Source organism: Roseofilum reptotaenium CS-1145, from assembly GCF_028330985.1.
In the GTDB taxonomy this organism is placed as follows: domain Bacteria; phylum Cyanobacteriota; class Cyanobacteriia; order Cyanobacteriales; family Desertifilaceae; genus Roseofilum; species Roseofilum reptotaenium.
This window is the reverse complement of record NZ_JAQMUE010000085.1, coordinates 1-43811: the sequence shown is the minus strand read 5'-3', so window position 1 is coordinate 43811 and position 43811 is coordinate 1. Positions and strand designations below refer to the sequence as shown.

At 44.7% G+C, this 43811-nt stretch carries 35 protein-coding genes and 3 pseudogenes; 19 read left to right on the top strand and 19 right to left on the bottom strand.

Annotated elements, in window-relative coordinates; translation table 11 throughout:
- Positions 1 to 231: pseudogene (locus tag PN466_RS19115) on the bottom strand (hypothetical protein); the annotation flags it as partial.
- 262 nt (positions 232 to 493) lie between these two features.
- A complete protein-coding gene (locus PN466_RS19110; RefSeq protein ID WP_271942501.1) occupies positions 494 to 1429 on the bottom strand; it encodes a hypothetical protein in 936 nt (311 codons plus the stop codon).
- Positions 1430 to 1754: 325 nt separating this feature from the next.
- On the opposite strand from PN466_RS19110, the gene PN466_RS19105 reads away from it, so the two are divergent.
- The 6 genes from PN466_RS19105 (at position 1755) to PN466_RS19080 (ending at position 8886) form a co-directional block, all read left to right on the top strand.
- The gene (locus PN466_RS19105; RefSeq protein WP_271942499.1) at positions 1755 to 5333 is read left to right on the top strand and encodes a glycosyltransferase; all 3579 of its coding nucleotides are present in this window, start codon (positions 1755 to 1757) and stop codon (positions 5331 to 5333) included.
- 10 nt (positions 5334 to 5343) lie between these two features.
- Positions 5344 to 6357, top strand: a complete 1014-nt coding sequence (gene proX / locus PN466_RS19100) for a glycine betaine/L-proline ABC transporter substrate-binding protein ProX (protein ID WP_271942497.1) — start codon at positions 5344 to 5346, stop codon at positions 6355 to 6357.
- A 4-nt stretch (positions 6358 to 6361) separates the two neighbouring features.
- Entirely contained in the window at positions 6362 to 7429 is a 1068-nt protein-coding gene (proX, locus tag PN466_RS19095) for a glycine betaine/L-proline ABC transporter substrate-binding protein ProX (RefSeq protein WP_271942494.1), read from the top strand.
- A 166-nt stretch (positions 7430 to 7595) separates the two neighbouring features.
- On the top strand, positions 7596 to 7796 hold the full coding sequence (locus PN466_RS19090) for a glycine betaine ABC transporter substrate-binding protein (RefSeq protein ID WP_271942491.1): 201 nt from the start codon (positions 7596 to 7598) through the stop codon (positions 7794 to 7796).
- Positions 7747 to 8163 carry a glycine betaine ABC transporter substrate-binding protein gene (locus PN466_RS19085; RefSeq protein WP_271942488.1) on the top strand — a complete coding sequence of 139 codons (417 nt, stop codon included), beginning with the start codon at positions 7747 to 7749 and terminating at the stop codon, positions 8161 to 8163. Before PN466_RS19090 ends, PN466_RS19085 begins: the two co-directional genes overlap by 50 nt.
- A 141-nt stretch (positions 8164 to 8304) precedes the next feature.
- Positions 8305 to 8886 carry a hypothetical protein gene (locus tag PN466_RS19080; RefSeq protein WP_271942486.1) on the top strand — a complete coding sequence of 194 codons (582 nt, stop codon included), beginning with the start codon at positions 8305 to 8307 and terminating at the stop codon, positions 8884 to 8886.
- Between the two features lie 88 nt (positions 8887 to 8974).
- Here PN466_RS19080 and PN466_RS19075 read toward each other — a convergent pair whose 3' ends face one another.
- A complete protein-coding gene (locus PN466_RS19075; RefSeq protein WP_271942483.1) occupies positions 8975 to 10429 on the bottom strand; it encodes a LuxR C-terminal-related transcriptional regulator in 1455 nt (484 codons plus the stop codon).
- Between the two features lie 322 nt (positions 10430 to 10751).
- Between PN466_RS19075 and PN466_RS19070 the strand changes: the two genes are divergently transcribed.
- The 3 genes from PN466_RS19070 to PN466_RS19060 all read left to right on the top strand — a co-directional run bounded on the left by PN466_RS19070 (position 10752) and on the right by PN466_RS19060 (position 15153).
- Positions 10752 to 12032 (top strand): MSMEG_0569 family flavin-dependent oxidoreductase, encoded by a 1281-nt coding sequence (locus PN466_RS19070; protein ID WP_271942481.1) that lies wholly within the window; start codon positions 10752 to 10754, stop codon positions 12030 to 12032.
- 218 nt (positions 12033 to 12250) lie between these two features.
- Positions 12251 to 13399, top strand: a complete 1149-nt coding sequence (locus PN466_RS19065; RefSeq protein WP_271942479.1) for an MSMEG_0565 family glycosyltransferase — start codon at positions 12251 to 12253, stop codon at positions 13397 to 13399.
- 134 nt (positions 13400 to 13533) lie between these two features.
- On the top strand, positions 13534 to 15153 hold the full coding sequence (locus PN466_RS19060) for an ABC transporter ATP-binding protein (protein WP_271942476.1): 1620 nt from the start codon (positions 13534 to 13536) through the stop codon (positions 15151 to 15153).
- Between the two features lie 66 nt (positions 15154 to 15219).
- On the opposite strand, the gene PN466_RS19055 is transcribed toward PN466_RS19060, so the two are convergent.
- The 3 genes from PN466_RS19055 to PN466_RS19045 form a co-directional block, all read right to left on the bottom strand.
- Positions 15220 to 16566 carry a DUF4335 domain-containing protein gene (locus PN466_RS19055; protein WP_271942474.1) on the bottom strand — a complete coding sequence of 449 codons (1347 nt, stop codon included), beginning with the start codon at positions 16564 to 16566 and terminating at the stop codon, positions 15220 to 15222.
- Positions 16567 to 16607: 41 nt separating this feature from the next.
- Complete coding sequence (locus PN466_RS19050; protein WP_271942471.1) at positions 16608 to 17183, bottom strand: DUF3038 domain-containing protein; 576 nt, start codon at positions 17181 to 17183, stop codon at positions 16608 to 16610.
- A 90-nt stretch (positions 17184 to 17273) separates the two neighbouring features.
- Positions 17274 to 17981 (bottom strand): diacylglycerol/polyprenol kinase family protein, encoded by a 708-nt coding sequence (locus tag PN466_RS19045; protein WP_271942469.1) that lies wholly within the window; start codon positions 17979 to 17981, stop codon positions 17274 to 17276.
- A gap of 91 nt (positions 17982 to 18072) precedes the next feature.
- On the opposite strand from PN466_RS19045, the gene PN466_RS19040 reads away from it, so the two are divergent.
- The 4 genes from PN466_RS19040 (at position 18073) to PN466_RS19025 (ending at position 19672) form a co-directional block, all read left to right on the top strand.
- Positions 18073 to 18435 carry a nucleotidyltransferase family protein gene (locus PN466_RS19040; RefSeq protein ID WP_271942467.1) on the top strand — a complete coding sequence of 121 codons (363 nt, stop codon included), beginning with the start codon at positions 18073 to 18075 and terminating at the stop codon, positions 18433 to 18435.
- Positions 18407 to 18742 (top strand): HepT-like ribonuclease domain-containing protein, encoded by a 336-nt coding sequence (locus PN466_RS19035; RefSeq protein WP_271942464.1) that lies wholly within the window; start codon positions 18407 to 18409, stop codon positions 18740 to 18742. Before PN466_RS19040 ends, PN466_RS19035 begins: the two co-directional genes overlap by 29 nt.
- Before the next feature lie 118 nt (positions 18743 to 18860).
- Positions 18861 to 19247, top strand: coding sequence for a hypothetical protein (locus PN466_RS19030; RefSeq protein ID WP_271942461.1), 387 nt, complete (start codon positions 18861 to 18863; stop codon positions 19245 to 19247).
- Positions 19247 to 19672 (top strand): HNH endonuclease, encoded by a 426-nt coding sequence (locus PN466_RS19025; RefSeq protein ID WP_271942459.1) that lies wholly within the window; start codon positions 19247 to 19249, stop codon positions 19670 to 19672. The genes PN466_RS19030 and PN466_RS19025 overlap by 1 nt, the downstream gene beginning before the upstream one ends.
- 33 nt (positions 19673 to 19705) lie before the next feature.
- Here PN466_RS19025 and PN466_RS19020 read toward each other — a convergent pair whose 3' ends face one another.
- The gene (locus PN466_RS19020) at positions 19706 to 21649 is read right to left on the bottom strand and encodes a C1 family peptidase (RefSeq protein WP_271942456.1); all 1944 of its coding nucleotides are present in this window, start codon (positions 21647 to 21649) and stop codon (positions 19706 to 19708) included.
- 347 nt (positions 21650 to 21996) lie between these two features.
- Between PN466_RS19020 and PN466_RS26475 the strand changes: the two are divergent.
- Positions 21997 to 22272, top strand: a pseudogene (locus PN466_RS26475) (sensor histidine kinase); the annotation flags it as partial.
- A 117-nt stretch (positions 22273 to 22389) separates the two neighbouring features.
- Here the strand turns inward: PN466_RS26475 and PN466_RS19010 are convergent.
- A complete protein-coding gene (locus PN466_RS19010; RefSeq protein ID WP_271942454.1) occupies positions 22390 to 23646 on the bottom strand; it encodes a CCA tRNA nucleotidyltransferase in 1257 nt (418 codons plus the stop codon).
- A 195-nt stretch (positions 23647 to 23841) separates the two neighbouring features.
- Here PN466_RS19010 and PN466_RS19005 point away from each other — a divergent pair, with 195 nt between their 5' ends.
- Positions 23842 to 24090 (top strand): Ycf34 family protein, encoded by a 249-nt coding sequence (locus PN466_RS19005; protein ID WP_271942451.1) that lies wholly within the window; start codon positions 23842 to 23844, stop codon positions 24088 to 24090.
- Positions 24091 to 24409: 319 nt separating this feature from the next.
- On the opposite strand, the gene PN466_RS19000 is transcribed toward PN466_RS19005, so the two are convergent.
- From PN466_RS19000 to purE, 5 genes are all read right to left on the bottom strand, one after another.
- Positions 24410 to 25822: an ABC transporter substrate-binding protein gene (locus PN466_RS19000; RefSeq protein WP_271942448.1), complete on the bottom strand. Its 1413-nt coding sequence runs from the start codon at positions 25820 to 25822 to the stop codon at positions 24410 to 24412.
- Positions 25823 to 26361: 539 nt separating this feature from the next.
- Entirely contained in the window at positions 26362 to 27555 is a 1194-nt protein-coding gene (locus PN466_RS18995) for a 4-hydroxy-3-methylbut-2-enyl diphosphate reductase (RefSeq protein ID WP_271942446.1), read from the bottom strand.
- Positions 27556 to 27576: 21 nt separating this feature from the next.
- Positions 27577 to 28491, bottom strand: coding sequence for a GDSL-type esterase/lipase family protein (locus PN466_RS18990; RefSeq protein WP_271942444.1), 915 nt, complete (start codon positions 28489 to 28491; stop codon positions 27577 to 27579).
- Between the two features lie 144 nt (positions 28492 to 28635).
- Entirely contained in the window at positions 28636 to 30075 is a 1440-nt protein-coding gene (locus tag PN466_RS18985) for an ammonium transporter (protein WP_271942507.1), read from the bottom strand.
- A 378-nt stretch (positions 30076 to 30453) separates the two neighbouring features.
- Positions 30454 to 30972, bottom strand: a complete 519-nt coding sequence (gene purE / locus PN466_RS18980) for a 5-(carboxyamino)imidazole ribonucleotide mutase (protein ID WP_271942441.1) — start codon at positions 30970 to 30972, stop codon at positions 30454 to 30456.
- A 63-nt stretch (positions 30973 to 31035) separates the two neighbouring features.
- Between purE and PN466_RS18975 the strand changes: the two genes are divergently transcribed.
- From PN466_RS18975 to nagA, 3 genes are all read left to right on the top strand, one after another.
- On the top strand, positions 31036 to 32034 hold the full coding sequence (locus tag PN466_RS18975; RefSeq protein ID WP_271942437.1) for an ROK family protein: 999 nt from the start codon (positions 31036 to 31038) through the stop codon (positions 32032 to 32034).
- Between the two features lie 260 nt (positions 32035 to 32294).
- On the top strand, positions 32295 to 33035 hold the full coding sequence (locus PN466_RS18970) for a PEP-CTERM sorting domain-containing protein (protein ID WP_271942434.1): 741 nt from the start codon (positions 32295 to 32297) through the stop codon (positions 33033 to 33035).
- A gap of 105 nt (positions 33036 to 33140) precedes the next feature.
- Positions 33141 to 34274, top strand: coding sequence for an N-acetylglucosamine-6-phosphate deacetylase (gene nagA / locus PN466_RS18965; protein WP_271942431.1), 1134 nt, complete (start codon positions 33141 to 33143; stop codon positions 34272 to 34274).
- 51 nt (positions 34275 to 34325) lie between these two features.
- Here nagA and PN466_RS18960 read toward each other — a convergent pair whose 3' ends face one another.
- Complete coding sequence (locus PN466_RS18960) at positions 34326 to 36083, bottom strand: hypothetical protein (protein ID WP_271942428.1); 1758 nt, start codon at positions 36081 to 36083, stop codon at positions 34326 to 34328.
- A gap of 244 nt (positions 36084 to 36327) precedes the next feature.
- Here PN466_RS18960 and PN466_RS18955 point away from each other — a divergent pair, with 244 nt between their 5' ends.
- Positions 36328 to 37674, top strand: a complete 1347-nt coding sequence (locus PN466_RS18955; RefSeq protein ID WP_271942427.1) for a sensor histidine kinase — start codon at positions 36328 to 36330, stop codon at positions 37672 to 37674.
- A 164-nt stretch (positions 37675 to 37838) separates the two neighbouring features.
- Here the strand turns inward: PN466_RS18955 and PN466_RS18950 are convergent, their stop codons facing one another.
- The 5 genes and pseudogenes from PN466_RS18950 to PN466_RS18930 form a co-directional block, all read right to left on the bottom strand.
- Positions 37839 to 38678: a class I SAM-dependent methyltransferase gene (locus PN466_RS18950; protein ID WP_271942424.1), complete on the bottom strand. Its 840-nt coding sequence runs from the start codon at positions 38676 to 38678 to the stop codon at positions 37839 to 37841.
- Between the two features lie 24 nt (positions 38679 to 38702).
- Positions 38703 to 38897: pseudogene (locus tag PN466_RS26470) on the bottom strand (DNA repair helicase XPB); the annotation flags it as partial.
- Positions 38898 to 39141: 244 nt separating this feature from the next.
- Positions 39142 to 40182: a permease gene (locus PN466_RS18940; RefSeq protein WP_271942421.1), complete on the bottom strand. Its 1041-nt coding sequence runs from the start codon at positions 40180 to 40182 to the stop codon at positions 39142 to 39144.
- A gap of 155 nt (positions 40183 to 40337) precedes the next feature.
- Positions 40338 to 40712, bottom strand: coding sequence for an ArsR/SmtB family transcription factor (locus tag PN466_RS18935; protein ID WP_271942418.1), 375 nt, complete (start codon positions 40710 to 40712; stop codon positions 40338 to 40340).
- Positions 40713 to 40790: 78 nt separating this feature from the next.
- Positions 40791 to 43574: a PAS domain S-box protein gene (locus PN466_RS18930; protein ID WP_271942415.1), complete on the bottom strand. Its 2784-nt coding sequence runs from the start codon at positions 43572 to 43574 to the stop codon at positions 40791 to 40793.
- Positions 43575 to 43811 lie beyond the last annotated feature (237 nt).

Here is a 43811-nt window from a genome sequence, read left to right as displayed (position 1 = left end):
CTCTGATTTCTCAGAGATGTCAGCCATCAGAAGGTTCACTTGGTTCCTGGTAGTTTGGTGCTTGTCGTATTTATCATTCATGGTTTGGGAATGTCCCAGTGATAAAGCACGCTGGTCGCGCGTCAACCCGGCAAGTTTGCCATGGTAATTAGCCAGGTGGCGTAGGGCATGAGTTTGAGTGAAACCTTGACCTCCTACTTGCTTGATGTAATCGGCTAGGCGTTTTCTCATGGTGGAAGGGTAAATTTCTTTAAGGGTCTTTTCCTTGCTTTTAGATTTAGGGGTACATTCAGGCATCTTCACATCTGGGTCTTTTATCCCCAATACTTCAATCAGATTAGGGTAATCTGATTGAAGTATTGGGACGGGCAATACGGTTACCAGTTTTCACTGTAATATAGTGCCGTTTACCACTGGTGTCAGTTACCCAAAACCCATCCCCAATAATGACGATATTCTCATCATTAGTTGGGTCATGGAGTGCCTTAAAGGTTTAACCATCAATTGTTACCGGTTCATCAAGATTCCGAATAGCCTTAAATTCAGAACACCTAAAACCGTAAACTAGGTTAATGCAAGCAGCTTTAAACCATGACTTACGGGATTCGATATTATTTAACTGAGCCTTGGTTAATTTGTAGCCATTAAGTCCCAAAGCTCTAGCCCTAAAGTCTAGAAAAGTCTCAAGGTCAATAGTTTGCATCTCAGTTTTTTTGACTACTCGGATAGCCCCAAAATGACTGGTAACTCTGTCCAGCTCTGATGAGAGTTTTGTATCCCGGAGAAGCTTACAGCAAGCAGCGTAAGCCATCTTAAACCCTTTGTTTTTTTTATGGTAAAGGGTTTCCCAGTTTCTCATAATTTCGGAGATAATGTTTTCTCCAGTAAGTTTGAGAGCGGGATTGAGCTTCTGATGATAAGTGCCATATGCCTGGTGATAGCCAGCCAGGGTATTGACTTTTGATTTTTCATCACTTCTCTTTCTGCCGCATTTGTCATAGCCATTGAGGTAATTCGCTTTCACGATTTCAATGGCATCGCCAATGGTTAGGACATCATCAACAAGGACTTGAGCGCCTTTGATTTCTGACTCATACCACGACCAAAACTCTGATTCTTTATCAAACTCTTTGAGCTGGTTAAAGACTGCCAAGGCTTTCGCCAGAGTGTTAATGCATCCATCGCGAGTGAAGTTTTCGTTGCAACCATTATCGGAAGTCTGAGACTTGCTGGCAACTTTGAACCGAAGGGACAGACGACTACGGTTCTTGCTGATAGAGACACCCTTTGGGGTTGACTTCTGGCAAGCCTTGAGGTGAGTCCTCACTAGCTCATGGTCTACCAATTTGGATGGGTCAATCTGGTTAGAGTGGAAATACTCATTTACCAGAGACCAGGAGCGGTCTAGATAGTCTTTCCAGTTTTGCACCTGTTTTGCACCTATTTCCTTTTCAAGGTTCTAGAATGCAAGCTAGGTATAGCTTTGAGCTGCTTTAATAGCGTTAGCTTGATTTGGAGTTGTCAGTTCGATTCTGCCCAGTTCCATTAACAATTAACTCCTAATAGGTTGCCTTTAATTGAACCTAACAAGGGGCCCAGAATAACTTGCCTCCTAATGATCGCCAAAGGTATGGTTAGCCAGGAAGCCGCTGCACATCGATCGCCGATCGCAATCTTCAGCTATTCTGTTACAGTGTTGCTAATCGACTCTGGGCCCACCGGTTCCAGCTTGATTTGGAGTGGACTGTCTTTGCATGAAAAAATCCCTGAACCCCCTGATACAAACGGTGAAAGCGCCCCTGAAGGCTTTACTGAAGCAATCGCCCAACCTAGAGGTCAATCCCACGGGAGACCTCCAGGGATTTTTAGAAAGTCCAAATCCCATTGAACGCAATGTCAGTGGGGTATTGCGGATTGCGGGTTGGGTGTTTCATCATCGTCATACGATTGAGTCGCTGACGCTGGTTCAAGATGAAAGTATAGAAGAAACCATCACCTACGGGGAACCCCGTCCCGATGTCACCCAAGCGTTTATTGATGCTCCCTCGGCTGAAAATAGTGGCTTTGGCTGGAATTTACCGATTGAACCCAATTATTCTGGGGAGATTGCCATCAAGATTATGGCGAATTTGGATAATGGGGAGTCGGTCTGTTGTTTTGCCCGTACTATTACGATTCAAAATGTGTACGAGCGTCCGCCAAAACCGAAAGTTTCCCAGATGATTTCTGGGTTTATGACTAAGGTAATTTTGGCGTATAAACAGCGCGGGGGAATTCCCTTATCTCCTCTCGTTTGGGTTCGGTTTGTTAAGCGCTACTATGACCAAACCCAAACGCAACCGCTTACGCCCTATTCTACAATTATTCATCCTTGGCAACAGGAAGACCCCTATCAGCGCTGGTTAGGGCATAATCGCTTAACGGTTAAGGTGCGGGAGTTGATGGCAGAGTCGGCGCAACGCTTAGAAAAAACAGGTGTAAAAATTAGCGTGGTGGTTCCCGTTTACAATCCACCGAAGGGCTTTTTAGAAGAAACGATCGCCTCGGTACAAGCGCAAATTTACCCCAACTGGGAGTTATGTATCGCTGACGATGCCTCGACTCAATCCCATGTTAAAGAAGTTTTGACCGCAGCGCAAGCCTCAGACCCTCGGATTAAGGTTGTATTTAGAACCGAAAATGGCCATATTGTCAAGGCGACCAATTCAGCCCTAGAGGTGGCAACGGGGCACTATATCGCCCTTTTAGACCATGATGACCTGTTATCTCCCGATGCGCTGTTGCAGGTAGCCGAATGTGTAGACCAATACCCGGATGTGGATTGGATGTATACAGATGAGGACAAAATTACGCCCACAGGAGAGCGCTATGGATACCAAATGAAGGGGGTTTGGAGTCCAGAAATGGCGATCGCCCACAATTATACCCACCATTTAGCTGTCATTCGCAAGCGCTTAATTGACGAGGTGGGAGGACTGCGATCGGGTTTAGAGGGAGCACAGGATATCGATCTTTACCTGCGGGTGCGGGAAAAGACGACGATGGATAGGGTACGTCATATTCCCCACGTCTGTTATCATTGGCGCGTCCATCCCGAAAGTACAGCATCGAAAGGAACGCAGAAAACCTATGTCTTTGATAGTGCCTATCGAGCAATTTCCGATACCCTGGAGCGACGCAATTTAAAGGCGAAACCCTTTTTACCGGCTTTAGCCACCAAGTACGGGTTATGTTTGCATCAGTTGCAATGGGATGCTTCAATTTTAGCGGAAAATCCTGTTACAATCGTCATTCCGACTCGCGATCGCACGGAAATCTTATCGGAATGTATCGCTAGTTTGGAGAAAACCGTAGATCCGTGCTACGTGCAAGTCATTATTGTTGACGATCAGTCTACGGAACCCAAGACAGAAGAATTTTTGAGTCAACTGGAAAATGGTTCTTTAACCTCCCTAGGAGACCTCAAATTAACCTATCAGGTGATTAGAACCCAACGCCCTGACCCCAGTTTAACCGGACGAGAGGGCTTTAACTATTCTCGCTTAGTGAATCTTGGTGCTGCACAGGTGAAAACGCCCCTCATGTTGCAGCTTAACAATGATATTACGGCGATCGCTCCCGGTTGGCTCGAAGACATGGTCGGTTGGATGTCCATTGAAGGAGTCGGAGTGGTTGGCGCTCGTCTCCTGTATCCTGATAATACCCTACAACATGCCGGAGTTTGTATCGGCCCCAATGGTGGATTAGCCGGTCATTTATTCCACGGGTTACGCAAAGAAGAACTCGGTTATCTCTTCTATCCCCACACCACCCGTAATGTTTCATCCGTCACTGGAGCTTGTTTACTCACGTCCACCGAACTTTACCATCAAGTCGGGGGATTTGATCAGGAAAAATTGGGCTTAGAACTCAATGATGTGGACTATTGTTTACGGGTGCAAGACACCGGTAAGCGGGTCGTTTATACCCCCCAAGCCACCCTCATTCATCAAGGAAGTGCCTCGCGGGGAGACTATTATAATCCCAAAGAACACCTGAATTTCATGGATCGATATTGGGGAAAGAAAGATCCCTACATTAATGCCAATATTAATATCGACTCCATGACCATGGACTTAAACCCCCTCCACTATGTCCATAGCAGTCGAATTTCCGGCATTAAAATTCTACTGGTTACCCACAATTTAGCCCTCGAAGGCGCTCCCTTAATGGCTTACAATTTTGCCAAGCATTTTGTTGAGTCGGGAGAATGCCAAGTTAATATCGTTTCCCTCGTTGATGGACCGTTACGCAACGATTACGAAGCACTTAATATTCCGGTTAAACTGATTGAAGATAATCTGCAACGAGTTGATAATAGCCTAGAAACCTACCATCAGCGTCTCCAACAGGTGGGAAAAGTCCTAGACATGACCGAGTTCGATCTGGTGATGTCCAATACAATGGTTGGTTTTTGGGGAATAGAATTAGCCCAACTGTTTGGCTTACCCAGTATTTGGCATATCCATGAAAGTTGCACCGTTGAGCGCAGTTTACGCAACTTTTTTGGCGACTCTCCCCCGCAAGTAATGCGCTGTTTATTGGAGCGTTGTTTTCAGAATGCGTCGCGGGTTATTTTTGTCGCCGATGCCACGCGGCAGATCTTCCACGATTTGGATGTTCACGGCCGTTTTCGCACGATTCCCGGAGGCATGAATTTAGGAAAAATTGCCGAGTTTCGCGAAAGCAATAACAAGTCTTATTTACGGCAGAAATATGGAATTTCTGAGGAAAAAACGGTGATTTCGGTGATTGGAACGACGTGCGAGCGTAAAGGACAGCATATTTTCTTAGAAGCCATTAAGCACTTAGAGAAGATTTATCCAGCCTCGCAGTTTAAGAACCTAGAGTTTCTGATTGTGGGAACTCGCGAAATTATCTATCTGGACTATTTGCGTCAGGTGCAAGAGAGGCTAAAGCTGGATTATGTGAAAATGTATCCAGAAACGCGCTATGTGTTTGACTTTTTTGGTTTAAGCGATATCTTTGTCTGCACCAGTTTTGAAGAGTCCTTTCCGAGGGTGGTTTTGGAAGCCATGGCATTTGATTTAAAGATTGTCAGCACCAATGTGTTTGGCATACCGGAGATGATCGGCGATCGCCACGAAGGGTATTTGGTGCGTCCTGGCGATCCAGAAGCCTTAGCCAACGTCCTGGTGGAGGCGATCGAAACCGACTACGCCAACCGCTTACGGGGAAATGCTTACGCACGAGTGAATCGTTTATTTGACAACCAAAAACAGTTGCCGAAACACTTGGCAATGGTGAAAGAAGTCATCTTACAACATGAATAAAAGAATATCAATGTTAAAATCCCGATTGATTCCTACAATTCTTTCTCTAATGATAGGGTTAATCGCCTGTCAACCCACCCAAAGAACCAATGAAAATGCTAAACCCGTTACGATTAGAGCCGCCCATAGTGGTTTTGTGGAAGAAAGTTTTCAAACAGAAGTTGTAAATTTGGGACTAGAAAAACTGGGTTACACTATAGATACCGTCAAAGAATTAGATTACTCTGTTATCTATGTTTCTCTGGCTAATAGCGACCTCGATTATACGGTCATCTACTATAATCCAGCCCATAAAGATTTTTTTGAAAACGCTGGTGGCAATGAAAAATTGGAGATCTCAGGGTTGTTGATTCCTGAAGGAAGCCAAGGATACAGAATTGACAAGAAAACAGCCGATCAATATGGAATTAATAACATTGCTCAATTGAAAGATCCACAACTGGCAAAACTCTTCGATTTAGATGGAAATGGAAAAGCAAATTTAGCGGGATGTAATACAGGGTGGAGTTGCGAATCGATGATCGATCATCACATCCAAGCCTACGAACTTGAAGATACCGTTGAACAAGATCGAGGAAATTATACTGCTCTTCTGGCTAATGTAATTACTCGTTATGAACAAGGAAAACCCATTTTATTCTATGCCTATAATCCCCATTGGATATTTGCCATTTTAGAAACGGATCAAGAAGCGGTTTGGTTAGAAGTTCCTTTTACCTCTCTCCCAGAAGGATTGAGTAATTTAACCGCAGAAGAGACTACATTTAATGGCAAAAATACAGGGTTTCCAGGAAGCCAACAGAATATTGTGATTAATAAAACCTTTGCAGACAATTATCCCATGGCAAAACGTTGGTTTGAGAGGGTAAAAATTCCCCTTGCGGATATGGATAAAATAAGTTTACGGATTAAAGAAGGTGAAAATGCTCAGGAGGATATTCGCCGTTTAGCAGAAGAATGGGTGAGTGCAAATCAAGAGCAGTTCGATCGCTGGATTGAAGAGGCGAAAGCGGTAAATAAATAAAACCATGCCTGAATACAAATATCCATCTTTTCAAAGTAATTTAATGCGATTAAAGATTTGGTCAAAAATCATATTAACTTCAACTATTTTATCTCTAACCATGGGATTAGCTGGCTGTTATACTACGCAAAACTCAACTCAAAATTCGTCCCTCAACGAAGTAACTATTCGTTCAGCTCATAGTACCTGGCTTCAAGAAATATTTCAAACTGAAGTGGTCAATATTGGTCTAAGAAAGCTAGGCTATAAAGTTGCTACTATTAAAGAACTAGAGTATCCCGGAATTTATTTTTCTATTGCTAATGGAGATTTAGATTATAGTGTTATTTACTATAGCCCCAGTCATGATGGCATGTTTAACCAAGCAGGGGGGGATAAAAAAATAAAAAAACTAGGAGTTTTTGTTCCCATTGGCACTAGGGGATATCGAATTGATCGAAAAACGGCTCAAGAATATGGAATTACTAATCTCGGACAATTGAAAGATGAACGGATTGCTAAATTGTTTGACTGGGATGGAGATGGAAAAGCAAATTTAGCTGGATGTAATCCAGGTTGGGGTTGTGTATCAGCGATCAATCATCATATAGAAGCTTATAGACTGCAAGACACCGTTGAACAAGAGCAAGGAGTGTATGAAGCTTTGCTGACTGATGTGATTAGTCGCTATCAACAAGGACAGCCAATCTTATTTTATGCTTATAATCCCCATTGGATTTCTGCGGTTTTAAGACCAGATAACGATACAATTGTGTTAGAAGTTCCATTTACTTCTTTCCCAGGAAATGAAAATTTTACTGAAGCAGAAACCACGTTTAATGGGAAAAATACAGGTTTTCCAGGAGGGGCACAAGAAATTGTTGTCAACCCAGAATTTGCAGCCGCTAATCCAGTTGCAAAACGGTGGTTAGAATTAGTCCAACTCTCTCTTGAAGATATGAATGAAGTGAGTTTGCGGATTAGGGAAAGAGAAAATAGCCCTGAGAAAGTTCGTCTTTTAGCAGAAGAATGGATTTCTGAAAATCAAGAGCAGTTCGATCAATGGTTAGCTGAAGCAAAAGCAGAAAGTTGATAATTTTTATGAAGATAACTGGATAAATATGAATCAAGATTGTTATCATAGTCCTGGAATATATAATCTTATAATATCATGACTATTAAATCCTCTCCAAAAAACATCATATTCGGAGTACGATATTTCTAATCTAGAACAATTTCAAGATCCGGAAATTGCTAAATTGTTTGACTTGGATGGAGATGGAAAAGCAAATTTAACCGGATGCAATCCAGGTTGGAGTTGTGAGCTGACCACAAATCACCATATTGAAGCCTATAAACTTCAAGATACGGTAGAGCATGATCAAGGAAGCTATACTGCTTTATTAGCCGATGCAATTACTCGTTACGAAGAGGAAAAACCCATCTTCTATTATACCTAATTGGATTAGTGCTATTTTAAAGCCAGGTGAAGATGTGATTTGGTTAGAAGTCCCTTTTACTTCTTCCCCAGAATACATTACTGATTTAACTGAGGAAGATACTACATTTAATGGAAAGAATCTTGTTTTTTCTAGACCGACTCAAAAAGTAATATCTAACCTAAAATTTATAGCAGATAATCCAGTAGCCAAACGCTGGTTTGATTTGGTGCAAATTCCCCTGGAAGATATGAATAAAGCGAGTTTACGGATTAAAGAAGGGCAGAATACAACGGAAGATATGCGCCGTTTGGCTCAAGAATGGGTGAAGGACAATCAAGAGCAGTTTGATCGTTGGATTGAAGAGGCAAAAGGGGAAGGTAAATAAAGGGATAGTAGTTACAGTGCTTTATGCTTTGATAGCGAGATAGGGGGAGCAACAGAAGTGTTGAATGTTAGCTTAATGCCGAAAAAAAAAGAGAATAAAATATGGCATTCTATCCTCAAGTATCAAAATAATATTATCTAAATGGTAGTCTCCTTTACCAATCTGGTCAAACTGATTCTCAAGTCATTGTCTGCTCATGACTACCCAGTTCTCAACTCTTGCCTCTTCTTTGAAATCTGGTTAAACTTCTTACTCGATAATAGTTTGACTTGTATGAGAGGCTTGTTCTACCGATTGAATCATACAAGTATGAAGGTGGATATATCGACCTTCTCTAAAGCGTGTAAATCGAGAGAAGACCACAAGTTCTATATGAAAACTCACTTTGAACCCCAAAGATATCGGGTAGCATGGTTCTGTGATTTAGAAGACAGAACTGAATATCGTCTGGCCACTAACTTAATCGAAATGAGCAACGAAGAGATTAGTGAAATCTATCGAAAGCATTGGGAACTCGATAAATTAATTACTAAAAATGAGACTGGAGTGACCTTACCAATTCTGATGGTGTTAATCGCTGACTTGCTCTTGCAGTTAATGGAAGTTCATCAGTTCTATGGCCAAAGCCTGTTGGATAAATTCCGTTATTTGCCAGTCGAACTTAGTCAGCACTGCTCTATTATTCATTGGAGCTACGATCTGATTCCAGAAACCCTCATTTAGTTCACTAGGGACTTTTCTTCAGTTGAATGTAAAGTTTTATATTAAGATTCAACACTTCTGGGCGAAGTGCTGTACTAGTCTCGATATTTTAACACTGATCGTCAAACCAACCATTTTGCATCAGTTGATAGAGAGCCTGCATCCGTGTTTTAGCTTTGAGTTTGGCTAAAGTATTGTTAATATGAAACTTAACAGTACTTTCGCTAATATAAAGCCGATTCGCGATTTGCCGATCGCGCAATCCTTGGGTCAGTAATTTCATCACTTCTCGCTCTCGTACGGATAGGGTGGGTTGGGTTTGCGTGTCATCTTCAATTCCCCAGATTCCTCCACCCATAATCGTTTCAATCGCTTGCCTGAGTTGTGTGGGATGGGTTTCTAAGTCGATTTTCGCTTTCACGGTTTTGGGAATAATTGGGCTATCGTGCTGCACCCAAACTACATACTGACTTTCATGAATTAAACTACTGCGATCGCTAATTAAAGGGATCTTTTTTGAGGGAGTCACGCATAGACTAAACCCGGCAGCAACAACCATTTGCGAAAAGGCAAACTGCAAAGCCGGCGATCGCATATTAACCCGCACGCGAATAGGGTTTGGCTCTTGGGTATAGGGGAGTTGCAGAGCAATTTGGAGAATGGTTTGGGGACTGTCTAAAGTTGCTTCTAATCGTCCTCCCAAACAGGTACTAGCAAAGGAAATATGCTCGATCTCATGAGGCAGGAAACTATCTTGTAGGCTGTTCTCTTCCAGGGCGATCGCCTCAGAAACCGGTATAATCGATCGCAAAATCGCAAACTCTTGTTCGTAAATTAAAGAACAAGTCATGCAATTGAGCTGCTGCACGACTTCCGCCAAACGTAAGAATAGATAGGTGAACGAGATGGGTAGCGATCGCTCTGTCCCCACTAATTTTAAGGGCACGCGCTGTAAGATATGTGCCAAGCGATCCGAAAGCATAGGAGAAGGCAAGTTGAACGGAGATCGCTGGGCCGGCTTAGAATGCTGCGATTTTTCAAATTCCAGCGCATTCCCCAAAGCGACCGTCACCGTCGTACACAAACTCAATAATATCTCTAAAAATTCTGGGGCTAGGGGTTCGCAACTAAACACCGCTAATACTCCAACTACCGTTTCTGGGGTGGCTAAAGGATACCCGGCAAATCCTTGAATGCCATGATGAATAGCCCAATCTCGATCCTTCACCCAAGGTTCATCCGGTAGATTATTACTTAAAAAAGACACGCGATTTTGCGCGATTTTCCCGACCTTAAACGCTCCCATCGGCACTTGTCCGAAACAGCCATCGGTATTGGTATATAACCCAGAAGAAGCCACCAGTTTGAGATGAGAAAACTGACGTTCTACCAGCCAAATTCGGGCTAACCTACAATTAAACTGTTCAACCAGTTCTTGCGTGACTCGATTGGCAATTTCTCGAGCATCTAAACAGCCATAAATACTTTGGGCAATCCGATTGGCTTGGTGCAAATCGAAGAGCAATCGCGGGACATTCAACAGATTGGGACTTGGATCGGACATAGTAAGGCTAAGGAGTTGCGCTATTCCATTGATTCCCAAAATTACGCCGAATTCTGTAAAGCTGGAAACATTGTTGAGGCCAGCCCGATCGCTTTTTACCTATGGAAATAGATAGGGGTAATGTTATGGCTTCGTTGTAGAAATCAACTCTTGGCAAGTGCCCCTATTCTTAGCATCAAACCTGGGAATTCTGTAGCCAGGCATACAAGAAACCACTCAAGCAGAATCTACTCTGGCAAACAGGGCAATGTTAGGTATTAAGCGATCGCTGACCTGAACCGCGATCGCAATCCTGAAGCATTTATTGATGGAGAATTTAGTGATGAAGACCCATTATTCAGTAGCAATTGTTGGCGGAGGACAAGCTGGACTCTCCATGAGTTATTGTCTGGAAGAGAGAGGAATTGATTGTATTATTTTTGAAAAAAATCAGATCGGCTATTCTTGGCGATCGCTGCGCTGGGATAGCTTTTGTTTAGTTACTCCTAACTGGCAATGCACATTACCCGGATATACTTACCCAGGAAACGATCCGCATGGATTTATGCAACGAGATCAAATTGTGCAATACATCCAGGATTATGCCCAATCGTTCAATCCTCTGATTAAAGAAGGCGTAGAAGTGCAACGGTTGCATCGTCCTGATAGCAAACGATATACCTTAGAAACCAGCATTGGCGAATTTACTTGCGATGCCGTGGTCATTGCCACAGGAGGTTACCATCGTCCTAAAATTCCCGCCTTATCAGAGCGTCTTTCTGTCCAGATCAAACAAATCCATTCCTCAGAATATAAAAATCCTGAATCTCTTCCCGATGGAGCAATTTTAATTGTTGGTACGGGACAATCTGGCTGTCAAATTGCCGAAGATCTCCATCTTGCGGGCAAACCCGTGCATTTGTGTGTAGGTGGCGCACCTCGTTCCCCTCGGAAATATCGCGGGAAAGATGTGGTAGATTGGCTCGATAAAATGGGATATTACAACCTTTCTATCGACCAGCATCCGGATAAGCATAAAGTCCGTACCAAAACCAATCATTATGTTACCGGGCGAGGGGGCGGACGAGAAATCGATCTGCGACATTTTGCCACAGAAGGAATGAAACTTTACGGACATCTGGTCGATATTGAGGGCGATCGCCTACAATTCCGAGATAATCTCAAGGAAAATTTAGATGCTGCCGATGCTGTGGCTGAAAGCATTAAACGCACCATTGACGATTTTATTGAGAAGCATAATATTTCGGCTCCCATCGAAACGCCCTATCAACCGGTATGGGAACCCAAAACCGAAGTATTGCAGTTAAATTATCGCGATGCCAACATTAATACAGTGATTTGGTGTACGGGCTATACATCCAACTATGAATGGATCGAAATGCCCATCTTTGATGGTAAAGGCTATCCCGGTCACGATCGCGGAATAACCTCAGTATCAGGATTATATTTCCTCGGTTTACCTTGGCTGTATACTTGGGGTTCGGGTCGCTTTTCTGGAATCGCACGGGATGCGACTTATCTGGCTAACCATATTGCTAGTACCCAACAGACTTTTAATCCAAGCTACACGGGTCTCATTGAGCAAGCTGCACTTGGCTCGTAAAACTATTTTACGCAATGACCAAGAGTGTTACATTGATCGTGAATTAGGGTTTGGTGACAACTCCCGACACTCACCCTGCGGGTAGAGTGCGGGCTTCTCCGCCTAGCTTTTTAGAACTAGGTTTCGCGTTTTTGACTAAAAACGCGATCGATGGAGGTTAGAGAACAGGGAACAGGCTTAAAATTTTAAACCCTAAGCAATGCAAGCTATTGTCTATTATGCGAGTTGCCCTTTTAACGTACTCAACCAAACCTCGCGGTGGCGTAATTCATACCATGGAATTAGCCGAAGCTCTCGATCGCAGGGGACTCTCGGTTTGCATCTTTGCTCTGAATAAAGATGGGGGGAATTTTTGCCGTCCTCTCACTTGCAATTATCGTTTAGTCCCCACCAAGCCCCCTCCCCAGACTATTGATGGTGTGGTAGAACAGCGCATTCAAGAGTATGTCAACTATTTCAGTCAACATGAAGACGATTATGATATCTACCATGCTCAGGACTGTATCAGTGCCAATGCTTTGGTGAGGCTGCGATCGCAAGGCTATTCCATTCCTTACATTCTGCGCACTGTCCATCATATTGACAATTACACCAGCCCTTATTTACAAACTTGTCAAGAAAAATCAATTTTACTGAGCGATCGCTGTATCTGCGTCAGTCGTTACTGGCAGCAAGAATTACAACGATTATATAAAATTGATGCACCCGTGGTCTTTAATGGAGTCAATGCCCAGCGCTTTTCTGCGCTCAAAGAGGGTTCAGAAAACAGTTTGAAAAAGCATTTAGGGATCGTTGGACACCCTATTTTTCTCAATATTGGTGGGGTAGAACCGCGCAAAAATTCAATTCGGATCTTACAGGCATTCGCCCAAGTTTTACCTGAGTTTCCGCAAGCGCAATTGATTATTGCTGGAGGACTGACCCTGTTTGATTATTCGGATTATCAGGATCGCTTTTTTGCAGAAGTCAAACGACTTGGAATAGAGGAAGGGAAAGCGCTACTTTTACCAGGCGCGATCGGCGATCGCGATCTGCCAGTTCTCTATCGATGTGCCGATGCTTTTATCTTTCCCTCAGTTAAAGAAGGCTGGGGTTTGGTGGTGATGGAAGCGATCGCATCAGGACTTCCCGTGGTTACTAGCGATCAGCCTCCTTTTATTGAGTTTCTCACGCGAGAACAAGCTCTTTTAGTGGATGCTGAACAGGTCAATGAGATTGCAATTGCCATGAAACGAAGCATCGATCCAGAAACCAGAAAATCATTAATCCAAAATAGTCGATCGATTCTCTCTCGCTATACGTGGGATAATTCTGCTCAAATGCACTGGAAATATTACCAAACTTTGTTGAGCGGCAATGATTTTTAATGAGGGAGATGGAATAATTTAATCCTAGGACTAAAAATAGTTTCCCCATTCCCCATTCCCCTTCTGCCGCGCGAAGTACTGTAAAACTAAACTAGATCCTAATGACCGATGACCAACACGAAGCGCGATAAACCATGACTCCACCTCTGTTACAGCTTGACCAGTTATCGATCGCCTATAATCCCCATTCAGAATGGGCCGTTAGCGAGGTCTCCTTGACCCTGAAAGCGGGCGATCGCCTGGGTTTGGTGGGGGAGTCGGGGTGTGGGAAATCGACCCTGGGACGAGCCATTATGCGCCTGTTGCCGTCCCAGTCCCAGGTGCAAGGAGACATTCAAGTTGAGGGAAAATCGGTTTTAGGGTTAAGCGAAGAGGAACTCCAACGGTTTCGAGGAGAAGAAGTCGCGCTCATTTTCCAAGATCCCATGACTCGTCTCGATCCTTTGATGACGATTGGCGATCATTGTGTGGAAACGCTCCAGTCTCACCAGTCTTTATCCTATCGGGAAGCCAAGGATCGGGCGATCGCTGTTTTGGAAACCGTTAGTATTCCTGCGTCCCGATGGTCTCAATATCCCCACGAGTTTAGCGGAGGAATGCGTCAGCGGGTGGCGATCGCCTTAGCGCTATTATTAAATCCGAAGCTGATTATTGCCGATGAACCCACGACCAGCTTAGATGTAACCGTCTCTGCCCAAATTCTACAGGAATTAACCCGGTTATGTGCCGAGCGGGAAATGGGGTTATTGCTAATTTCCCACGATTTAGCCTTAGTGGGGGAATACTGCTCGGAAATTGCAGTGATGTATCAAGGGAAGTTAATTGAGCGCGATCTGAGCAAACAGGTACTCTTTCATCCCCAACAGGAGTATACCCAATCTTTGCTGGAAGCGGCACTCCATATTCACGCGATCGAGACCAAAGCAGTGACGACTGTCCCCGAAAAGCAACCCTTACTTCAAGTGGACGATCTGAACAAACATTACAGCTTAGAGAGCAATTTAATCCAACAACTGTTTACCCGAAACGCAACCGTAATTAAAGCCGTGGATGGGGTCAACTTTAAACTCTATCCTGGGGAAATTTTAGGACTTGTCGGAGAATCGGGTTGTGGAAAAAGTACCCTTTCGCGCACCATTTTACAACTGATTAAACCCACCTCTGGCAGGGTCGAATTCTTGGGCAATAGAATTACCTCTATCAACCGTAAATCCCTGCGCCAACTGCGTCAACAGATGCAAATGGTTTTCCAAGACCCTCACGCCTGCTTAAATCCCCTCATGACAGTCGGTGAGAGCATTACTGATCCCCTCCTCATTCATGGTCTAGAAACCCCCAAGACGGCGAAACCAAGGGTCACAGAGATGCTAGAAAGAGTCGGTTTAACCCCCACAAAAACCTACTATTCTCGCTATCCAGGAGAACTTTCTGGGGGACAACAGCAACGGGTGGCGATCGCCCGTGCTCTGATTACGCGGCCGAAACTGGTGATCTGCGATGAACCCGTCAGTATGCTCGATGCCAGCGTGCAAGCACAGGTGCTACAACTGATGTTAGACCTGAAACGGGAGTTTGAACTCACCTATCTGTTCATCACCCATGACCTTTGGGTAGCGCGATTTTTATGCGATCGCATCGCGGTCATGAATCAAGGTAAAATTGTCGAACTCAACACCACCCACGAAATCTTTACCCATCCCCAGCATCCTTACACCCAAACCCTGCTTGCTGCTGCTCCCTTACTGGCGATGTAGTGCTTCGCCCTAGGGAAATAGTGCAAAGGATAGTTAGGATATTGCCTATTGCCTATTGCCTATTCCCTATTCAGAAGATTGCAGGAAAGTTTGTACTGTACCATCAGGATTAAAAACAACACGCAAGCGAGGTTGAAGAGTACTTTCTAGGGGGGAAACTAAAGGTTCACCCAGTAACGGAATTCCCGTGCGATCTAAATAAGTTGCTGCGGTTTCTCCGAGGGGAGAAATGCCTTGAACTGTGCCATCGACATTCAGCGTAATATTATATTCAATTGTTTTATTTAAACTTTCTGGAGGAGTCCAGCGCTGTTCAAAATATTGCCGGGCTTCAGCAACTTGGGGAATATTATCAAATAGATTACGTTCCGCTCTTGCACTCAGGTCTAATGGAGGAGAAGCACTTTGAGCTTCTGTCGGAGGAATTACATCATCAAGTTCTGTGGGGGGACGCTCTAGGGAGGGTGCAGGTGCAAGGGCGGGGAGTTCAGCCTCAGGAGCCGGTAAAATAGCCGCTGATTCCGGTTCGTCTAAAGGGATAGGGGGGGGGAGTGTGATGCCCTCAGTAGGGGCACTCAAGACCGGCTCAGGTGGCGGAAAACTGGGTGCAGGAGGGGGAGCTGAAGCGGCTATACTTGGAGGTTCGGATGGGGTCACATTGGCAATAGGAGGAGAATCGGGAGATTCAGGGGTAGTTTCTCCCACAGGGGGAGGAGGAGGTAGTTTTTCATCGGAAGTCATGGGAGAGGGTGAGGGTGAGGGGACTTCCTCTAGGGGGGCAGAGGGAAGAGTGGGTTGTTGGGCAATCGAGGCATTATCCTCAATCTCTGGACTTTGAGTTTCCTTTTCACTCTGGGGTTGAGTCGCCGTTTCAAAACTTGCTTCTGGATAGGGATACAAGTCTTTCAAGACGATGACACTGGTAGCGGTGATGCCAAGACCCAGCAGGAAACTGGCTACAAATCTTAAGGTTGGGTTGGGTGGAGAGATGGGTTTGGGAGTTTCAACTCCTTCAGGGAGAGTAACGAGATCTAAGGTATATTGTTCGATCGCCGTGGCCAGATCGAACAGTTGCAGAGCGCTGAGGGTAACAGTGAGGTCGTTGTCATCTTCTCCGAGGGGGCCGAGGTTGAGTTGATGTTGGGTGAGGCGTTTGGGTTCGGTTGGAGCAGATTGGGTGAGGAGCGTTTGAACGGTGGTGGTAACCGTATGACAGAGGCTTTCGAGTTGGGTGCGATCGCCCTTAACCGTAATTTTAGCCTCTGTTCCTTTCCGTGGGTCATCGAAATGTAAGCGAAAGCGCAGGTTTTTGATTACCGGTTGTTTCATCCATCGCGACAGAGGAGAAGATTGACCGATAATTTCTAGGGTGCAGGTGGGTGGGGTATAGCGTCGGATGACGGAGGAACTCATGGGATCAATTAACCATTAATCATTAATCATTAACAATGAATTCAGAGGGAGCGGTCTAGGAGGGCTAACCAGAGACGACGAGGGCCTCCGGGACTCGAGTAAAAGAGCAGATCGATTAGGAGTTTGAGGGCTAAGGGGGTAAGCTCATCGGGGGAGATGTCTTCACCGTCAAGCATTCGCTCTTGATAAGTATTGGTAAAAGTGTCGAGATAATCCCCCAGGAGGGACATCGTATGTGGGGGGCGATCTTCGGCCGTCAGTTGTTCAAGTAGTCCGACTGCACGGCGAATTCGTTCTTGGTGATTTTGGGCTAATTCACAACAGATTAACACGAGCGATCGCGCCTCTTCGACATCCAATTTTTTCCGGCCGCCACTCCCTTTGCGTAAGGGACTTGCTTGACGTAAACGCCACAAGCTGACGCGATCGCTAACTCCTGGTAAATTAAGTTTACTTGCTGCTTGTAGCATGGCTTCGGAGCCAATCCCCGCCAAGGCCTCCAGTGCCAGTAAAATCAGATCTAATTGGGTTTTAATATTGTCAAGCTGCTCTGGATCGGGGACTTGATCCAAGGGCAATTGGGACTTTGATTTAGGCGACTTCACGGGTGAAGGCATGATTTAAGCATAGGGCATGGTATTGATTCTAGTGTGAGTGTTACAGGTTTGGAAACCATTTGGGCAATGGGGCATAGGTCATGGGGAGAGTTAACGGAGATAGAATTCTCCTAGGGTTAAGCCTTCCATTAATCCAAAGGCCAGGATCGCGCTACCGAGGGGGACGGTTAAATTATCAATACCAAAGCGGGAAAAAGCTTCTAAAATAGTGGCAAACAGAGCAACGATTGCTGAAGAGATCCAAATCAAGCTCACATTGCCATAAACCGGCAGCAAAATCACGACACAGATTAGATAACTAACTGCAAACATGGTTGCCGTTCCTTCCCAGGTTTTTTGAATCGTGCCCAGGAAATAGGGATGTGTGCCAAAATTTTGCCCCACTAAGGCCGCTAGAGCATCGCCCCAAGTCATAATCAAAATGCCCAGAGCAGCATAATAGGGTTGATGCAACGGCCAAAAGAGGGCAATGAGCAGACCAATACTCACTGAGTAGAAAAATGTACCCCAACTTTGGCGACCGATGCCATTAATGCCCGGTAGGATGGGGAAAGAGTAGGATAACAGGGCGATCGCACTAAATACAATCGAGGCGGCTATCCCCACCCAAGCGGGAATATCGAAGAACCAAGCCAACAGAATCACATTTCCTGAGCCAATATGAACCACCTTGCGAATGATTTCCGCATTTGCCCAAGGATAACGACTCAGCCAGACCGAGGCCAAGAAGATCAATCCTAGCCATAGACTGATGGTGAGAAATTTTAGCTCTAAAGTAAAGACGGGGGAAATGGACACGATCGCCTATGGTTTCCAGTTTTCGACTACTCTATGTCTGATTCTGCCAGAATTCGGCCCCATGTGACCTTGATTTTAAGGTAAAAGCCTAATGAGTCTGAAAATATCTGATCCTCTTCTTTCGGATCGCCTAGGAATTACTCCGAAACAACTCGCTGATTTTTGCCCGCAGTGGGGTATTGTTGAACTCTCTGTATTTGGCTCGATTCTCCGAGAAGACTTTAAACCGGATAGTGATATCGATCTTTTGGTGGTCTTTGACCCTAATTTTCGTTCTCGCATGAGTCTAATGGATTTGGTGAAGATCCAATATCAATTGGAAGACGGGTTAGGTCGTCAGGTTGATTTGATTGAAAAATCCTCAGTGATTGAGAGTGATAACTGGATTCGCCGCCAAAATATTCTCAGTACAGCACAGGTGATCTATGAATCGGGACGAATCCTATTTGTTTGATATAGCTAAATTCTGTCGCACAATTCTCCGATTAACTGAGAATATGACTGAAGCAGATTTTGAGCAGGATGAAAGAACACAACTGGCGGTTTTATATGAAATTACGATTATTGGTGAAGTCGTCAAACGTCTTTCACCGGAATTTCGCGAGCGCTATGGGGCAATTGAGTGGAGACAAATTGCCGGGATGCGCGATCGCCTAGTCCATGATTATGATGAAGTTAAACTCGATCTAGTCTGGCAAGTTGTTCAAACATACATTCCTCAATTGTTAGAGTACATCACTCCACTCTTACCCGTGCCATAGCCCGATCGCCTACGGTTTCCAGTTTTCGACTACTCTATGTCTGATTCTGCCAGAATTCGGCCCTAGGTGAGCTACATTTTCTCGTTATCCTGAAAATACTCCAGTCTGATGCCAACCCATGAGTACCCAAATCACTATTACCTTACCTGATGATGTTTATCTACAGGCTGAACGTTTTGCACAACTGGCGAACCGAGATTTAGCTAGTGTTTTAGCCGATACCATAACTTCCTTAATTCCACCCGTTAGGAGTAATGGATTGGATCTACAACCCATATCTAGTTTGTCAGATCGGGAGATTTTAGATCTGAGTGCCCTACAAATGGAAGCAGATCAAGATGCTCGGTTAAGCCAGTTACTAGATCGCCAGCAAGCTGGACTCTTAAATACGGATGAAGTGTCTGAATTACAAGCATTAATGCAAATTTATCAAGAGGAGTTACTACGAAAAGCCACTGCTCTCAATGAAGCTGTTAAGCGTGGGTTGATTGAACCCTTGAAGTAGTGAGTCAAATTTCTGAAAAAATACGGTCTAATGTTCGAGCCGCTGCCCAAAATCAATGTGGCTACTGCCAGAGTGCGCAGCAATATATTTTAGGAGTTTTGGAAATCGACCATATTATCCCTAAAGCCGCAGGTGGCTCTGATGAGGAAGACAATCTTTGGCTTGCTTGTCGTCTGTGCAATTCCTACAAAGGGACACAAACCCACGCTCAAGATCCCATAACCCAGAAAAAGGTAGAGTTATACAACCCTCGTCAGCAACAATGGTCTTCCCATTTTACTTGGTCGGAAGATGGCACAAGGATTCAGGGGATTACAGCCTGTGGGCGAGCGACAGCGATCGCCTTAAAATTAAATAATCCCTATGCTGTAGCTGTAAGACAAGCTTGGGTTTCAGCCGGTTGGCATCCTCCGGAAGAGAGTTAATCAGATCTGCTCAACCTTGTGCCCTTCGATCGCCTACTCTTGAGTGTCTTCGCTCTCCTCCATTTCGGGTTCTCCCAGAATACGAGCTAAGGTCGCTCTTAAGGTTGCTGGATCTTGGGAAAAGCCTTCATGGGTGCGGGCGGCACAATGGAATTGAGCGCCTTGGGAACCGGTATTGGGCGCTAAAATCCAATCCACTTTGCCAGAGGCGATCCAACTTTGGAGTTGTTCATCTTGGCGGATAAATTTCTCCATTCCGGCGATCGCCGTTCCTTGAGCATGGGTGGGCGAAAAGGGAATTCGGGGTTTTTCTTCTAAGCTATGGGCGATCAAATAGAGTAGAGAGCGGTGATAAATGTTAGCACATTGGTCGTTATTTTCCGCTTCATCAGTGAGGGTAAATAGGGTAAATTTGCCGATTTTGTTGTTGGCGATCGCCTGGCCATAACTTTCATGAAACGCTGATAGAGTGGAAGCAGGGGCCCAGAGGGTACAGGAGGCGATCGCCTGACCATAGCCCACATCTCCCCCCAGGAGGGAACCGCTAATTAAACCGTCTGTGGTTAACAGTTGTACCAAGGGTTCTAAGAGCAAACTGCCTAAACTATGACCAACGAGATGAATTTCTAGATTCGGCTCTTGTTTTTGCAATTGATCGATAAATTGCAAAATTAAGCGTATTCCCCCATTGTAGATTTTCGCTGCTTGTAAGGCTTTGGTTTTCAACACACTCCATTGAAGACTTCCCTCTGGACGGACAAGCGGTTCTAGGGCATCATCGAGGCGATCGAGCATAAAATCCTGATTGTCTTCTACTGTACCTTCGGGTCGGCGCTGCTTTAAGCCATTTTGCAGAATCTGCGTTAACGTTGCACCATACTCGTTATTCCAGAGGAAAGCAAGGGGATAAATTTCTTGATTGAGAAAGACTTGCCGCAAGTTGGTCATCGCTTCAACCACCTGGTCTTTCGACTGTAAACCCCCTGGGACAAATAGACAGAGGCGTTTTTTCTGCCAAGATGCGCTCATCTGGGGAAAGTCTTCGGTTAAAATTCTCTGGACAGCTTCAGAGGAGGTTGCATAGGTTCCATTGTCGCTTAATGCCCCATCTGCACCAATACTGATTAAGTGAGGACGCAAATTTGCATAGATAGCACTGGTTTTTTGCTGACTACTACGTGGCTGAGATTTTCTGGGAATGGGATTATTGAGGATAATCGGAACACCCAAACGCGCGACCCAAACATCGGTTCCGTTAAGCAGCCAATCATCATAGGTGATCAGGGCAAAACCGTTTTTGCCCCAGGTATTGCCCCAGGAGTTTTGGAACCAAAAGCCCCGTTCATCATAGCCCACTAGAGCAAAAGCATGGCCGCCTCGAATCGTTTCTTTGAGGGGGATCGCGCCATCTGAGTCGATTCTTTCCCAGCCTTCATGGACGAGTCCCGTAGCATAAAGGATTCCGACTTCGGCGATCGCACTATGCATGGCAACCAAGTCTTTATGATTCACCCGATAATAGGCTCCCAGGGGGCGTTGGGATGCATCCGAGGCTTGAGTTCCCGTCAGGTCTCGTTTCACTTTTCCAGAGCGATGGGTCCAGAGGCGATCGCTACACACTCCGTGTTTATGCCAGGCTTTCATGGCTCCTCTGGCACTCGATCCTTCGTAGTCTTCTCCCGGCCATTCATCGTAGCGCTTGGCCATAGCGTACAACATCCAGGGGCTAACTGGAGTCAGATTATTTAACCCGTAGCGTTTCGCCAGCAAATAATGGGCAACTGTAGCTAGGGCAAACCCAGTACAAGCCCCTTCCCGTCCTTGATCCAGAATGGGAATATTCAGTTTCCTGTATTCTTCCAGGTCGATGCGAGCCGGAACATCTACTAGGGTCGCTTCGTAGAGTTGGTCGCGAAAGTCGAGGGTATCGGGACGGGTGTCTAGGATGCGATCGACAACTTTGAGGATACTATGCATGAATGGGGAATACGGTATTAGCAACTGAGTTGATTTTATGGCGAAGCTTAAACTTTAACCAGAATTTATTTACAAATCTAAAGATTTCCTGATTTTTTTACTGCAATTACCAACAGAAATCAAAAAAGTGGTATAATTTGTTAAACATAACAAGATGTATCCTCAAAATAGTGGTAAGTCACTCTAAGTTACTGATCGCAAATTTGCAAAAAGTCTCAAAACGGAGTGCGATCGCTGTATTTTGGATTGGATTTATAGTAATCATTGGCTGGTGTTTTGATATTGGATTCCTCAAAAGTGTGCTACCGGGTCTAGTGACCATGAAAGCAAACACTGCATTTTGCTTTCACACTTACTCAGTTCAGAATCAGGTAGCCATTGTGATTGAAGATAATGGCTTAGGTATTTCTGAAACGTCCATTGAGAAACTCTTTGATCCCTTCTTTACCACGAAACCGGTGGGTAAAGGCACCGGTTTGGGTTTAGCAATTAGCTATCAAATTATCACGGAAAAACACCAAGGAGAACTGACTTGTTTCTCCCAACCTGGAAAAGGGGCGAAATTTGAGATTACGTTGCCTCTGGTCGTTGAGAAATTGCATTCTTCCAAGCCCTTGGGATAAGATACAGCGCAAAGCGCTGTCATGGTTTTCCTAGAGTGACAGAAGAGGGATTAGGACATTTTCTATTGCCTTTTGCCTATCCTAACCAATTCCTTTTCTGCTCTCTCCCGTTCCCCACTAAGGTTTAATGGGTTTGAGCCAATGTTGGGCAAACTGGATCGCCTCTGCTTGGGTGCTGACCTTACCTTCAATTTGGGCGATCTGAATTTCGGTTAATAATTGACCGATTAACTTACCCTTGGATAGATTAAGGGATTCAATCAAGGTATTACCTGCGATCGGAGGTTGGGGATAAACGACAGGATCGTTGGGATTGAGGTAGCGATCGCACAACGGCGCGATCGCCTCCAGAGCCACCCCTCTCACCCGTGCTAAGAGCATCAGTGTCGGAAAAACGGAACGAATCGCTTGAAAGAAAAAATACTGGTCTCGCAAGTCCATCTGTTGCGGGTATAGAATATCCGGCAAGCGCTGCAAAACGGCGATCGCCGCTCGAATTTCAGCACGACTCAATTTCAAGGATTTTAGTTCTGCCTCAGCGTTTTGGACTTCTGGGGAGATAAACAGAATCAGTTTAGCTAAACTGATCCGATTGGTGGGTTGACTGGCGAGAATAGGCTGATTAAAGTATTCTCGTAATTGAGGCCAGCGATCGCTCAATTCCTCTGCCATCCAATCTACTTGATGGACTTGAGTCACCCGCTCTGCACAGCTATGGGGAAACCAACCCGTTAACACTCCATCTTTCCAAGCCTTTTCCAGTGCTTCACTTCCCGAGGGCAAATTCAGTAAATACCCTAACTCCATCCGTACCCGTTCGGCTGCCACCTGACGCAACTTTGGTGCTAACCGGATTAGAGTGTTTTGCGTTTCTCGGTCAAGGGTAAACCCCAATTGACTCGCTTGGCGATAGGCTCGTAGCAGCCTCAGGGGATCGTCAGCCAAATTTTTTGCCGATACCATACGGATGAGTTGGCGCTGTAAATCTTGACAGCCTTCCAATGGGTCAATTAAGGTCTGGGTAAACGGATTATAGGCGATCGCATTAACCGTAAAATCCCGCCGCTTTAAATCAAGATGTAGGGTTTCTCCCTCCTGTTGGGCAAAATCTGCTGTGGCATTTTCAAACACCACCCGCGCAATTTGCCGCCCGGCATCCAACACCACAAACCCCGCATCATAGAATTTAGCAATCTGACGCGCCGTTTCTACAGCCTTTTCCGGCAGCACAAAATCCAGATCCAGATAATCCCGTTGCCGTTTCAGCAGGCTATCGCGCACCGCTCCCCCCACTAAACAGGTTTCTTCGGGAAGCCATTCTAAATCAAAAGGCCAGGTTTCTGGACTAAGAGCTGCACCGGTTAAGTCAAGCATGGTGAATTACAATCTGAACACATTTGGGCAATCTCAAGAAGGAATAGGTTAGATTAGCAGAGGGATACCAATTCCAGGTAAGTTGCTTTCAGCCAATGGTTAAGCCCAAACCGATCGAGAATTGGTATGAGGGAAGGGGAGCGTACTTTATCCTTCTCTTTTTCTATATGTGATGTTTTAGCTTGATGTTGGCTTATGTGCATTTGTGTCAATTGCGAATATGTAGACCGTTGCCTTACCTATCATGCCGTGGAAGGTCAACACCAACAACCCCATCTGGCGGAAAATCCGGATTTTGAACCCATCAACCCTGAAATTAATGTCAATATCCGCCACCAGGGAGAGATCATTGAGATGGAATGGGATGTGGTTGGATGTGAGAGTTTTAAACAAGAACAGGGTAAATGGTCAAGGTTACGTCCTGGGGAGTTAATTCCCACATAGTTTAGAAACAGGGATGGGGAGATGCTCAAGACATGGCGAATTAGACAACCCTAAATTATTGCCCTGTTCTTCTAGACTAAGCATCAGAGCAATAGAAGTCTTAGTTTCCCGATCTCGCGTCAATCATTAGACTTCTTGTAGAAGGTGAGGGAATAGGGAATAGGGAATAGGGAATAGGGAATAGGGGTAAGAATACAGGATTACTCCATTGCTATTTATTTTCTGCTAATACTGATTTTTCAGGCATTTTCTTGAGTGATTGATTACAGATGTTTAACCAATGAGTATTCATCCTCAATTAACAACAGCAGAGGAATCATTATTGTTCTGGTTTAAATCCCACTAGGGGAACAAAATCATAGCCGAATCCGGTGAGATCGCCAGGTTGAACTTGTACTAACTGGAGGGCTTGATTGCGATCGCCCGATGGCAGAAACCGAATGGTTCCCGATGCACCATTGACCTGAAAATCTGGAGCCACAAGAGCCTTTTGGATGCTGGAACGACTCGGTTCTTCGCTAGAGATCGCCTCTAACAGCGCTTGAGCCGCATCATAGGCTAAGGCAGTGCGCCAATTCACCTGTGCGCTCCATAACTGGAGGCTGCTTTGGGCAAAAGCAGAGTTGGCATTGGCGACAAAATCCCAAGGGATAGCAACAACCATCCCCATTGCTTTTGCTCGTCCTGCTTTTAAGACTTCAGATCTGTATAAACTATCGCCTCCCAGGAGAGGTAATTTATGGTTATTAATAATGATCGCATCAAGAGCATCAGGGAATACCGTAGAATCCGAGGCAAGTAAAATCGCCTCAGCACCTTGAGCCATCACCTCTTCAATCGCCTGACTCGGATTAAACATGAAGCTGGCAAAGTCTATCTCGGTGACTACCTCACCGCCATCCGCAAATAGGGCGGTAGTAAAGCTATCTTTGAGGGATTGACTATAATTGCTGGTGGAGTTAAAAAATACAGCTACCTTTTGTTTTTGTAGATCTTGAAGCAAATAGCGCGCGAGAGTTGTTCCCGAAAAGAGATCGCTTGGAACAGTGCGGAAAACATAATTGCCTTTCCCCGACAACTCTACGGAAGTAGACGTAGGAGAAATCATGACCAATTGCCCATTTTCATATACAGAAGCAGCCGCCAGACTTACCCCACTACTATAGTGACCAATGACTGCCAAAATGCGATCGTCAGCTACCAATTTTTGGGCAATCTCAACAGCAGCATCTGGATTATTCGCATCGTCAGCAATTAAAATCTGTATGGGAGTTCCTTGAATTCCTCCCTGTTCATTCATCTCTTGTTGTGCTTGAGCTACACCGCGCAGTAACTCTTGGGCAGCATTAAGTTGGGTGGTAATGGGGACAGATACAGCCAGGGTATAGGCTGTTTGCCCAGCAATGCGGGCGTTGTTCAGATAGATCAGCGCTTCAGGATCGTTACGATTGAGGTTTAAAGAGTATTCTAAATTGGCGATCGCCTCTTCCCATTTTCCTTGCGCTATCTGAGCGACTGCACTCCGTTTCTGGAGGGTTGCCCCTTGTGTAATTAACAACCGCTCTCCAGTACTAAGCCGCTCCTCTACTTGAAAATCCACCATTTCCGGTGAAGGGGAACTGGCGACCTGTACCTCTGTCCGATTCAGAAACCACCATAAACCAAAACCGACTACGCCCAAACATACAATCAGGGCAACCACTAAGATTGGGGTATCATTCTTTTGAGTCATCTGTTCTCTCCAGAATTCAAAGCCATTAAAAATTAAAAATTAAAAATTAAAGATTAGGTCTGATTCCAACTCTAGCGCTACGCACTGAGAGTCCTCATCGATGATCGAAAGCAAGGATTATATCATTTCCCCATGAACATGCACTATAACTAAGCCATGCCTATGCTGTTATAGCAGAGAATAGGGAGAGTTAGGACATTTTCTATTGCTAGAGTCCCTCTTGCCTATTGCCTCAAACCATAACTTCACTGTCCTAATCAACTCTTTCACTGCTATATGTGCTGTTGGAAATGCGGTGATTGACTACCCAATTCTATCTAAACCTGAAGTTTATTTAGACGCTATTTCTGTATTCTAAGTCGTTCCTCAATTAACAAAAACAGGGGTAATAGACGAAATCCCCCTGTTTTTTTATAGGGTAATGGGCAGTAGGTAGTAGGCAATGGGATAACGCTATTGATCGATAGTTCAAGAGAAGGAAAAAACTGGGTTTTTCCTATTTCCTATTCCCTACTCCCTATTCCCTAGCGCGTAGCGCTCTACGCTTTAGCAGCAAAAATCTTTTCTAAGACCTCTTCCACCGCCTTATCGGGAGTGGAAGCACCAGAAGTAATACCAATTACAATCTCACCAGAAGGTAACCAATCGTCAGCAATGGAGATCGCCCCATCCAAGGGTTTATGTTCAATGCGATTATCGGCCAAAATGCGAGCGCCCCCATCAATATGATAGGAAGGAATGCCTCTGGCGATCGCAATTTCTTGTAAATGGGTCGTATTCGATGAATTAAAGCCACCAATGACCACCATCAAATCCATGGATTCTTCCACCAAGCCTAACATGGCATCCTGGCGCTCTTGGGTGGCATCACAAATCGTATTAAAACTATGAAAATGCTCCGTCAAGGTATCAGGGCCATACTTTTTCATCATGGTATGTTCAAACAACTTGCCAATCTGCTCCGTTTCACTTTTGAGCATGGTAGTTTGATTGGCAATTCCCACCGCAACTAAATCTCGGTCAGGATCGAACCCTTCCGAGCAAGCTCGACTAAACTTTTCTAAGAACTCCGTCTTATCTCCCCCATGAAGAATATAGTTACAGACATATTCTGCTTCTGCCATATTCAGGACAATTAAATAGGTTCCTGCAAAGGAACTTGTGGCTACAGTTTCCTCGTGCTTATATTTACCATGAATAATCGAAGTGTAGCTTTTCTTTTTGTGTCTTTCTACTGTATTCCAGACCTTAGATACCCAGGGGCAAGTGGTATCCACAATTTTACAGTCCTTGTCATAGAGCTGCTTCATTTCCTGCACGCTTGCGCCAAAAGCAGGTAAAATCACCACATCTCCTGAGTTCACCACCGAGAAATCTTTAGTATTTCCTTCAACCGGAACAAACTGCACATTCATCTTGCGCAAATGGTCATTAACATCTGGATTATGGATAATCTCATTGGTAATCCAGATCTCTTCCGTGGGGAAATGTTCGCGAGTTTCATAAGCCATGGCTACTGCTCGTTCCACTCCCCAACAAAATCCAAAGGACTCAGCCAATCGGATGGTTACCTTTCCCTGAGTGAGCGTATAGTTATTCTCGCGCAACTGTTGCACCAGGGGACTTTGATATGCCGTGTTCATTAACTCAGTCACTTCCTCTTTGTGACCGAACCCTTTGCGATGGTAATTGTCAGATTTTTTGAGCGTGCTAGAAAAGGCTTTAGTATCCATGGATTAATGAGTGTCTGTGAGTTAGGGATAGCCCTGGCGAGAGTCTAGGTAATGTTGGCTGAACATTTGCATAGCCGTACTCCAAATCAAATAGCCTTGATGATTCAGATGTAAGCCATCAGTAGTTAACTCAGCCCGCAGACTCCCTTGTGCAGTTGCAAACAGGGGATATAAATCAAGATAATATACTCCGTGGGACTGAGCTAGGGCCCAAAGGTGTTGATTCAGTTGGCGAATTCGTTCATTCGAGACCGATAAAAGACGTTCTTTCTGTTCCCAAGTCGCCTGTGGCCCTTGATGGGGCAAGATAGATTGGATGACCAGTTTTGTCTGGGGGTGATTCCATTTCAGGTCTTGAATAATTTGCTTATGGTTATCCAAGATTTCGCGATCGCTCACTCCCTTGAGCAAATCGTTAATGCCAATTAGAATAAAGATCGTTTTGGGGTTCGTGCCATCTAAAAGAGGTAAACGGCGATATAACCCCCCAGAAGTTTCCCCAGAAATCCCCTGGTTGAGCCAAGTTTGTCCACGAGGTAGCAAGGCTGGAGGAAACCATAAACTAATTGAGTCTCCCGCTAAAATGGATAAATTTTCCGGTTGTTGAGTCGCTGCAACTTGGGCTTCTCTAGCCAAGAGTTCCACCCATTCTTGATAGGTCAGGTGATGACTCTGAGGTTTATCGGGGGCTGGGGCTGGAGATGGGGATGAAGATGGGGTTGGAGCTGGGGTAACGCTCTGTTGGACACCCGTCTTCACTGAGACGATCTGGGCTTGAGCAGGAATACCTGAAGGATTATCTGTCGTTGGTAAGAGCGATCGCCCTTCGACCGAGTCCATCTCACGCTGCCCCTGGATCAGTAATAAAGCTAAGACCACATTGGCAGATAGAGATAATCCTACCCAAATGGGAATTTTTTTTCTACGGTTGAACACAACCCTACACCGATTCAACAGACTCAATTACCAATCCCATGATAGGATCGGACGCTCAACAAAACAAAGCCGCTAAGGATTAAAGATTTTCCTTAGCGGTTCTCATCAGAGGAAATAACTTAACCTTAAAACACTCTAGAACAATTAGTCTGAGCTACCTTTAGAACTAGCCGCCTTCATTGCATCTGCCATTCCTCCACTCCTTACCCCACTGGACTCTTTCAAGAATCCACTGTAAGCTTCCATGCCATGTTCAGCGATATCCAAGCCTTCAAACTCTTGTTCTGGATGGACGCGGATACCGACTGTTGCTTTGAGCGCTAACCAGAAGATGGTACTGAGCAACACCGTAAAGCCACCAATGGTTAGAATACCGATAATTTGGGCCATCAGTTGATTGGCTCCACCGCCATAAAATAGACCAGATTCCGTATTAAATAAGCCAACAGCTATAGTTCCCCAAGCCCCATTAACTAAGTGAACCGAAATCGCACCCACAGGGTCATCAATTTTGAGAACGGTATCGATGATGCCGACAGAATAGACAACGATCGCTCCAGCAATTAAGCCAATAATCACAGCTCCGAGATAAGACACTCCATCGCAACCCGCCGTAATCCCTACCAGACCAGCCAGAATACCATTGATGATCATCGATAGGTCAGGCTTACCATCTTTGAGCCAAGAAACAGCGGTAGCTGAAACCCCACCAGCAGCAGCAGCTAGGTTAGTCGTTACAGCAATATAGGGAACGAATTCATCAGCCGCCAGTTGGGAACCGGGGTTAAATCCAAACCAGCCAATCCAGAGGATGAGACATCCTAATGTGGCAATACTCATACTGTGGCCGGGAATCGCGCGGGCTTGGCCATCTTCATATTTACCCAGCCGAGGCCCTAAGATTGCCGCACCCATCAGAGCTGCCCAACCTCCAACAGAGTGAACGACGGTAGAACCAGCGAAATCAGAAAATCCCGTACCCAGGAAACCAATATCGCTTAACATACCGCCACCCCAAACCCAGTGACCTGAGATAGGATAGCTAATGCCCACAATCAGTAGGGAGAAGAGGACAAAGGCGATAAACTCAATCCGTTCTGCTACTGCTCCGGAAACAATCGTGGCAGCCGTTCCAGCAAAGGCAGCTTGGAAAAGGAAGAATACCGGAATGGGTAACCCTCCAGGGAATGGATCGAGTCCATAGGTTGCCGGATCGGTGCTGCTGAGGAACCAACCGCCACCACCGATGAAGCCATTACCCGAGCCAAACATCAGGGAAAAGCCAATAGCCCAAAAGCTGAGAGTTGCTAGGGCAAAAACAATCAGGTTTTTGGACAGGATGTTGACCGCGTTTTTCTGACGACAAAATCCAGTTTCTAACATACCAAACCCGGCATTCATGAAGATGACCAGGATGGCAGCAATTAAAATCCAAATGGCATTGAGGACTCCTTGGATATATTCTGGAGACCCGGGTTGGGCAGCTTCTTGAGCTTGGGCGGCTACTTCCCAAATCACCACAATGATTGCGGATAGGGGAATACAGGCAATCCAATTGAGAGTACTGCGACGACCCCATAACATGCGTAGGGCGCTCAGTTGGGGCCGTTGACTCCAGGGCTTATTGCCCAAGAGGTTTGGGAGTTTTTTCGGACTCCCTCCGATATCAAGGCGTTGAGTTTTCAATGATTGTCTTTCCATGAATTTCTTTATTGGAGAATCACCGCAAAAATTTGGAGATGCAGTTTACTCACTGAGTAGGTGACAATAGATAGGCTTCCAGCTTTTCGTAGAACCAATCTAATCAGGATGCTGTCAAACTCAATGCCGACTTTAAGGTTTACTTTAAGCTTGGCTACTCCTTGAATTGGTTCTGTGAATACGATAGATAGATTGCATCAATTTCGATGAGTTTATTCTGTATTCTAGGCTACTTTTTGAAGATTCTGTTGAAAAATTATATTACATACTTTCTAAGTAATCTGCATATCCCAGACGTTCTAATTGAGTTTGTTTATCAATTACCGATTGATTGAGTTGTTGGCGATAGGCTTGAACGGCTTGCAGTAACTGGGGTTGAGAAGTGGCTAAGATTTGAATGGCTAATAGTCCGGCATTCTGAGCGTTGCCGATCGCCACGGTCGCCACGGGAATTCCTCTGGGCATCTGTACAATGGAGTAGAGGGAGTCGAGTCCTTGTAGATGGCGAGAGGCTACAGGTACACCAATAACCGGTAAAGGCGTTAATGAAGCGACCATGCCCGGTAGATGGGCTGCCCCTCCAGCGCCAGCGATAATCACTTTAATGCCCCGTTCATGGGCTTTCTGGGCATAGGTGACCATCCGTTCGGGCGTGCGATGGGCAGAAACAATGGCTACTTCAGTTGGGATTTGAAAATCTTCGCAAACGGCGATCGCCACTTTCATAGTGGGCAGATCGGAATCACTGCCCATAATAATACCAACGAGAGGATCGGACATAAGCATCAGGTATTGAGATTCAGGATTTGATACGATGCAATATACCGCTTAACGGAGGTCAAAATGAGCATTTATTTGGGCATCGATATCGGAGCCAGTACGGTAAAACTGGGATTATGGGATTCGGAAAACGGGGTAATTGGCGATCGCCTAGACAACCCCAGTCGCGCTTCCGAAGGCCCGGATGCTACCGTAAACGTGATAAAAACCGCCGCCCAAGAGATCTTCAAAATCAATGACATTAATCCAAAAGATATTAAGGCGATCGGCGCATCTTGTCCCGCCCCCATCGACCCCTCAGGACTATGCGTTTATCCCACCAATATCGATCGCTCCTGGCAAGGCGTTAACGTCCAACAGAAAATCTCCGATAGCTTCAGCTTACCTGCACTCCTGCTCAACGATGGTGATGCTGCCGCCTACCGAGAATACACCGTGAGAGAAGCCCAAAATCAAGCCTCTTCCTCCATGGCTCAGTTTATTACCGGAACCGGATTAGGAGGAGCCTTAATCATCAACAGTAAAATCTTTTCTGGTCCTGGAGTCGGCGCAGAATTCGGCCATATTCTCACAGATACCAGCGACAACGCCGACCTTTGTGGATGTGGTGCGACAGGATGTGCCGAAACCAGAGCCTCCCTACTCGGTCTCAGAAACATGGTCAAACATCGACAAGCCAAAGGCAATGTCCCCAAAGCACTGCAAGGTGACCCCATGGAAGTGGCCAAAATACTCCGCGAACTCGGTCAAGACGAGAATCCCCTCCAAGATGTTACGGACATCTGGCATGAATATTTTACTAATCTGGGAAGAGCGGTCAGAAGCGTCATCAATACGGTCGGATGCGACCTGATTGTGATCTCCGGTGGAGCGCAGGAAAGACGGAAAAATGCATCCGATCAATCTTATGAACGATTTAAACAGGATGCTATTGGTTGGATTCGCCATGAAATTGACCATTCTTTCCCCCACTTGAAAAAGACGAGAGTCGAATGGTCAATTGATACCCTCCCCGACAGCGCAGCCTACGGTGCAGCCCAATACAGCGCTACCCACTGGTAATGGGTATAGCGCGAAGCGCTAGGGAATGGGAAATAGATGATCCTCGTAGGGTGCGTTAGCGACAGCGTAACGCACCAACCCTCTATCTATGGATTCGTTGCGTAAGTCCTAAATTAATATCAGTTTTTTGTTAACTTTTATTACAGTTTTCCGAATTTCGCATAAAATCGCCCCTCAAAATCTGAGTAATTTATAGGAGGGATAGTATTCATGTCCTCCTAATTCCATTCACTTAATGAAACAAAGGAGACATAAAAGTGATGACTCTCAAACCCCAAAACCCATTACCCCTGTTACTCCATACAGTTGCTACCATGGCTGGAGTAGCCTGTTATTTAACCATCCCATCGGCATCTGCGGCAACTCTCATCGATCTAGATTTTAATAGTGGCGTTGACAGTTTCGGGAACGCACAAGGAGATCTAGTTTTCAAAGGCTTACAGGGTTTTGAAGTAACCTTTACCGATGATAATTCATTCGGTTCTGTTGGAGGAGACGCTAACGGCGTACATATTACCAATCTAAATTATGGCAATCGAAAAGTTGGTAGTAGCGATCTCGTTTTGGGAGCATTCAATAGTTTTGTTTGGAATCATAATTACCATAGCAGTGGTATTGTCGCCCAGTTTAACCAAGGAGTGACTTCTGTCCAACTTGATGATACCGATGACGATCGCACTGTAAAAGCACTATTTGCCTTCAATCAAGCAGGGGATTTAATTGGACAAACTCCCTTTAGATCGGGATTTACAAACCCTACTCCTTTCTTCATTGATACCAGTATGACCGGTGGGGAATTGATTCATTCCATTGAATTTGATACTCAACCTGGAACAGCAGGAGGCTCTTTTGATGGTACAGTCTTCACCATTGATAACTTTTCAGTAACTGGCACACCCATAACGTCCCAATCTGTTCCCGAACCCTTCTCTATTTTAGGAACCAGTCTAGCCTTCGGCTTTGGACTTCTCCTGAGACGAAAAGCGTTGAAGGCTAATTAGATAGCGATCTATAGCAAATCGCTGGGGGTGTTTTGACCAAATCTGTAGGGGCGAACGGGCGTTCGCCCCTACAATTGTCTACAAGTGGCTATAACCCTCTGAGCAATGAATCCTAATCTAAATATTATTAACGCCCACCTTCCCGGATACCAAGATAAACAGAATATAGTCATTAAAGAAGGAAAGATTCAAGCCATCTTACCCACCCAAGACCAACAGAGTTCCGACCAACCCATTCTAGATGTGCAAGGCGACTGGATCTCCTTGGCCGGAATCGACTTACAGATCAATGGCGCATTGGGATTAGCCTTTCCCGAAATTACCCACGCAGATGAGACAAAACTCAATCAAATTTGTCAATTTTTATGGCAACAAGGCGTTAGCTATTTCTTGCCAACTCTAGTTACGACATCCATTGAAAATATCCACCGATCCTTAAAGGTTTTCTCCCAATTTTCACCCCCTAAAAATGCGGCTAAACCCTTGGGTGTTCATTTAGAAGGACCATGCTTAAACCAAGAAAAACGGGGCGCTCATCCTTGGGAATATCTGCTTCCCTTAACTCTAGAAAACATGAAACAGGTATTGGGAGACTATGCAGAAGTTGTAAAAGTCATCACCCTTGCGCCAGAACTCGATCCCACGGGTGAAGTGATTTCCTACTTAACCTCCTTGGGAATTACAGTCAGTCTCGGTCACTCCCAAGCTACCCTAAAGCAAGCGAAATTGGCCTTTGCACAGGGCGCAACTATGGTAACTCATGCGTTTAATGCCATGCCTAGTTTACACCATCGAGACCCCGGTTTATTGGGTGCTGCGTTAGTGAATTCTCAGGTGTATTGTGGGTTAATTGCTGATGGAATTCATGTGTGTCCGACGATGATTGATATTGTATTGCGGGCGAATTCTAAAAACATTTTCCTGGTTAGTGATGCTCTATCACCTCTAGGTTTGCCGGATGGGATTTATCCCTGGGATAATCGACAAATTGAAGTCAAACAGGGAACTGCACGGTTACTCGATGGTACGTTGTCGGGCACGACATTATCGTTATTTTCGGGAGTAGAAAATTTAGTGCGCTGGGGTGTTTGTGAGTTAGGTGAAGCTATTGAGTTGGCGACAGAAACCCCTAGGAAAGCATTGGGACTGTCTGGATTTTCTGCGGGGCAATCGGCTGATTTGTTGCGTTGGTCTTGGGATGAGGAAGAGCAGCAATTGACTTGGGAGAGGATAGATTAGAAACCCAATTTCTTGAAGAAACCGGGTTTCTGGCTCCCGACAACATATGGCTTACTGTTGGGAATCCCATCCCCACCAAGGACTGACCTCTATTCCTCCCCTTGGGGTAAAAACGACTCGGAAAGAATCAATCCCGCGATCGTTAAATTCAGAAGCTCGACTCATATCCGACAATGGGGTATTGTCCACCCAATCTTGAGCTTCATTGGAACTGGGAACATAACCGATAATTACGCCTTGAGAATCCACAAAAATGCGATAAGTTAGCCGTTGTTTAAATTGGGGATTGGTTTGCCAAGCTTGATCCAGTTGGGTATATACTTTTTGATTTAAATCCACTTGAGAGAGAGCCATAGATGGAGTATAGTCAAATGTTTTTACCGCACTCATGGCTTCTGGTTCTGGATGTTCCATTAGCACCCATTTAGTTAAATCCAAAACATAGTGACTCACCAAAGTAATCCGCTCATAAGACATAAAATAAAAATGCAGTTTATGGGGATTCTGGATATCTCGATGCATCACTAAGCCATTAATGCCGATATCCTTGCGATAATTCATGGCTAGATTGTATCCATCTAGCATGACACTAAATAAAGGACTCTTGTGGGGTGGATTTTGTTTCAACTGCTCGTAGTTATCGGTAAATGGGGGAGCAAAACCAATAGGAATATAGATTCCGAGATCGTACTGATCCGTGGAAACTTGGGGAATTTGATGCCAATCTACTCCACTGACGATAAATTTACGAAGTTTCCCGGATTGGCTCTTGAGAATTAATTCCAATTCTAATAATTCTTCATTGGCTAAAGGGGATTCAATCGTTGTAGCTGTAGCACTCTGTAAATGGGCAATCTGACTATAATCGGTTTTCCAGAGTTTATCCGGATTATAAATTCCTGGAGGAACAAAACTTTGAAACTTCGGATTGGCTTGCTGCAAGTCTTCCCAAGTTTCAAGAGTTTCTAGGGGTTGATTAACCACCATCAGTTTTGCCTTGCTGACTTGTTCATTGGTGGCTAGAATATTTTCATGCCTCAAATCTTGGGCATCAACCAGATAGCGACGTTTCGCCGTGCGTATGGCATCTAAATCAAAGGGCATTCCACTATAGAAATTAAATCCAGACCAAGGTTCCATGGATGGGGCATGATCCCAATAGGAAACGCCATTGAGTTCGCTGACTAGGCGAGAGTATGCTCCTTTGGGAAAATCAAAATAGCCTTGATAAATTTTGTTGTTTCCTTCTGGGGTTTCGGCAAAAACGGCTAATTCCCAATAGCCTGCACCTAAGCAATTATTGGTGACGGCAATAGAGATTTCTTCACTGGAGTAACCCATGAATCCGTCGGGTAGATAAATTTCTGGGGAGCCAGCAGAGAAAATAACCCGTTGTCGATTAAATTCCCGTTCCGTGAGAAACCATTGAGTTAAGGCTTGATTCCCACGAATGGAGGCAGGGATTTGGGGAATCATTAACCGCAGATCGACATTGTTTAAGAGAATAGGAGTAGCTTGTCCGTTTTGGCTGATTTCAAATTCGATATTATAGAGAGAATTTGGGGCACGATAAAAACTAATATTTTCGCCAACGAGGTCAGAGTCTTGAACGGATTCAGTCTGGAGAGGAATTTGAGTTAAGTTAAAATGACCATAACGGAGATAGACAAATCCGGCGATCGCACTTAAACTCAGTACACTAGCCGCCAACGCATAAGGAATTACCCCATGGGGTAAATTGGAGACATACTTAACGGTTTGAACGGGTTGAGTATTTTTGCTTTGAGGTGTTGGTAAAGTAGTCGTCACGATCGAATTCTCCGGATTGTCTAAACCTGTATCGGATAAATCAATCCTAGAAATTGCGATCGCTCATCCACTTCGATCCAATCGCCTAAATCAACCGACTCTCTAGTACCAATCTAATCTAGTCCTAAAGCACTATATCCCTTTCACATAAGTGCAGACCTAAGATCCTCGATTCTGTGAAAAAGTTCCCGTAAGATCGGGTATAGATTCACAGATTTGTGCAAGATGAGGACAGGGGGAAGCCATGGGACGTTTTTCTGGATGGAAATCTTATTCTAATCATCCATTTTATCTTTTGCTTTACTTAGAATGGATTTTGCTGGCAATTGCAGTATTAGCAACCTTTGCCCCCTCTCCCGATGCTATTCATTTTTCACCGCCTCCACGTCCCCAGGGTTTGGAAATACCTCCCCCGCATCCCCCCATGCCACCGAGTCGCCCAGGAAATCCCAGCCGGTTTATTCCCGGAATTCTCGCCAGTATTGGTAGTTTGGGATTAATGGGTTTGCGCTTACCTCAAGTCCATCACCCATGGATTTATCAGGTACTGTATACAACTTTAGGGTTTGGTTTGAGTTGCTTGGCAATTGCCTTTGGGGGGCGAGGGGCAACGTTTTTTTCCGCTCTCTTGCTGGTAGTTGTCATTCGAGGCTGTTTAATGTTTCCCTGGCGCGGACGGGTGATGGTGGCACTGGTAGCTTATGTTTCGTTTTTGGGGATGTTGATGGGAACGATTCTAAAACGGGTGGGATTTTTTCAGTATTTGTCCCGTAAGGTGGAGCAACCTGCCGATTTGATGCAGTTTTTGTCTCCCAGATCCCAAGGCTTTATTCTCCACTTAACCGTTAATTCAGCTCTTTTATTTGGATGGGTATTAGTGTTGGTTCTGTTGTTAGTAGGAGCGCTACTGAGTGAAAAAAAAAGCCGACAAGATTTAAAAGAAGCTCATCGGGAACTACGCCAATATGCCCTGTTGGTGGAAAATCAAGCGGCATTGCAAGAGAGAAATCGTATTGCTCGTGAGATTCATGATTCTGTTGGCCATTATTTAACCGCTCAGAGTATCCAGTTGGAGAATTCAGCGGTGTTTTTAGCTGAAGATCCCCCTAAGGCTCAGGGGTATTTAAAGGAAGCACAACGGTTAGGGAAAGAAGCACTTAAGGATGTGCGCCATTCGGTGTCTGCTCTGCGAACCGATCCGTTGAAGGGGAAGACGTTTGAAGCTGCTCTGATGGAGTTATTGCAAGAGGTGAAGCAGACGACGGGAATTCGCATTGAATGCAAGTTTAAGGTGAAGTCAGCGTTATCCCAAAAATGCTCGACAGCGCTGTATCGGGTGGTGCAGGAGGCTCTGACGAATGTGGCGCGTCATAGTGAGGCAACGCGGGTACAAGTGTATCTGATGGAAGCGAGTGGAATGGTGTGCTTGCGTTTGCAGGATAATGGACAAGGATTTGAGCGGAATCTCAATTCTACAGGGTTTGGGTTGCGAGGAATGCAAGACCGAATTCAGGCGATCGGTGGACGTTTTGAAATCAAGAGTGCGTCAGGGAAAGGGTGTCAAGTTGAGGCAGATATTCCGATCAATTAATGATATCAAATCTGGGTAATCAATTAAAGTATCGGTTAGGGTGTGCAGGATAGGGTTGTGTAATTTGAATGATGCCGCTTATCCTCCTGCCCACCCTTAAAAATAGATCCGATCTAAATATGAGATACACCCGGTATGGCATTGTTCTGTGGAGATCTACACTTCTACACTCTATTGGCAATGACGGCAAATTCTCTCGATTGTCGATCGTAAGGGGTTCCCGCAACGTCGGAATAGATCTCTTTAATTGCAAAACCAGCATTAACCAACTCAGGCTCAAGCTCTTCAGGCGTAAAATATTGCAACCAGTTGTACACATATCTGGTTCGCTCTGACTCAATAATTGTGTACTTGTCCAGCACTACCTTCTCTTGATTGTATTTGAAGGTATTTAGAAAGCCGTAATACTTGTGAGGTGACCAGAAACTGTTGAGTTGGTTCACCTCATATGTTGCCGTTTCTTCCCTTTGTTCAAATGCAGCCAGGGAATAAACATCAAGTAGGACTGAACCGCTCGGTTTTAAAATCTTATGGAATAGGTCTAGTATTTTTTTTCTTTGTGTTGGACTAAGGGCGCAGAAATCACACATAATCATCAGCACGAGGTCGAATCGTTCTTCTGTGTCAAAATCCAGGTAGTTCTGATTTACATAGCTGATATTTAATTGTTCGCGGGCTGCAATTTCCTTTGCGTACTCGATGGATCTCTTCGAGAAATCGATGCCGGTTACAGATGCGTCGCGTTTCGCCAAACGGCTTGCATACAGTCCAGGACCACAGCCAAAATCAGCTAAATAAGTTTCACTGCCGATGTTGAATTCAGATAGGATCCATTCCACCGATCGATTTATGAATTCAACTTTTCTCGAAGAAACATCAATGGCTGGATTAAGATGAAAGGAGAGCATGTGCTTTGATGTATGTTCATCAGTCCAGAGATCGCTTGCGGTGTAAAATTGGAATGGTTCGGGACGTTCGTTAATTTTTTCTAATTCGTCAAACATTTTCACTCCATATTTATTCCACTCTTAGTTAATCTCATAACCGTAACCTTGCTCGGTTAAAAATAACTGTTGGTGACGGGCAAAATCTTCTTCACAAGTCCTTAAGGAAACCAAAGTGTAAAATCTCGCTGTTCTCCTATCTGATTTAGGACGTAAAATTCGCCCTAAGCGCTGGGCTTCCTCCTGTCGAGAACCATATTTACCAGAAACCTGAATATCGTAACCTAAGTTAGGGACAAGAAAAAGGATGGATATTCATTAATTAATAATTAAGAATTGTTGAAATATTTTGTCAGATATCTTTTCATATAGGTTTCAACCACTAATCCCAAAGCAATTTGGGATGAGATTAGGACTTACACAACGACTCCATAGAGGATTGGTGCGTTAAAGCTTGGAACAACACCTACCGATAGAGTTAATGGGTAAGTCCTGACTCATTAAGAAATGCTATACCACTGCCCTAAAAGATGACAGCATACATTAGGCCAGCTATGACAGAGCCAATAAAGGCAAAGCTCAGATAGGCCAAAAAGACGGGACGACGGGCGAGGGCGAACACAGCAATCATTGCGGGGATGCTGGTTGCACCACCAGCTAACAGAAAGGCCATGCCAGCTCCTGGTGCCATCCCCTGTTGAATGAGTCCGCCAATCAGGGGCAAGGCAGCAAAACCATTGAGATAGAGTGGAATGCCTACGAGTGCAGCGCCGACAATCGAGAGAAAACTGGCATCGCCAACTAGGGTCTCAATCCAAGCATTGGGAATGTAAACGAGCATCAGGCTCTCAATCATGAAGGCTAAAGCAAGCCATTTTCCTAAGAACCAGGCGTTTTTACCGGCACTGTGCCAAAATTTTTGTCGTCGCTCGACTTGCTGCCAGAATTTCCAGACGATGGGCTTGGGTTTGCGGACTCGACTGCCCCCACAGCCTCCATTGCCCACTCCTTCACGTAGGGGTTGGGTAAAGGATCTGACGGCAATACCGGAACGGATCAGGGCTAATGTGCCAAAACCACCTAATAATCCGATACCAATGGTTGCGACTGTTTTGGCGATCGCAAACTGTAGACCTAGTGTCCCCACCGTCAGCACAAACATAGACGGGTCCATCAAGGGAGATGAAAGCCAGAATGCCATCACCGCAGCGACAGGTACACCCATGGTGAGTAAGGCGGCAATGAGGGGGATAACGCCACAGGAACAAAAAGGTGAAAAGGCTCCAAATACAGAAGCGACAACCACCATTACTGAGATTCGACCTTGAAAGGCTCTGGAGATCAGGTTATCTGCACCGCTTGCTTGGGTATACGCGGCAATTCCAATGGATAGGAATAAAAAAGGGGCGACACTCGAAAGACTGTTGAGTGTGAAGGCTAGGGTATCAGAGACTTGGGAGCGTTCGATGAGGGCGAGCAGGAAAAGGATGAGGGCGATCGCCAATACCACCCGATCGAGTTTCAGAACGCTACGATTCAATCTTGTCAGTACATTAGTTGCCATGAGACTTAATTCCTTTGATATTTAGGCAAACATCGAAATAAGAAAACAAAAATTTTTATATGAAATGCCAAAAACGATGCTACAGCTCAATCCCCGTGTGTGGAGGGTCAATCATCTGTAGCAAACTTCTAGGGAGTTCATATCACCCCTTGCTCTCAAGCCTCTGCATCTTCTGATTCACGAGTTGGTGCAACGTTCATTTCATCCAATGAAATGACTTGATTGCGCGTGCAACACTCCTCAAAGAGGAAGTCAATCAGAGATTTGAGAGTTTGGGATCGAACACTGTACCAGATCCACTGACGCTCTTTTTCTGCGGTCACAATACCCACCTGTCGTAACTTGTCCAGATGGTGGGACAAGGTGGGCGCAGAAATCCCCAGTTCCTTCTGAATCTCTCCAGCCGGTAACCCCTTTGGATTAGCGGACAGCAGTAAGCGGACAATTTTTAAACGTGAAGATTGTCCTAGAGCAGCAAAGACCCTTGAAATGTCGTCAAGAGATAGGTCAGTGATTTTAGTCGATTCCATATTTCTATAATAATCGAAACTGAAGGGATGTCAAGTGGTATTCTGTTCAATATCCAGGGAATGGCCGAAGAAGAAACCTTAGTTCATCTTCACGGGTAAGGCGATCGCCCATTCTGTACCTTCCCATTCCGTAGAAGAATACTCAAGGGTTCCTAGATGTTGCTCAGTAATAATTTGATAGGCAATAGAGAGTCCTAAGCCTGTCCCTTGCCCCACATCCTTGGTCGTAAAAAATGGATCAAATAATCGAGATTTTATGGACTCTTTAATCCCAATCCCATTATCAGTAATGCTGATTTTCACCAAGCCAGCTTCGACAAGTTGCGTTATTATGCTGATTTGACCAGTATAGGATTGAACGTCATCTAGGGATAGAGTGCGATCGCGCTCTTCAATAGCATCTATGGCATTCATCATTAAATTCATAAACACCTGATTTAACTGATCGGGATAACATTCCACCAAGGGTAAGTCAGCATACTCTTTTTTAATTTGAATCTCTGGACGATGTTGATCCCCTTGTAATCTAGATTGTAGTAACGTTAAACTACTCTCCAATCCCTGATGAATATCCACCGCTTTAATCCCCACCTGATCCATATGAGAAAAAATCCGCAAAGAAGAAACAATAGAATCAATACGATTCGCTCCCTGCTTCATGGACTCTAAAATTTTCGGTAGATCTTCCATTAAAAATTCAAAATCAATCTCTTCTATCGTTTCCGCTACTTGTGGTTGAGGATGAGGATAGCTTTCCTGATAAGCCTCAATCAGACCCATTAAATCTTGTATATAAGTTTCTGCATAGCCTAAATTCCCATAGATAAAACTAATCGGATTATTAACTTCATGGGCAATTCCTGCCACTAACTGTCCTAAACTAGACATCTTCTCAGTTTGGATAAGTTGAGATTGAGTCTGGCGTAATTCTGCCAACGTTTTTTCGAGTTCTTCTGTTTTACGTCTTAGTTGATATTCGGATTCTCGCAAATCAGATTCCGCTTTCTTACGAGCAGTTATGTTTTCTTGAATCCCTAAAAAATGAGTCATTTTCCGATCGGCATTGAACATAGGAGAAATGGTCGCATGTGCCCAATATAGAGAACCATCTTTGCGTCGGTTATGAAACTCCCCTCGCCATTCATTTCCTGATTTAATCGTCTTCCATAATTCTTTATAATATGCCTTGCTTTGCGCTCCAGAATTCAAAATTCGTGGCGTTTTTCCTTTTACTTCTTGTAAACTATACCCGGTCATTTGAGTAAACTGGGAATTAACATATTCAATTTTCCCTTTTAAATCCGTAATAATAATACCATTGGCACTTTGTTCTACAGCTTGCGAAAGTTGACGCACTTGCTCTTCCGCTTTTCGGCGAGGTGTAATATCTAAACTATACTCAATCATTTGTACCAAGTTTCCGCGATCGTCCAAAATAGGATAGGCATGGACTTCTACAATCATTGGATTTCCTTGGGCATCAAAATGAGTATGTTCTACCACTGTAGGCTGTTTTGTTTTTCGCAAAATTTCTAACGGGCAGGGATGAAAATCCTCGATATTATCCCCACAAATACTATTTCGCTTATGAGTCAAAGAATAGCACTGAGTGTTCTTGATTTTGCCCAATTTTTGAGCAGCAGTATTGGCAGTAATGATTTTATAAGTGGCTACATCAATCACATAAAAAGCATCAGCCAGAGAGTTGATAACATTATTCAAAAAACGATTTTGTTGCTCAATTTTTATTTCTGCATCTCGGTGTTTAGTTTTAGCATCTGTTAACCCTATCGAAAGAATTAAAACGATCGCCGTTAATCCGAGAAACGGTAGAGTAATTTTTTTGCGAATGGGAAGTAGAATTTCCTGGATCTCCTCCGGGGATACATAGGACACCACTTTCCAATAATACTCGGATGCACCGATCTCTAAATCACTGGCAGTAAAGGCATCTGGAGCGCCTGTACTAGATTTCTGTCCCTCACCTAAGGGATAGATAGTGACAAACGTAAACAAGCCATTTTTAGTATAAAATTGACCTTTATGTTCCTGACTAATGCGTTGCCATTCCTGGGGAAACTGCTTCGCGAACGTTTGCGGGAGTTCAGTGGGGCGATCGCTATACATAAACCCCCATAACTGCAATTCTGAAACTCCGGTGAACCAAAATCCTTCTGCATTTAATAACATTAGATTGCCTGGAGCATGAAGCGCTTTCTTTTTTAGCTCAGTTAATAATTTATTGCCTAGATAATTCATCAACATCACGCCTCGTTTCTGCCTCTGTTCATCGAATACAGGCATCCCAAATCGAATCATCGGCTTTAAGGGTTGTTCAATCTTGCCTTGTTCCATGTTCAAATCAAAGGGAGACACAAAAATTTCTCCCGCTGAAAGTACCCAGGTATCTTGAAAGTAATAGCGATTTACTTTATTTTGTAGTTTCTCCACTGGCACAACCGAGGGCTGACCTTTATTAAAATTAACCCGAACAATTTCGAGTCCAGTTTGATCTAAAAACCGAATTTGATCGTAGAGGTGTTTATGGACAGAAAAGTGAAATAATTCATCAGATAGAGCCTTCCGTTGCTCAACCGTAGGTTCAACTAGATAATTTCGCAGTTCATTCAGTTCAGCTAAAAATTTTAAATCAGATACAATTAACTGAAATTCTCTGGAAATTTGATCCGTTTGTCCTTCAAGACTGTTGGTTACTTGGATTTGTAATAGGGTTTTCGCTTGGTTGATCTCTTGAGTATAGATAAAACCAGCAACGGCAGTGATAGGGGCGATCAAGATAAAAAAAATGATCAGTAATCGGTATGCTTTTTTAGATTGAATCAAAGAGATGAATTGAGTCATAGTATATTTTTTTTGCTTTAGATCATTCTACACGCTGGTAATGGGTAATCGGTAACGCCAGTTTTGGATAGGCTAGAATCGGCATTCTATCCTGATATAGCGCTTCGCGCTAGGGAATAGGGAATAGCTTGTATTGCTTTGAGTTTAAGGCTTCAAGCTATACTCCTCCAGAAGAGAGCATCCTTATATCACATCCTTAAATGTTTGCTACGCTGTAGGGGGGGGGGGGGGGGGGGG

Bases quoted from the DNA above. Each gene is read 5' to 3' on its own strand.
- PN466_RS19105 (WP_271942499.1), top strand. From the start codon at position 1,755: ATGAAAAAATCCCTGAACCCCCTGATACAAACGGTGAAAGCGCCCCTG.
- proX (WP_271942497.1), top strand. From the start codon at position 5,344: ATGTTAAAATCCCGATTGATTCCTACAATTCTTTCTCTAATGATAGGG.
- proX (WP_271942494.1), top strand. From the start codon at position 6,362: ATGCCTGAATACAAATATCCATCTTTTCAAAGTAATTTAATGCGATTA.
- PN466_RS19085 (WP_271942488.1), top strand. From the start codon at position 7,747: ATGCAATTACTCGTTACGAAGAGGAAAAACCCATCTTCTATTATACCT.
- PN466_RS19080 (WP_271942486.1), top strand. From the start codon at position 8,305: ATGGTAGTCTCCTTTACCAATCTGGTCAAACTGATTCTCAAGTCATTG.
- PN466_RS19075 (WP_271942483.1), bottom strand. From the start codon at position 10,429: ATGTCCGATCCAAGTCCCAATCTGTTGAATGTCCCGCGATTGCTCTTC.
- PN466_RS19070 (WP_271942481.1), top strand. From the start codon at position 10,752: ATGAAGACCCATTATTCAGTAGCAATTGTTGGCGGAGGACAAGCTGGA.
- PN466_RS19065 (WP_271942479.1), top strand. From the start codon at position 12,251: ATGCGAGTTGCCCTTTTAACGTACTCAACCAAACCTCGCGGTGGCGTA.
- PN466_RS19060 (WP_271942476.1), top strand. From the start codon at position 13,534: ATGACTCCACCTCTGTTACAGCTTGACCAGTTATCGATCGCCTATAAT.
- PN466_RS19055 (WP_271942474.1), bottom strand. From the start codon at position 16,566: ATGAGTTCCTCCGTCATCCGACGCTATACCCCACCCACCTGCACCCTA.
- PN466_RS19050 (WP_271942471.1), bottom strand. From the start codon at position 17,183: ATGCCTTCACCCGTGAAGTCGCCTAAATCAAAGTCCCAATTGCCCTTG.
- PN466_RS19040 (WP_271942467.1), top strand. From the start codon at position 18,073: ATGAGTCTGAAAATATCTGATCCTCTTCTTTCGGATCGCCTAGGAATT.
- PN466_RS19035 (WP_271942464.1), top strand. From the start codon at position 18,407: ATGAATCGGGACGAATCCTATTTGTTTGATATAGCTAAATTCTGTCGC.
- PN466_RS19030 (WP_271942461.1), top strand. From the start codon at position 18,861: ATGAGTACCCAAATCACTATTACCTTACCTGATGATGTTTATCTACAG.
- PN466_RS19020 (WP_271942456.1), bottom strand. From the start codon at position 21,649: ATGCATAGTATCCTCAAAGTTGTCGATCGCATCCTAGACACCCGTCCC.
- PN466_RS19010 (WP_271942454.1), bottom strand. From the start codon at position 23,646: ATGCTTGACTTAACCGGTGCAGCTCTTAGTCCAGAAACCTGGCCTTTT.
- PN466_RS19005 (WP_271942451.1), top strand. From the start codon at position 23,842: ATGTGCATTTGTGTCAATTGCGAATATGTAGACCGTTGCCTTACCTAT.
- PN466_RS19000 (WP_271942448.1), bottom strand. From the start codon at position 25,822: ATGACTCAAAAGAATGATACCCCAATCTTAGTGGTTGCCCTGATTGTA.
- PN466_RS18995 (WP_271942446.1), bottom strand. From the start codon at position 27,555: ATGGATACTAAAGCCTTTTCTAGCACGCTCAAAAAATCTGACAATTAC.
- PN466_RS18985 (WP_271942507.1), bottom strand. From the start codon at position 30,075: ATGTTATGGGGTCGTCGCAGTACTCTCAATTGGATTGCCTGTATTCCC.
- purE (WP_271942441.1), bottom strand. From the start codon at position 30,972: ATGTCCGATCCTCTCGTTGGTATTATTATGGGCAGTGATTCCGATCTG.
- PN466_RS18975 (WP_271942437.1), top strand. From the start codon at position 31,036: ATGAGCATTTATTTGGGCATCGATATCGGAGCCAGTACGGTAAAACTG.
- PN466_RS18970 (WP_271942434.1), top strand. From the start codon at position 32,295: ATGACTCTCAAACCCCAAAACCCATTACCCCTGTTACTCCATACAGTT.
- nagA (WP_271942431.1), top strand. From the start codon at position 33,141: ATGAATCCTAATCTAAATATTATTAACGCCCACCTTCCCGGATACCAA.
- PN466_RS18955 (WP_271942427.1), top strand. From the start codon at position 36,328: ATGGGACGTTTTTCTGGATGGAAATCTTATTCTAATCATCCATTTTAT.
- PN466_RS18950 (WP_271942424.1), bottom strand. From the start codon at position 38,678: ATGTTTGACGAATTAGAAAAAATTAACGAACGTCCCGAACCATTCCAA.
- PN466_RS18940 (WP_271942421.1), bottom strand. From the start codon at position 40,182: ATGGCAACTAATGTACTGACAAGATTGAATCGTAGCGTTCTGAAACTC.
- PN466_RS18935 (WP_271942418.1), bottom strand. From the start codon at position 40,712: ATGGAATCGACTAAAATCACTGACCTATCTCTTGACGACATTTCAAGG.
- PN466_RS18930 (WP_271942415.1), bottom strand. From the start codon at position 43,574: ATGACTCAATTCATCTCTTTGATTCAATCTAAAAAAGCATACCGATTA.